Origin of the sequence: Peijinzhouia sedimentorum, from assembly GCF_049340005.1 — a bacterium.
GTDB lineage: Bacteria > Bacteroidota > Bacteroidia > Cytophagales > Cyclobacteriaceae > CAXBDP01.
The window spans coordinates 474,524-532,194 of sequence record NZ_JBMPIY010000001.1; the positions used below are offsets into that span (position 1 = coordinate 474,524).

At 39.3% G+C, this 57,671-nt stretch carries 52 protein-coding genes (2 of these 52 running past the window's edge); 44 read left to right on the forward strand and 8 right to left on the reverse strand.

Annotated features, from left to right (window positions below; translation table 11 throughout):
• The 4 genes from ACOXY8_RS02125 to ACOXY8_RS02140 form a co-directional block, all read right to left on the reverse strand.
• Positions 1 to 226 carry the 5' portion of a GbsR/MarR family transcriptional regulator gene (locus tag ACOXY8_RS02125; protein ID WP_458329913.1) on the reverse strand. Its footprint begins 212 nt before the window's first position, so only the first 226 of its 438 coding nucleotides appear in the window; the start codon lies at positions 224 to 226; its stop codon lies off the left edge, out of view.
• Between the two features lie 123 nt (positions 227 to 349).
• Positions 350 to 2,926 carry a M20/M25/M40 family metallo-hydrolase gene (locus ACOXY8_RS02130; protein WP_458329914.1) on the reverse strand — a complete coding sequence of 859 codons (2,577 nt, stop codon included), beginning with the start codon at positions 2,924 to 2,926 and terminating at the stop codon, positions 350 to 352.
• A 10-nt stretch (positions 2,927 to 2,936) separates the two neighbouring features.
• Positions 2,937 to 5,690 (reverse strand): alpha/beta hydrolase family protein, encoded by a 2,754-nt coding sequence (locus ACOXY8_RS02135; RefSeq protein WP_458329915.1) that lies wholly within the window; start codon positions 5,688 to 5,690, stop codon positions 2,937 to 2,939.
• A 179-nt stretch (positions 5,691 to 5,869) separates the two neighbouring features.
• Positions 5,870 to 6,061: a hypothetical protein gene (locus ACOXY8_RS02140; protein ID WP_458329916.1), complete on the reverse strand. Its 192-nt coding sequence runs from the start codon at positions 6,059 to 6,061 to the stop codon at positions 5,870 to 5,872.
• Between the two features lie 144 nt (positions 6,062 to 6,205).
• Between ACOXY8_RS02140 and ACOXY8_RS02145 the strand changes: the two genes are divergently transcribed.
• Positions 6,206 to 7,456 (forward strand): glycosyltransferase, encoded by a 1,251-nt coding sequence (locus ACOXY8_RS02145; protein WP_458329917.1) that lies wholly within the window; start codon positions 6,206 to 6,208, stop codon positions 7,454 to 7,456.
• 67 nt (positions 7,457 to 7,523) lie between these two features.
• On the forward strand, positions 7,524 to 8,015 hold the full coding sequence (locus tag ACOXY8_RS02150; protein WP_458329918.1) for a YciI family protein: 492 nt from the start codon (positions 7,524 to 7,526) through the stop codon (positions 8,013 to 8,015).
• 46 nt (positions 8,016 to 8,061) lie between these two features.
• Here the strand turns inward: ACOXY8_RS02150 and ACOXY8_RS02155 are convergent, their stop codons facing one another.
• Positions 8,062 to 8,814, reverse strand: coding sequence for an SDR family NAD(P)-dependent oxidoreductase (locus ACOXY8_RS02155; protein WP_458329919.1), 753 nt, complete (start codon positions 8,812 to 8,814; stop codon positions 8,062 to 8,064).
• Positions 8,815 to 8,962: 148 nt separating this feature from the next.
• Between ACOXY8_RS02155 and ACOXY8_RS02160 the strand changes: the two genes are divergently transcribed.
• On the forward strand, positions 8,963 to 10,009 hold the full coding sequence (locus ACOXY8_RS02160) for an endonuclease/exonuclease/phosphatase family protein (RefSeq protein ID WP_458329920.1): 1,047 nt from the start codon (positions 8,963 to 8,965) through the stop codon (positions 10,007 to 10,009).
• Here ACOXY8_RS02160 and ACOXY8_RS02165 read toward each other — a convergent pair.
• Positions 9,964 to 12,243, reverse strand: a complete 2,280-nt coding sequence (locus ACOXY8_RS02165) for an efflux RND transporter permease subunit (protein WP_458329921.1) — start codon at positions 12,241 to 12,243, stop codon at positions 9,964 to 9,966. The genes ACOXY8_RS02160 and ACOXY8_RS02165 overlap by 46 nt on opposite strands.
• Before the next feature lie 121 nt (positions 12,244 to 12,364).
• Here ACOXY8_RS02165 and ACOXY8_RS02170 point away from each other — a divergent pair, with 121 nt between their 5' ends.
• Positions 12,365 to 13,159, forward strand: coding sequence for a thymidylate synthase (locus tag ACOXY8_RS02170; protein WP_458329922.1), 795 nt, complete (start codon positions 12,365 to 12,367; stop codon positions 13,157 to 13,159).
• Between the two features lies 1 nt (position 13,160).
• Here ACOXY8_RS02170 and ACOXY8_RS02175 read toward each other — a convergent pair whose 3' ends face one another.
• On the reverse strand, positions 13,161 to 13,988 hold the full coding sequence (locus tag ACOXY8_RS02175) for an aminotransferase class IV (protein ID WP_458329923.1): 828 nt from the start codon (positions 13,986 to 13,988) through the stop codon (positions 13,161 to 13,163).
• A 79-nt stretch (positions 13,989 to 14,067) separates the two neighbouring features.
• Here ACOXY8_RS02175 and sdaAB point away from each other — a divergent pair, with 79 nt between their 5' ends.
• The 35 genes from sdaAB to ACOXY8_RS02350 all read left to right on the forward strand — a co-directional run bounded on the left by sdaAB (position 14,068) and on the right by ACOXY8_RS02350 (position 52,866).
• Positions 14,068 to 14,745, forward strand: coding sequence for an L-serine ammonia-lyase, iron-sulfur-dependent subunit beta (gene sdaAB / locus ACOXY8_RS02180; protein ID WP_458329924.1), 678 nt, complete (start codon positions 14,068 to 14,070; stop codon positions 14,743 to 14,745).
• Position 14,746: 1 nt separating this feature from the next.
• Complete coding sequence (locus ACOXY8_RS02185; RefSeq protein WP_458329925.1) at positions 14,747 to 16,189, forward strand: TolC family protein; 1,443 nt, start codon at positions 14,747 to 14,749, stop codon at positions 16,187 to 16,189.
• Position 16,190: 1 nt separating this feature from the next.
• Complete coding sequence (locus ACOXY8_RS02190) at positions 16,191 to 17,558, forward strand: efflux RND transporter periplasmic adaptor subunit (protein WP_458329926.1); 1,368 nt, start codon at positions 16,191 to 16,193, stop codon at positions 17,556 to 17,558.
• 300 nt (positions 17,559 to 17,858) lie between these two features.
• Positions 17,859 to 18,989, forward strand: a complete 1,131-nt coding sequence (locus ACOXY8_RS02195) for a Re/Si-specific NAD(P)(+) transhydrogenase subunit alpha (protein WP_458329927.1) — start codon at positions 17,859 to 17,861, stop codon at positions 18,987 to 18,989.
• Between the two features lie 3 nt (positions 18,990 to 18,992).
• A complete protein-coding gene (locus tag ACOXY8_RS02200; protein ID WP_458329928.1) occupies positions 18,993 to 19,313 on the forward strand; it encodes an NAD(P) transhydrogenase subunit alpha in 321 nt (106 codons plus the stop codon).
• Positions 19,313 to 20,719: an NAD(P)(+) transhydrogenase (Re/Si-specific) subunit beta gene (locus ACOXY8_RS02205; protein ID WP_458329929.1), complete on the forward strand. Its 1,407-nt coding sequence runs from the start codon at positions 19,313 to 19,315 to the stop codon at positions 20,717 to 20,719. Before ACOXY8_RS02200 ends, ACOXY8_RS02205 begins: the two co-directional genes overlap by 1 nt.
• Before the next feature lie 302 nt (positions 20,720 to 21,021).
• Positions 21,022 to 21,912, forward strand: a complete 891-nt coding sequence (locus tag ACOXY8_RS02210) for a metal ABC transporter permease (RefSeq protein ID WP_458329930.1) — start codon at positions 21,022 to 21,024, stop codon at positions 21,910 to 21,912.
• Between the two features lie 46 nt (positions 21,913 to 21,958).
• Positions 21,959 to 22,429 (forward strand): thioredoxin family protein, encoded by a 471-nt coding sequence (locus ACOXY8_RS02215; RefSeq protein ID WP_458329931.1) that lies wholly within the window; start codon positions 21,959 to 21,961, stop codon positions 22,427 to 22,429.
• Positions 22,429 to 23,814, forward strand: a complete 1,386-nt coding sequence (mnmE, locus tag ACOXY8_RS02220; RefSeq protein ID WP_458329932.1) for a tRNA uridine-5-carboxymethylaminomethyl(34) synthesis GTPase MnmE — start codon at positions 22,429 to 22,431, stop codon at positions 23,812 to 23,814. Before ACOXY8_RS02215 ends, mnmE begins: the two co-directional genes overlap by 1 nt.
• 242 nt (positions 23,815 to 24,056) lie before the next feature.
• Positions 24,057 to 24,410 carry a helix-turn-helix domain-containing protein gene (locus tag ACOXY8_RS02225; RefSeq protein ID WP_184497459.1) on the forward strand — a complete coding sequence of 118 codons (354 nt, stop codon included), beginning with the start codon at positions 24,057 to 24,059 and terminating at the stop codon, positions 24,408 to 24,410.
• A complete protein-coding gene (locus ACOXY8_RS02230; protein WP_184497461.1) occupies positions 24,407 to 25,501 on the forward strand; it encodes a site-specific integrase in 1,095 nt (364 codons plus the stop codon). The genes ACOXY8_RS02225 and ACOXY8_RS02230 overlap by 4 nt, the downstream gene beginning before the upstream one ends.
• Complete coding sequence (locus ACOXY8_RS02235; RefSeq protein ID WP_458329933.1) at positions 25,498 to 26,514, forward strand: DUF6617 family protein; 1,017 nt, start codon at positions 25,498 to 25,500, stop codon at positions 26,512 to 26,514. The genes ACOXY8_RS02230 and ACOXY8_RS02235 overlap by 4 nt, the downstream gene beginning before the upstream one ends.
• A 231-nt stretch (positions 26,515 to 26,745) precedes the next feature.
• Positions 26,746 to 27,045 carry a helix-turn-helix domain-containing protein gene (locus ACOXY8_RS02240; protein ID WP_073093951.1) on the forward strand — a complete coding sequence of 100 codons (300 nt, stop codon included), beginning with the start codon at positions 26,746 to 26,748 and terminating at the stop codon, positions 27,043 to 27,045.
• A complete protein-coding gene (locus tag ACOXY8_RS02245; RefSeq protein WP_458329934.1) occupies positions 27,042 to 27,338 on the forward strand; it encodes a helix-turn-helix domain-containing protein in 297 nt (98 codons plus the stop codon). Before ACOXY8_RS02240 ends, ACOXY8_RS02245 begins: the two co-directional genes overlap by 4 nt.
• On the forward strand, positions 27,325 to 28,245 hold the full coding sequence (locus tag ACOXY8_RS02250) for a BT4734/BF3469 family protein (RefSeq protein ID WP_458329935.1): 921 nt from the start codon (positions 27,325 to 27,327) through the stop codon (positions 28,243 to 28,245). Before ACOXY8_RS02245 ends, ACOXY8_RS02250 begins: the two co-directional genes overlap by 14 nt.
• A gap of 3 nt (positions 28,246 to 28,248) precedes the next feature.
• Positions 28,249 to 30,066, forward strand: coding sequence for a DUF3987 domain-containing protein (locus ACOXY8_RS02255; protein WP_458329936.1), 1,818 nt, complete (start codon positions 28,249 to 28,251; stop codon positions 30,064 to 30,066).
• Positions 30,067 to 30,185: 119 nt separating this feature from the next.
• Positions 30,186 to 30,479, forward strand: a complete 294-nt coding sequence (locus ACOXY8_RS02260; RefSeq protein WP_140938354.1) for a helix-turn-helix domain-containing protein — start codon at positions 30,186 to 30,188, stop codon at positions 30,477 to 30,479.
• 2 nt (positions 30,480 to 30,481) lie between these two features.
• Positions 30,482 to 32,251, forward strand: coding sequence for a type I restriction-modification system subunit M (locus ACOXY8_RS02265; protein ID WP_458329937.1), 1,770 nt, complete (start codon positions 30,482 to 30,484; stop codon positions 32,249 to 32,251).
• A complete protein-coding gene (locus ACOXY8_RS02270; RefSeq protein WP_458329938.1) occupies positions 32,252 to 33,520 on the forward strand; it encodes a restriction endonuclease subunit S in 1,269 nt (422 codons plus the stop codon).
• Positions 33,499 to 34,542, forward strand: a complete 1,044-nt coding sequence (gene rhuM / locus ACOXY8_RS02275) for a RhuM family protein (protein WP_458329939.1) — start codon at positions 33,499 to 33,501, stop codon at positions 34,540 to 34,542. Before ACOXY8_RS02270 ends, rhuM begins: the two co-directional genes overlap by 22 nt.
• A gap of 31 nt (positions 34,543 to 34,573) precedes the next feature.
• Positions 34,574 to 35,752, forward strand: coding sequence for a DUF262 domain-containing protein (locus ACOXY8_RS02280; protein ID WP_458329940.1), 1,179 nt, complete (start codon positions 34,574 to 34,576; stop codon positions 35,750 to 35,752).
• Positions 35,745 to 36,923, forward strand: coding sequence for an AAA family ATPase (locus ACOXY8_RS02285; RefSeq protein ID WP_458329941.1), 1,179 nt, complete (start codon positions 35,745 to 35,747; stop codon positions 36,921 to 36,923). The genes ACOXY8_RS02280 and ACOXY8_RS02285 overlap by 8 nt, the downstream gene beginning before the upstream one ends.
• Positions 36,924 to 36,927: 4 nt before the next feature.
• The gene (locus ACOXY8_RS02290) at positions 36,928 to 37,761 is read left to right on the forward strand and encodes a hypothetical protein (RefSeq protein WP_458329942.1); all 834 of its coding nucleotides are present in this window, start codon (positions 36,928 to 36,930) and stop codon (positions 37,759 to 37,761) included.
• Positions 37,762 to 37,763: 2 nt separating this feature from the next.
• Positions 37,764 to 40,718 carry a type I restriction endonuclease subunit R gene (locus ACOXY8_RS02295; RefSeq protein WP_458329943.1) on the forward strand — a complete coding sequence of 985 codons (2,955 nt, stop codon included), beginning with the start codon at positions 37,764 to 37,766 and terminating at the stop codon, positions 40,716 to 40,718.
• On the forward strand, positions 40,718 to 42,817 hold the full coding sequence (locus ACOXY8_RS02300; RefSeq protein WP_458329944.1) for a Piwi domain-containing protein: 2,100 nt from the start codon (positions 40,718 to 40,720) through the stop codon (positions 42,815 to 42,817). The genes ACOXY8_RS02295 and ACOXY8_RS02300 overlap by 1 nt, the downstream gene beginning before the upstream one ends.
• Entirely contained in the window at positions 42,814 to 43,224 is a 411-nt protein-coding gene (locus ACOXY8_RS02305; RefSeq protein ID WP_458329945.1) for a Fur family transcriptional regulator, read from the forward strand. Before ACOXY8_RS02300 ends, ACOXY8_RS02305 begins: the two co-directional genes overlap by 4 nt.
• A gap of 61 nt (positions 43,225 to 43,285) precedes the next feature.
• Positions 43,286 to 45,457, forward strand: a complete 2,172-nt coding sequence (locus tag ACOXY8_RS02310; RefSeq protein ID WP_458329946.1) for a TonB-dependent receptor — start codon at positions 43,286 to 43,288, stop codon at positions 45,455 to 45,457.
• A 3-nt stretch (positions 45,458 to 45,460) separates the two neighbouring features.
• Positions 45,461 to 46,060, forward strand: coding sequence for a methyltransferase family protein (locus tag ACOXY8_RS02315; RefSeq protein WP_053224308.1), 600 nt, complete (start codon positions 45,461 to 45,463; stop codon positions 46,058 to 46,060).
• On the forward strand, positions 46,060 to 46,857 hold the full coding sequence (locus ACOXY8_RS02320) for a cation transporter (protein WP_458329947.1): 798 nt from the start codon (positions 46,060 to 46,062) through the stop codon (positions 46,855 to 46,857). The genes ACOXY8_RS02315 and ACOXY8_RS02320 overlap by 1 nt, the downstream gene beginning before the upstream one ends.
• Positions 46,858 to 47,867: 1,010 nt before the next feature.
• Complete coding sequence (locus ACOXY8_RS02325; protein ID WP_088161967.1) at positions 47,868 to 48,245, forward strand: ArsR/SmtB family transcription factor; 378 nt, start codon at positions 47,868 to 47,870, stop codon at positions 48,243 to 48,245.
• Positions 48,242 to 48,847 (forward strand): mercuric transport protein MerTP, encoded by a 606-nt coding sequence (merTP, locus tag ACOXY8_RS02330; protein WP_027375685.1) that lies wholly within the window; start codon positions 48,242 to 48,244, stop codon positions 48,845 to 48,847. The genes ACOXY8_RS02325 and merTP overlap by 4 nt, the downstream gene beginning before the upstream one ends.
• 47 nt (positions 48,848 to 48,894) lie before the next feature.
• Positions 48,895 to 49,254, forward strand: coding sequence for a heavy-metal-associated domain-containing protein (locus tag ACOXY8_RS02335; RefSeq protein ID WP_027375686.1), 360 nt, complete (start codon positions 48,895 to 48,897; stop codon positions 49,252 to 49,254).
• Positions 49,251 to 50,903 carry a mercury(II) reductase gene (merA, locus tag ACOXY8_RS02340; RefSeq protein ID WP_458329948.1) on the forward strand — a complete coding sequence of 551 codons (1,653 nt, stop codon included), beginning with the start codon at positions 49,251 to 49,253 and terminating at the stop codon, positions 50,901 to 50,903. The genes ACOXY8_RS02335 and merA overlap by 4 nt, the downstream gene beginning before the upstream one ends.
• A 708-nt stretch (positions 50,904 to 51,611) precedes the next feature.
• Positions 51,612 to 52,046, forward strand: coding sequence for a DUF6943 family protein (locus ACOXY8_RS02345; RefSeq protein WP_458329949.1), 435 nt, complete (start codon positions 51,612 to 51,614; stop codon positions 52,044 to 52,046).
• Positions 52,047 to 52,224: 178 nt separating this feature from the next.
• Positions 52,225 to 52,866, forward strand: a complete 642-nt coding sequence (locus tag ACOXY8_RS02350) for a DUF6266 family protein (protein ID WP_458329950.1) — start codon at positions 52,225 to 52,227, stop codon at positions 52,864 to 52,866.
• Positions 52,867 to 53,098: 232 nt separating this feature from the next.
• Here ACOXY8_RS02350 and ACOXY8_RS02355 read toward each other — a convergent pair whose 3' ends face one another.
• On the reverse strand, positions 53,099 to 53,587 hold the full coding sequence (locus tag ACOXY8_RS02355) for a DUF4468 domain-containing protein (protein ID WP_458329951.1): 489 nt from the start codon (positions 53,585 to 53,587) through the stop codon (positions 53,099 to 53,101).
• Between the two features lie 359 nt (positions 53,588 to 53,946).
• Between ACOXY8_RS02355 and ACOXY8_RS02360 the strand changes: the two genes are divergently transcribed.
• From ACOXY8_RS02360 to ACOXY8_RS02380, 5 genes are all read left to right on the forward strand, one after another.
• On the forward strand, positions 53,947 to 54,516 hold the full coding sequence (locus ACOXY8_RS02360; RefSeq protein ID WP_458329952.1) for a restriction endonuclease subunit S: 570 nt from the start codon (positions 53,947 to 53,949) through the stop codon (positions 54,514 to 54,516).
• A complete protein-coding gene (locus tag ACOXY8_RS02365; RefSeq protein WP_458329953.1) occupies positions 54,509 to 54,736 on the forward strand; it encodes a DUF2188 domain-containing protein in 228 nt (75 codons plus the stop codon). The genes ACOXY8_RS02360 and ACOXY8_RS02365 overlap by 8 nt, the downstream gene beginning before the upstream one ends.
• A 5-nt stretch (positions 54,737 to 54,741) precedes the next feature.
• The gene (locus tag ACOXY8_RS02370; protein WP_458329954.1) at positions 54,742 to 56,271 is read left to right on the forward strand and encodes a type I restriction-modification system subunit M; all 1,530 of its coding nucleotides are present in this window, start codon (positions 54,742 to 54,744) and stop codon (positions 56,269 to 56,271) included.
• Position 56,272: 1 nt separating this feature from the next.
• The gene (locus ACOXY8_RS02375; RefSeq protein WP_458329955.1) at positions 56,273 to 57,109 is read left to right on the forward strand and encodes a KilA-N domain-containing protein; all 837 of its coding nucleotides are present in this window, start codon (positions 56,273 to 56,275) and stop codon (positions 57,107 to 57,109) included.
• Positions 57,110 to 57,196: 87 nt separating this feature from the next.
• Positions 57,197 to 57,671: the 5' end (the start) of a restriction endonuclease subunit S gene (locus tag ACOXY8_RS02380; protein WP_458329956.1), read on the forward strand. It continues 755 nt past the right edge of the window; only the first 475 of its 1,230 coding nucleotides appear in the window; the start codon lies at positions 57,197 to 57,199; its stop codon lies off the right edge, out of view.

Below are 57,671 nucleotides of genomic sequence, written 5' to 3' on the forward strand. Positions count from 1 at the left end.
AATACCTTTTCCTATCACCCAAGTAGGTTGTATACTCAATATGACCCAAATTCAATAAAAAATTTATGCCATTACTCGTTGCACTCTTACTGATCATTAAAGCTTCTGTAATTTGCTCAAAAGTAAGTTCTATATTATCTGACACGTACAACAACCCCATTATCCTCGCTGCAGCAGGTTGTACACCAGACATCTCATGGAATACACCAATTTTTTCTATTAACACTTTTTGAGTCTCACTTAACATAATTTGTATATATTCTGATCATTTCAACGGCAAAGTTATCAAAAGGTTCGTTTAGTTCAAAATTTTATGAACTAATTATTTTGATAATTGTAAAGTATTCTATTATTTCAGTAGACGAGCCCAATCCCAACCTTCAGTTTTATTGCTTGCTCTAGCTTTTACACGAATTTCAGCATTGTCATTAGCATCTTCCAATTCAATTTCGACTTCAGAAGTTATCTTCCTTACTATTTCACCTGTTATATTTTCATATTCTATGATATAGTCCGTTACAAAACTTTCTGGGCTTTTCTGCCAAGTTGCATTCAATCCACCCCCTTGTCTATTTGTAGCTTCCAATCCATTAATTCTAGATGGACTTGAGGCCAAAAGTATTAGCGTGGCCACAGTTGTTTTAGAAACTTCGGCAACCAATTTATGACTAATAGTTTCCAATTTATCGGTAGATTGATGATAATGCGGATTGCCCAATACTGGGTAAGAGCCGATCCCTCCTACTATATCGCCATAAGCATCGTAATAGGCTTGCGCATCGGTGGACTTATAATATACTGCATCATAAGTGATAAGATCTGTGAAAAGCATTGCCGCTGCATGTTGCATATCCTTAATCCCTGGATTAGAATAGCGGATGGTATTATCCAATCGCTGATTGTTCATCCAGCCAAGCATATCGTTGTTTAATGCTCCAACTATTTTAAGATTGTCTTCTACGGCTCTTCTCACATATTCCCGGCTTCCCAATAGCCCAGCTTCCTCGCCTGTAAATGCCGCAAACACAACGGTAAATGGCAATTCTAATCCTTGCATCACTCTAGCTGCTTCGAGCATAGCTGTTGTTCCAGATGTATTGTCATCAGCACCCGGCCCACGATCTACAGAGTCGTAATGGCTACTGATAATGTACACCAATTCGGGATTAACTTTGCCTGGCAATGTGGCAATTACATTGGCCGTGAGACCATCTTTAAAACCTTGCAAATTTCCGGGCTTGAACCACTGATATTCCGGACTATAACCAAACTCCTCAAATTTGGAATAGATATATTCGGCAGCTTCCAAGTTTCCAGGTCTTGTTACAAATTTCGAATCGAATGAATAAAGTGTTTTTGCATAATCATAAATCCTCGAAACATTCACATTGGCTACAGTTGCCGCCACTTGATCTCGCACAGGCAAATACATTTTCTCCCCATTGGCTAATAAGGCTTTTTCTATGGAAAGATTTGTTTTCAGTCTGGCCAGCAAATCGGCTTTAGAGACTTTCCTAGTCAAATCTAGATGATACAAACCGCGCTCAGGAGTTATGGTATTTCCATCTCGTTCTGATTGGATTATCAATCCATTTCCTGATGGATCTGCTGTCCACTGGTATTCTGGAGCAATGGTGCGAACAGTATTGTTATGAAACAGCTTTACTTCCCTTGCATCCTTGACCGAATACAAAAATGATCTGCGATGTCTTGGTTCGCCTTTGATATATAGCAAATGATCAGAGCCCACAAACTGTGGCAATCTATCATGCTGAATTTCTCTAGTTACTCTTGTGATTTCATTACTAGCAATATCCAAAAGCATTATTTCATAGTCATCCTGCACCTTTTCCTCAAATGCCGCATACTTTCCATTTGGACTCAATACTGGTAATCCAATGATCTCAGAAGTTTGAAAAACCACTTCACTCACATATTCTCCATTTTGCAATTGGGCGAGATAGAAAACCGACTGATCGCCATCACGACCGAAAGAAAGGATTTGTCCACCTTGGGTTGCAACACCACTTGGCACACCATCAAGGGCATATTCTTTATTGTTGTAATACACAAAGGTTTTACCACTAATTGCCGGAGCAACTCTATCTGAACCTGGAGCCAATGGCATTGGGTTATTATTGGTGAAATTTGCTACTAAAGCTCCATTGTCCATCATTTGCAATCTGTCCAAATAGCCATTTGGTTTAGCTAGAATTTTCACACTAGTACCATCCCACTCATACACCGCTGGATTAGCCAAATCATCAGAAGGAGCAGCAATTAGGATTAGCTTGTCTCCAGTACTTATAAATTCACTAATCAACATGCTATTTGGATGAAAGGCCGTCTCCCTCCCGCTCTTCAAATCGAGCTGCATCAGACGAGTATTCTTTCCAATGATGTAATTCAGGTTCTGGTTTGCTACAATAAATGAAGTTCTATCTGTTCGAAAATTTGCTCTTGTTCTTACCACTTCATCCACTGCAGCAAGCAATTCCGGACTTTCTGATGTTCTCAAAAAATAGCCTTTCTCGGAAATTTCATCTATTATCAAATCTCTTCCTTCCAAACTTTTTGAAACACCAGTCTCCAACTGTTGATAAAAAGCCATTTCTTTTCCTTCGACTATTTGATTCCAGATTGCATATTTACCTGTTTGCGTAAATCGAGCAGAAGAGCCATCTACCGATAACTCATTTACTTGATAAAGTTCGCCGGTTCTAAGCGCAATCCTATCCAAATATTGATCGGGCGAATTACCTTCCAATAGATAAATCATCTTCTCTAAGGAAGGAATGTATTTACCATCTTCCCAAAGGAAATATGCATCATCAAATATCTTATCCGTTTCCGTTTTGGCCTGCCCACACACAAAAAGCGGGAGGATAATCAAGCCTAAAACCAGATTCCAAGTATTCTTCTTCATTTTTAGCTTCTTATTCTTTAAGTAAATCGTATTGACGTTTAACATAAGGCATTCCTTCCTCCAGCCATTTCGGAGCTGGTGCATCCTTCAAATAATGATCAAAATACTGCTTCATTCTCACTTGGAAGTCCTTTTGGTTTTCGAGCATTCCCAAATGATGTGGCTCGTCAGGATAAGTGAGTAATATTACTTCCTTTCCCATTCTTCTAGCTGCATTATAGAGCTCTACTCCTTGATTATAATCTACAGCTCCATCGGCAGTGCCATGAAGTATCATAAATGGCGTACTGATTTTATCCACATGCTCAATAGGTGATTGACTCACATACAAATCTCGATGCGTCCAAGGAGTTACATCTCTGCCCATTCTCACTTGACCTAATTCGAAAATACCGTGATTTACCGTACCACTCGCCTTGTAAAGAATATTATACATACTCACCAAATTAGTTACTGGTGCACCTGTTACCACGCAAGCAAACATATCAGTTTGGGTTACAATAAATGAACTTTGGTAACCACCCCAGCTATGGCCTTGCAAGCCAATTCTAGCTGGATCAGCATAGCCCAAATCAATTACTTTTTGCACAGAGGAAGTTACATTATCTAGCGCATTAGTACCTGGAGTGCCTTCATCATAAACTACATCCGGCATAAATACCAAATAACCATTGCTCGCATAGGTACTCATATGTGGACGGTCATCATATACAGGCATGCTGTATTGGTGGTGGCGTTGCGACATTTTTTCGTAGAAATAAACTACCATTGGATATTTTTTGCCTTCTTCATATCCAGCTGGCAAAGCAAGCGTTCCTTGCATTCTTTGTCCTTTACTATTTTCATAATCCACAAGGATCCTTCTTCCCCATGCATATTCGCTTTGCTGTGGATTAGCATCCGTCACTTTTGTTGGGTTCTTAAAGTCCATTCCGGAAATGTAGTAATCCGGGAAATCCACAAAAGTCTCTCTTGTGTACATCAGCACATTTGCATTGCGAGCTTTACTTACTCTACCATATATATTATCCGTGAATACTAATGCTTGTGGTGCTTTACCCGGCTGCATTTGATAGAAGCCATCTTTTTTTGTCCACTCACCATAAGCAGTAAGCATCATCGGCTTAGTCAAATCCAAATATCTTTCATCGGGATTTAGGTCAAGAACTCTGAATTGAATTTCTTCATTATCACCAAGATTACTTGTAAGATTGTTCACATTGCTGCCATCCAAAGCTACTTTATACAAATCGTACTTATGATTCAGGATTACACTTTTGTTGTCTTTGCTCCACCCTGCAACACCAAAAGCAGGTTTTTCAAATGGATGATCATCATCTGTATTTACAAAACTCACTTCAGTGTTTGCTGTCAGGTGTGTTTTCTTGGCGCTTGGCAAATGATAAGCATACACTTGCTCATTTTTCAAGTAAAGGAATGTATTACCATCTGGCGACATTCCCATTGGACGACCCACTTCATTCTCAATTAGTTGCTTTGCTCCTGTTTTGGTATCAATTCGATAATAATCTGCTGGAGAAATACCCCAGTTGATATCTGCAATATGCGGTTTTGGATCTCCACCAACCACAAAGTTGGGATTGCGGGAGGTCATTACATTTCGCATATCATCACTACCCAAGGGTACAATCTTGTTTTCAGCTACATGGTATGCAGCTCTGTATGTAATATTGCTCAATTGATTCTGACGAACCTTTTGCACCGATTGAATTATCTCATCTTTCCAATGCCATACTTCTACATTAGTCAGCTTATCTTTTGCTTTTGGTGGCTCTGGCAATTGCTCAGCCAAATTGATGTATAGTACATTATCAGATTCTGACCATGAAAGACTGCCTCTTTCACTAATTACCATACTATTGGCTAATGGATTTTGCGTAGTGTTATAAATCGCTTTTCTTGGAATAGGATTATTTAATTCACTAAAAACCAAAAGGTGATTATCTATTTTCACCTTTTCCTTTGGTGTATGGCCTTTTAGTACGGCAAGTGCAGTTCCTTTTTGTAGGGCCACTGGTCTTTCAAATCCTTGATCATTCCATGTAAGATTTGAGTATTCTAAGGTATCTGTATCAAGAGGTTTTACAGTGGAATTAGCTAGTGTAAGTAAGTAAATCCCGTTACCTGCCGACTTATCCGCATCTACAATATAGGCCAAATGGCTTTCCTTTTCATTGAATCTAAATTCCGATACATTTCCAAAATTCTGATCCATTCCACTTGCCAAATTGCGAACAATCAAATCAGTTCCTTTATGCTTTAAGTCAGGACTAGCTTTGGCTTTTCTTACTGTTAAATAAGTGGAATTTGGCGAAAAGCTAATGGCAGCCGCATTTTCGTAAGTCCATTTTTGTCCATTGGTAAGATTGATTAATTGAGCTTGGCGAGTAACAGGTTTTCTCTCTTTTTGAAGCTTTTCTCTTTCTGCTTTTGGTAAGTCTACCATGTAAGCTGCCCATTTGCCATCATTAGAAAATTCAGCTGAGCTACTGTTTGGCAATACATGAATCTGATTACTTTGAACCTGTTTTAAGTACAAGGTATCATTGCCATCATTGGGACGGTAAGCATAACTTATCCATTGGCCATTTTGCGAAATATCCGCTCCGACTATTCGATTCCATCCATCATAATCGTCTAGACTAAGTGCTTTTTGTCCATCTTGAGCAATAGACTGTAAGGCTATCAAAATCGCTATTGTACTCATTATAGCAATTCGATAGCTATTGTATAGGTTTTTCATATTGTTGATTGGTTAATTCGCTAAACTCTTGTTGATTATCAAATATATAAAAGCTTTGGAGCTAATATTCAATAATCAGCAAAAAGGGAGGAATTAATCCAATCCAAAATATCGACTTTTCACACTTGAGGTGAAAATCCTTTAGTATAAATTAAGAGTGGGTACTTGCTCTGAGGAACTCAATTATCCCAGTCAAAATCATCCTCCCGCTTTCTTTTCGGTGTAGCTTTTTTCTTCAAAGGCGCTTTGCTAAAAGCTTTACCTCCTTTTGATTTTTTCAGATTAGTACGAGCTTCTAAACGTTGCATATCAGTGATGTCATCCAGCTCTTCTAGGGATCTCAAGTGATGCAATGCTGTATTCTTAGGCATGTTAATAAATTTTTGAGAAAACGTGTTTTTTACGAAAAATGTTGAAAATTGAGCTTTATTAAATTGTTAAGCTTAAATACTTAGTATTCAAAAGGCAATTATAAATAAAAATGTGATTTCATCTACGTGTTAAAACAATTTTGAATGAAAATTTTGCTCATGTCAATTGGTACTCGTGGTGATGTTGAACCATTTTTGGCTGTTGGAGAAATGCTTCATAAAAATGGGCATTCTGTTGACTTTGCTTTTCCTGCTCAGTTAGAGACTTTGGTTCCTACTAACTTTACATTTCACCCATTTACAGAGACTTTTCTTAATTTACTAGAAAGTGAAGATGGCAAATTGGTAATTGGTGGAAAGGCAGGTTTCAAAAAATTCAGTGCATTACTTAGGCTTTACAAAGTCGGGATGGACGTGAATAAAACTTTGGTAAAGGAGCAATTTGAAATTGTGGAGCGCACAAATCCTGATCTGATTATTTACAGTGGTAAATGCAATTATCCTGTCATTTGGTCGATGATGCAAAAAGGGAAAACGGTGTTGCTTAGTCCAGTACCTTATCTTATCCACAAATTTCCCGGCAAGCCACATCTTGGCTTTAAGACTTTGCCATTTGAATTCTTGCACTCCATAAGCTACTCCATTGCCAATTTCGCCATTACCAAAACCATCAAAAGTGCTCTGAAGCAAATTCCTGTTGATTTTAAGACAAATGATAAAAGCATTTTAAATGCCTTGAAAAGAGAAAAACTAGCATTTACAATTTCTCCAAGCTTATTGAAACGACCTGTAGAATTACCCTCTAATGTTCAGATATTGGGCTATCATGAGCGTGACAAGAAAATGGACTGGGAAATTGATGAGAAGCTAGAGAAGTTTTTGGAAGTAAACAAAAAGGTTTTGCTTCTCACATTTGGGAGCATGACAAATCCTTATTCGCTCTCAAATTCCAAACTTATTTATGAAGTATTAGATGAATTGGGAATAGCTGTGATTGTAAATAAAGCAGCGGGAGGTTTGGTTGAGTTGGATGACTACAAGGACAATCCGCTTTTCTATTTCACTTCGCAAATTCCATACGATTGGGTTTTGCCTAAAGTATTTGCTGCTATCCATCATGGAGGTTCCGGCACCACACACAGCACTTTAAAATATGGTTGCGCCACCTTAATTTTACCTCATATCATTGATCAATTTGGTTGGAGTAGTCTGGTCTCTGACCTTGGAGCGGGTCCAAAAGGATTAGCTATAAACAGGCTGGCAAAAAGAAAATTGAAACCATTAATTGAGGAATTGATGAATAACGCAAACTATAAAAATAGAGCAATTGAAATTGGCAAATCAATGGCAAAGGAAAATTTAGAAAAAGAACTTTATGAATTTATAATCAACTGATATTAAGATAAATGAAAATTACGCATTGGAGCATAATTAATCAAATCCAACCAAAATACTCTTAATTATGAAAACCATACTACTCGCAATTTTATTAACCGGCTTTATCAGCTTATCGTGCCAAGAGAACAATACTCAAGTTGAAGCTATAAATGAAACTGAAGTTTCCACAAATGGCTATGATTCATTATTAGCACAAAAGCTTGGAGCTGATGATTATGGGATGAAAAGCTATGTTTTTGCCATGCTAAAGTCCGGTCCAAACAGATCTCAAGACAGTACCGAAGCTGCTCAAATCCAAGCAGGCCACATGGCTAATATCAACCGACTAGCAGAAGAAGGTAAATTAGTAATGGCGGGTCCATTCCTTGATGGAGGTGAATATAGAGGCATCTTTATTTTTGATGTTGCCACGCTAGAAGAAGCAGAGGAATTGATCAAAACAGATCCTGCGGTGCAAAGTGGAAGGCTTGTAATGGAGCTACACAAATGGTATGCATCTGCAGCGATTGGTGAACTAAATGAGCTTCATAACAAAATTCAAAAGGTTAGTTTCTAGAATCTCACTAACCTTTTGAATGAATATTTATCTATTTACTGGATTATTATTGTCCAGCCAAAAATCCACCATCCACAGGATAGTACGCTCCGGTAGAGAAGGAAGACTTATCAGAACTTAGCCATAAGACCATTTCGGCAACTTCTTCTGGCTCACCCAATCTGCCAAGAGCATGGCGTTCAGCTAAACTCTGTCGTACATTGTCTGGAATGATTGAAAGTAAAGGCGTATCAATAAATGCCGGCCCAACAGAATTTATTCGAATATTCTGATCGGCATATTCTAAAGCAGCTGACTTAGTAAGGCCAACTACACCGTGTTTTGCTGCTACATAAGCTGGTGATAATTTAGTGCCTCTTGCTCCATAAATGGATGCAATATTCACAATTTTACCCCCACCTGTTTTCAGCATTGCCGGGATTTGACAACGCATTCCATAAAATACTCCAGAAAGATTTATGGCGATTACTTTATCCCAACCTTCTATTGGATATTCTCCAGTCATTGCAAGCGGTCCACCAATTCCTGCATTGTTACAAGCAATATCGAGGCGACCATAATCCAAAACAATTTCATCAACTAATCGATCATTGTCATGGATACTTGCTGAATCAGCCATAATAAATTTAGCGTTACCCATATTTTCTTTTATCAATGAAACAGTTTCATTTCCACCTTCTTCATCAATATCCGAAACGATAACGGTTGCTCCTTCTGATGCATATTTAATAGCGACAGCTCTACCAATTCCAGAACCTGCACCCGTTACTAATGCGATTTTATTTTTTAGATCGTTCATGATTGTATATTTATGTTGTATATAATTGTACGAATTTTAATGAATTTCAATCGTTGATTCAAGGGTTTCTTTATCAAAAAAAACATATCAAAATTAGACTTGATTTCTTATTGAAAAATGAAAACAAAAATTCTTTAAATACTTGAATTTGAGATTTTTAATTCAATTCATATTTCTCCTTAGTAGCATAATTATTTATGCCTTTGTATTCGTGCCTCCAGATGTATTTGCTTTAGCAGCTATTATTTGTTTGGCTATTCCATTTTTACTAATAATCCACATTATTTGGATTGTACTTGGTATAAGCAAAGGAATTAAAAGCATTTGGGGTAATTTAATAAGTCTATTGATTGGTATCCCATTTCTCGTTTCAAGTTTTGGTTTATCAGTCCCCTCCAAGCACGAAGGTCAAATTCACATATTAAGCTATAATCTATACGGCTATAGAGTTAAGTATAATTTACAATTGATGTCCGAGCGGCAAGCATTTTTGCAATGGACCATTGATCATGAAGCTCCAATTAAGGTGTTTCAGGAGTTCTATACTCACAGTGGTCACCCAAATATGGATTCTTACAAAAAGCTTATCGCAGCTGGATACAATGGTTATTTCGAACCACTAACTATCAATAATCGAAATCACGATATTGGATTGGCAATTTTCAGTAAATACCCCATCATAAATACAGGCAAATTACTCGACAACTCACCTAGCCTCAACAATATCATTTTTGCTGATTTGGTGATTGAAACAGACACCATTCGGATCTACAATTCGCATTTTCAATCTATGGGCATCGATCCCGCTCATGTGATGGAAACAGAGGAATTGAAAAACCGATACAGCCTACTAAAACAACAATTGGAGAATGGTGCTGTAACACGGGCCTCGCAAGTTAAGATAGCTTTGGAGCATGCCAAAGACAGTCCCTATCCCATCATTTTCGCGGGTGATTTTAATGACACTCCATATAGCTTTAGCTACAGATCTTTCAGGTCAGAATATGAAAATGCTTTCGAAGAAAAGGGTAACGGTTTTGGTTTTAGTATGAACAGTAAATTGTTCTTTTTGCGGATCGACAATATATTCATAAGCGACGAATTCACTACACAGAGTTTTGAAACAAAGCGGGAGGTGAAATATTCAGATCACTTCCCTATTGAAGCATCTTTTCGTTTACGCTCCAATCGATAGCGAAGTGATGAAATTAGGGCAGGAAGCAAAGTCAAATCCAAAATCAATGCGATACAAAGGGTGATAAAAATTAACAAACCTATATAATGTACTCCTGAAAATGAGGAGAAAATCAAGGCGAAAAATCCACCTGCCAAAATCAAAGTGGTAAGTGTAATAGCCTTGCCACCAGACAAAAAGCTTCTACGCAAAGCAATGAAATAGGAATGGCCTTTTTTGAGCTCCAGATTTAGTTTGGACAAGAAATGAATGCTATCATCCACCACAATCCCAAATGCTATGGTGAAAATGATAGCGGTCGACAATTTCAGATTTATACCCAGGAAACCCATAATTCCGGCAATCATTAGGATGGGCAAAATATTCGGAATAATAGCCAAGAAAGTCATACGCCACGATCGGAAAAGCAAGCCAGTGATCAATGCAATTGCGACCAAAGCAATTCCTAATCCTTGCAGTGTGCTTTTGGCTATCAATTCATTGTTGATATCTATCAGGTAAGAGGTCCCTGTAATCTTGAAACTTGCTATTGCTGGATTTGTATTACTTTCCAGAAATTCATTCAAAGCATATACTTTCTCAAGAGCCAGTTCACTTCCAATATCTCCCATCCTCCCGCTTATTCTAGCTGTTTTTTCACTTTCATCGACCAATGGAATCTCATTCATTTGAGATTGGAATCTTTTCAAGTTTCTGCTTAAATTTCTCCATTCTAACTCATTGCTAGGCAATCGATAATTTTCATTTACACCACCATTATTGGCTTTATTAATACTCTTTGCTAACTGTACAGGTGACAGTATCGCATCAATACCAAATTCATTTCGAAGGTAATCTTCAACCCTTTCAATTTCCTGCAAAACCTCATTATCAAAAATTTGATCCTGATTCTCAGGTAAGCTCACACTCATTTCAAATGGTTTGGAGCCGCCAAATTCTGTATCAAAATAGATAAAATCTTGCTTAAGGTCAGATTCCAACGGAATATCATCGATTAGATAGGTGCTGATTTTCAATTGATAAAGACCTACTATGGAAAGGGTCGCTAAAAGTGTTGAAATAAGAAAAATCCTTTTTGGGTAGCGAGCCGTGATCAGGAATATATAATTCAATAATCCACGCCATTGAAAGTGGGCACTAGTCTTAGCAACTTTTGGAATTGGAATTAAATAGAGAATGGCAGGCAAAAGTGTAAATGCCAATAGAAAGGCCAATAAAACACCAAAAGCCGTGTATAATCCCAACTCCTTAATTGGGGCAATACTAGAAGTTGCCAAACTTGCAAATCCAATGGCAGTGGTAATAGAAGTGAGCAAAGTCGCTCGACCAACTTCCAGATAAGAAGTTTTAAGCGCATACCATTTTGCACTTCCTTTTCGTAACTCCTCCAAATATCGAGTGAGAATATGCACCACATCGGACATGCCAATCACAAACATAATATTGGGCATTATGATAGATAGAATATCTAGGGGCTTGCCCATAAAAGCCATACTTGCAACTAACCATAGAACCGCCAAACCTACCACGAGCAAAGGCACCAAAACCAACCATGCGGATCGATAACTAAGCCATAGAAATACAATCACAATCAGACCGGAAATGGAAAGATAAAAACCAATCTCATTCTGCATTTCACTTACAAAAACTCCTTGTGCTCTAGCTTTGCCTGCAACATGGTATCCTGCAAAACTAATATCTTCAATCGCTTGATTAACTTCGGCTGTGAGCTTATCTCCATCTTCTTTGGAAATTTGCTGTGTGTGACGAAGCATAATCGCCAACGCATTTCTGTCATTTGAGATAAAATAGCTGGGCAATCCCTCATTTTCTAAAAGCCTTATACTATCCTTCGCTAGTTTTTCTTTGTCTTCCCAATCAAAAATTGGTACTGAAATAACACCCATTGGTCCAATAATTGGCTCACTAAAGGATGTTAAACTCAATACTTCTTCTACATTTTCTAAGCTGCTAAGGAGTTCTGAAAGAGAATCAACTTTACTTAAATACTCAGCATTAAAAATACCCTGATCAGATTTCAGAGCTATTAAGAGATAATCATTATCATTTTCAAACTTTTGTCTAAAATCAAGATAATACTCCAAGGCTGGATGATCTTGCGGAAAGAAATTTTCAAAGTCATAATCAAATTTCAACTTGGGCAATTGAATCACAGCCAGTATGGAAATGGCAATGATACTGACTATGACAAGGATGGAGAGATTTCGGATCATTTGCTTTAAATGAACTTCATATTGGTGCCAAAGTTCGAAAGCACGAAATTCAGCTTTTTTTCAGCAAGATTTTTTAAAAAGCTAGATAATTATCGAACTTCGACAAAAAAGCAAAATAGCTATGCAGCAATATCACGACTTAATGCGAAGGATTTTGGAGGAAGGTGTAAGCAAGTCAGACCGCACAGGCACGGGTACTATCAGTGTATTTGGACATCAGATGCGATTCGATTTGGCGAAAGGTTTTCCTTTGCTTACAACTAAAAAAGTCCACACGCGATCTATTATTCATGAACTGCTGTGGTTTCTTAAAGGCGATACTAACATTGCTTACCTCAAAGAAAATGGCGTAAGTATATGGGATGAATGGGCAAATGAAAAAGGAGACCTAGGCCCAATTTATGGCTATCAATGGCGCAGTTGGCCAACTCCCGATGGGCAACATATTGATCAGATTTCTCAGGTTATTGATCAATTGAAAAACAATCCTGACTCGCGTAGAATCATAGTGAGTGCTTGGAATGTCTCTGAAATATCAAAAATGGCTTTACCGCCTTGTCATGCATTTTTTCAGTTTTATGTAGCCAATGGCAAACTTTCTTGCTTGCTTTATCAGCGAAGTGCGGATGTGTTTTTGGGGGTTCCTTTTAATATTGCCTCCTATGCCCTACTCACCATGATGGTAGCTCAAGTTTGCGATTTAGAGCCTGGTGAATTTATTCATACGCTAGGTGATGCGCATTTGTATTCCAATCATCTGGAACAGGCAGATTTGCAATTGAGTAGGGATTTTAGACCATTGCCAAGCTTAAAGCTTAATCCTGAAGTAAAGAATATTTTCGATTTCAAATTTGAGGATATTTCTATCGAAAATTACGATCCACACCCTCACATTAAAGCTGCTGTTGCTGTTTGATTTAAGGAACCAACAAAGCAGCCAAAAAAGCGGGAGGATTTGAATTTGCAGGAGTCATGTATTCCTTTCCGTCCAAGGCAGCTATAAAGTGGATTCCAGTTGCATTGCTTGTGAATAAGTAATCCGCATTTGAAAGCTCAGTTATTTGTGCTTTCACTTCTATTACATGCTTGTCAATTTTCAGCATTTCATCAATGATCCATCTTCTACGAACACCATTTATACAACCCGTTTCCAAACTTGGTGTAAACAATTGATTATCCTTAATCCAGAATATATTTGAAGAAGAGGCTTCAGAGATATTCCCATTTGTATCCGTGATCAGTATTTCATTTAATTCTCGCTTTCTCATTTCCAGCCCAGCCTTCACATAAGTTAATGCACTTCCAGTTTTACAGAATGAAAAAGACTGAAAGACTGTATGGACTGAATTTGCTATTCCGACTTTGGCTTTAATCCCATAAGAACTCCATTTCATAGGAATGACCATCATTATGTAATCACAGCTATTTTGAGTTGGCGTGTAATACCCTCCCGCTTTTCTTACCACTTGCAAGCGAATTCGAAAATCACCATCTATCCTATTGAGTAAAATTAATTGAGTTATTTCTTCCTGTAGATTTTTTTCTGATATTGACTCATTCGCATCCATTTCTAGAATTTCCATTCCTTTTTTCAATCTATCTACATGGTATCGCAACCTCATTGCCTGTCCTTGATAGCAAAAAATAGTCTCGAATAAACTATCTCCATACATATAGGCACGGTTGCTCCAAAAGAATCCTAGATTACTCTCTTCTACTGTTCGGGAATTATAAATTACTTTCATTGGCTTAATTGACCACTTAATAACTTTAGATAATAGCCTGCAAATTGATTTTCTACCTTTAAGCTGAAATTTAAGGAAAATGTCTGAACGAAGTGGAATATTCGACATGATTGGACCAATAATGATTGGGCCAAGCAGCTCCCACACAGCCGGTGTGGTGAGGATCGGTCGTGTAGCCCGTAAAATACTCGGAGGACAGCCCAGTAAAGCTAGTATCACTTTCTACAATTCATTCGCAAGAACTTATGAAGGACATGGTAGCGATAGAGCAATAATTGCTGGCTTACTAGATTTCAAAACAGATGATGAAAGAATAAAAAATAGTTTGAGTTTAGCTCCAGAAGCTGGACTTGAATATTCTTTTAAGTCGGTGGGTAGTGCATCTACCCTACATCCAAATACAGTGAAAGTTATCATTGAACGAGAAGGAAGAACTGTTGAGGTAGTAGGAGAAAGTTTAGGTGGCGGTGTAATCCGCATTGTGGAGATTGATGGCTTTGAGTCAAATTTTTCTGCAAGTATGCACACCATGATTATAAAAGCAGAAGACAAAGCGGGTAGCATTGCTTTTATTACGGATATCATCGCGCATGACGATTGTAATATCGCCACTATGACGGTATCCAGAAAAGGTAAGTTTGGAATTGCTTGCCAAATGCTAGAAATGGACTCAGGAATCAAGCAGATTACCCTTGAGTATTTGAGACAACTATCTTGGGTTCAAGAAGTGATTTATATACCAGATATTGATTTATAAAATGTTAAAACGAATTTTAAGTGTTGCATTAATACTTTTGAGCTATTCGGCTTATTCACAGACGAGTACAAAGGTATGGACATTGGCAGAAGCGGTAGAATATGCCAAAGAACAGAATTTGCAAATCCAAAATGCGCAACTGAATGTAGAGTCTGCGCAGATTGGTTTTTCGCAGGCAAAATCCAATTTATTGCCTAACCTCAGCGCAAGTGGCGGAGGTGGGTATCGTTTTGGTCGTTCAATTGATCCTACCACAAATTTATTCGTGGATACACAGGTAGGGAATTTGAATTTAAACGCTAACGCAAGTGTTACGCTATTTCAGGGACGACAGTTAGCAAATAACATTAAGCAATCACAATCAAGCTTACAAGCTAGCCAATATAATCTTCAAGATTCTGAATTCAACGTGGCTGTAAATGTGGCTTCCCAGTATTTAAATGTGTTGTTCGCAAAGGCACAACTTCAGAATGCGGAATTACAAGTGAGTATCACAGGTGAACAATTAGCGCGTACTAAGAGACTAGTAGCTGCTGGTGCTGCACCACTTGCCAATCAATTAGATATTGAAGCCCAGTTTGCTTCTGATGAATTGGCTGTGGTGACTGCTGAGAATCAAGTAGCAATTTCTACTCTGGCTTTAAAGCAAAGTTTATTACTACCGGTAGGTGAACCATTCGAGATAGAAGAGCCAGATATTGATATTGAGGCACTTCAATTTAGCTTGGCTGATCCTGAAGTTGTATATAATATTTCTAGCGCAACGCAACCTAGTATCAAAGCTGCTGAAATGAATTTGTTAGCTGCTGAATATGGTGTTAAATCTGCAAAAGGAGCACATTTACCTTCCATAAACCTTAGCTTTGGTGCCTTCTCTAATTACTCTGACATTCGTGATGAAATTTTTCGCCCTGACGGCACTTTTCAAACAGTTTCAACTCCAGTCGGCTATGTGGGCTCAACAGGTGAAACAGTGTTTAGAGACCAACAAGTGGCAGGTGGAGAAACTCAAACTTATACAATAGCAGGCCAATTCAGAGATAACCTTTCACAGTCATTAAACTTGTCAATTAATATACCTATTTTCAATAGGTTTAGCATTAGAAACAATGTGTCTCGTGCTAAAATAGAAAAACAAAGAGCTGAGATACAGACAAACCAAGCAAAGCAAACTTTAAGGCAAACAATCGAAGCTGCATATACAGATGCTTTGGCCGCTTCTAAGAGCTATCAAGCAAATACAAGAAGGCTATCGTCATTAGAAGAAGCATTTAGAGCTGCTGAATCAAGGTTCAATCAGGGTGCAGCAAATGCTGTAGATTACCAAGTAGCTTCAAATAATTTGATTAGAGCTAGAATTGATCTCTTAAGAGCAAAATACGAATTGATATTCCGCACCAAGGTGCTTGATTTTTACATGGGAAAACCTTTATCACTAAATTAAAATGGCAAAAGAAAAAAAAGGCAATAAGGTTCTTTGGACCCTTATTATAGTAGTAGTAGTAGTATTTATTGGTGCAATCATTGCAAAAAATGCCGGATTAATCGGTGGAGCAACTGAAATCGAAGTTGAACTTGGCAAAGTATCTAATGCCTCAATTACCGAAAAGGTAACTGGCGCTGGTGCAATACAGCCAGAGGTAGAAATCAAGTTGAGTCCAGACGTTGCAGGTGAAATTATTGAGCTGAATGTAATGGAAGGTGATTCAGTTTATATGGATCAGCTTTTGGTTAAAATAAGACCAGATAATTTAATCTCTGTTTTGGATAGAACAAAGGCTACTTTAAATCAACAACTTGCTAATTTATCGTCTTCAGAAGCAAATTACCAAAGGGCACAGGCAAATTACACAAGAGCAAAGCAGGATTATGAGAGAAACTTAGCATTGTTCAATGAAAAAGTAATTTCAGAAGCTGATTTTCAAGTATCGGAAGCTAATTACAAGGTTGCTCAAAATGATTTGGAATCAGCAAAGCAAAGCATCGAAGCTGCGAAATTTATTGTCGAGAGTTCAAAAGCATCTGTTGCTGAAGCTGAGCAAAATGTAAGGCTTACCAATGTATTTTCTCCAATTACAGGTATCGTTTCCAAACTTAGTGTTGAAAAAGGCGAACGTGTGGTAGGAACATCCCAAATGGCGGGTACAGAAATGATGACTATAGCAGACCTTAACCGTATGGAAGCTAGAGTCAACGTGAATGAAAATGATGTAATTAGAATTTCATTAGGAGATACAGCTATCATTGATGTAGATGCATACAGCTACACAGGACAAAAGTTCAAAGGTATAGTTACTTCTATTGCAAACACCGCAAATACAAAAGCATCACAAGACGCTGTGACTGAATTTGAAGTAAGAATAAGATTGCTAAATGAGTCGTTTGCATCTCTTATGGCTGAGAGAGGCGGAAGACCTCCTTTCAGACCAGGAATGACTTCAAGTGTTGATATTATTACTCGTAGAGTAGATAACACACTTTCCGTTCCTCTATCGGCAGTAACAACTCGTAGCCCATCACAATTGGCGGCTGCTGAAAGTGGAAATGTTGCTCCAACAACTACCACATCTACGATTACTCGTCCGGATGATTTGAAAGAAGTTGTTTTCGTAAACGAAAATGGTATTGTGAAAATGGTTGAAGTTACTACTGGAATTAGCGATTTTGAAAGAATCCAAATCCTTGATGGTTTAACTGAAGGCCAAGAAGTTGTAATTGGTCCATACTTTATTTTGAGCAATAGACTTAAAGAAGGTGATGCTGTGAAAAAATCAACTACTCCTCAAGCAATGCAAACTCAAGCTCAGAATTAACCTGAAATAATTTTCAGAGTCAAAATATTTATATAAGCAAAAAATGCCATCAATCGATGGCATTTTTTGCTTATATATAGTTCATTAATGAGTTTAGCTTTGACCAATAGTCAGCTCATTTTTTTTATCTAGGCGATATTCAGTTATACTAAAAACCAATTCCTCCTTAATAAGATTTGATTACAAAATTTATATAGCCCTTCCTCAAAAATCTCTTTCGATTTACATTCTTTTTGATAGATTGAGCTGTGAATCTTGAGTCACAAGAAATAATATTCTTTAAAAGACATAATTACCCATATGATTATAGGTGTATTAAAGGAATCGAAGGATGAAAATCGAGTTGCCATTCCACCAGAGGTTGCTAAAACTCTAATTAGCTGGAATGTTGAAGTTTGGGTAGAAAGCCAGGCAGGCCATTCTGCTTTTGCTGAAGACTCCATTTATGAGCTCGCAGGCGCTATTATTAAATCTAGGGATGAAGTAATCAAAAATGCAGATATTATTTGCTGCATACATCCTATTTGGGTAGATGAACTTAATCAAATGAAGCCAAATACAGTTTTAATGGGGCAGTTTCAAGCCCTATTTAATCGAGAGCTCACGGATCATTTTTTAACTTCTGGCCGAACAGTTTTTAGTATGGAATTAGTGCCAAGAATCACGCGCGCGCAGTCGATGGACGTGCTCTCATCTATGGCAACTGTATTAGGATATAAAGCTGTATTAATGGCAGCGAATTTATTACCTCGCTTTTTCCCAATGTTTATGACCGCTGCAGGTAGCATCACTCCTTCTAGAGTCTTGGTGATTGGAGCAGGCGTTGCAGGTTTGCAAGCAATTGCCACTGCTAAGAGATTGGGCGCAACTGTTTATGCATTTGATGTAAGAAAAGCTGCCAAAGAAGAAGTATTGTCTATAGGAGCAAAATTCGTAGATGTAGAAGGGGCTTCGGAAGACAAAGCAGCGGGAGGATATGCGATTGAGCAATCTGAAGAGTATATCCAAAAGCAAAAGGACACCATTCATGAACATGCTATAAAAGCAGATGTAATTATCACCACGGCTCAAATTCCAGGTAGAAAAGCTCCTCTATTGGTAGAAGAACGAACTGTTCATGCAATGAAGCCCGGCTCGGTAATTATTGACTTGGCAGCATCGTCTGGAGGCAATTGTGCTCTTTCACAAGCGGATCAAACTATAGAAGTGAATGGCGTGAAAATAGTCGGCGTAGGCAATTTGCCTTCCGACCTTCCGCAAGATGCCAGCAAAATGTATGGCAAGAATTACCTCAATTTCTTAAAGCTCATTATTAAAGACGGCCAACTTGATCTCAACTTTGAAGATGAAATTGTAACTGGCACTTGTGTTTGCCATGCCGGCGAAGCCATTTCTCCTCGTCTTATTCAACAACTGAAACCACAATCATAAGCTATGGAAAACATTCTCAGCTTTCTTGGCGAAAACATGGATATGATTTACTTCTTGATACTGGCAATCCTGCTAGGAATAGAAGTAATATCCAATGTGCCTGCCATTTTGCATACACCGCTTATGTCTGGCGCCAATGCCATTCATGGAGTCGTAATAGTAGGTGCAATTATCGTAATGCTGCAAGCCTCGCCTGACGATTACGTCGCGCAAATCATTGGTTTTTTGGCAGTTGTCATGGGTACACTCAATGTAGTTGGCGGCTTTGTCGTGACAGATCGCATGCTTGAAATGTTCAAAAAGAAACCTACAACTAAGAAATAATGAGCCTAAATATATTAGAAATCAGCTACTTGATAGCTTCGCTTACTTTTGTAATTGGTCTCAAAATGCTAAGCCATCCCGATACTGCACGTAAGGGAAATCGCATTGCCGGATTTGGAATGTTAATAGCCATTTTGGCAACCATATTCCTATTTCAAGATTTTGACTCAGCTAAAATCGCAAATTATGGGTTAATCGTTTTGGGACTTTTGGTCGGCACCATTATCGGGAATATCATGGCCAAAAAGGTGAAAATGACCTCAATGCCTCAAATGGTTTCTTTCTTTAATGGAATGGGCGGTGCATGCGCTGCTTTGATTGCCATAATAGAATTTCGTCATCACGATCCAAGCTTAATGATGTCCTCTTTTGATGGCGCCATGCTTATCATGCTTTTGGGACTTACCATCGGTAGTGTATCGTTTTCAGGTTCACTAATCGCTTATGGCAAGTTAGAAGGTAAAATCAAAGACAAAGTCCTCCCGCTCAATCAGGTATTTAATATGGCTATGCTATTAGCAATGGTCAGTCTCATGGTTGTATTGATGATGAGCGACCAAATGAACAATCCGATTTTCTATGTATTACTTGCATTAGCTCTTATTTATGGCGTCATGTTCGTAATGCCAATTGGTGGTGCAGATATGCCCGTGGTTATTTCATTGCTCAACTCATTTACGGGTGTAGCCGCTGCTTTTGGAGGATTTTTATACGGAAACAAAGCCATGCTAACAGGTGGAATCTTAGTTGGCTCTGCCGGCACTATTTTAACGATTCTGATGTGCAAGGCGATGAACCGTTCGCTTACCAATGTACTCTTAGGCGCATTTGGAGGAGCAAAAGCGGGAGGTTCAGGCAAGGAAGCTGGCGATCAAACAGTTCGTGAAATTTCTATCAACGACGCTTCTGTTTTACTCTCTTACTCACATTCGGTAGTGATTGTGCCAGGCTATGGATTAGCAGTAGCACAAGCACAGCATATTTGCCATGAACTGGAGCAAATGCTTGAAGATAAAGGTGTGGAGGTGAATTATGCCATTCACCCGGTAGCTGGTAGAATGCCTGGCCACATGAATGTACTTTTGGCCGAAGCTGACGTACCTTATGAAAAGCTGAAGGAAATGGAAGAAATCAATCCTAAGCTTAGCAATACAGATGTGGTGATTGTAATTGGAGCAAATGATGTGGTGAACCCAGCTGCCAAAAATGATCCTTCCTCTCCTATTTACGGAATGCCAATATTGGAAGTAGATGCCGCCAAAAACGTAATCATCCTTAAACGAGGAATGAGTGCAGGATATGCTGGCATCGAAAATGAACTCTTCTTTTACCCAAAAACCAGAATGCTATTTGGTGATGCAAAAGATTCACTACAAAAATTGGTGAGCGAAGTAAAAGAGTTGTAATTGTCCGCTTTGGCTGAACTCGTTCAAGCTTACCAGGCAGGCGTCCGCTTGGGCTTTTCTAGAAGAAGCCAAAACCTCTGCGTAAATCTCCGCACACTCCGCGGTAAATAAAAAAGAAGAATTTAAACGCAAAGAATCGCCAAGGGAAGACGCAGCGTTCGCAGAGATAAAGTATAATTCCTTTACGCCTAAATCTTCGTGCATATCTAGATTTTGAAAAAGAACAGTCTAAACGCAGTACCAAAAAGAAGAAATAGGAATAATTATCCTTACCATTCAATTCATTAGTAACTTGCAGCATCATGTCAGCGCTACTAATCATACTTACTGCCATAGTCGTTTCCACATCCTCAGGATTGTTGGGTAGCTTCCTTATGCTGCGTCGTATGTCGATGGTGGGAGATGCTATAAGTCATGCAGTACTGCCAGGCATTGTATTGGCCTTTCTAGTATCAGGTTCTCGTGATTCAGTTTGGATGGTACTAGCCGCCGGACTAGCGGGTATGCTTACTACATTCCTAATCGAATTCTTCCACCATAAAGGCAAATTACAAACCGATGCCTCTATTGGCGTAACCTTCACTTGGTTATTTGCCATCGGGGTAATTCTTATCTCAGTATTTGCAGGACAAGTAGATTTAGACCAAGAATGTGTGCTCTATGGCGAAATTGCCTATGTGCCAATTGACTTATGGATCACAACTTCAGGTACTATTATGGGACCTCGCGTACTTTATACCACAAGCATCAGTTTACTATTAGTCGTCACATTTATCATATTGTTTTATAAGGAGTTAAAGATTACAACCTTCGATCCTGAGTTTAGCAAAATCAATGGTATCCGTTCTCAATTAGTGCATTACTTACTAATGGGATTTGTAAGCTTAACCACCGTTACAGCTTTCGAAGCGGTGGGTGCTATACTTGTGGTGGCCTTTATGGTAAGCGCTCCAGTTACGGCCTATTTACTTACAGACAAGCTCAAGCGACTCCTTTGGCTTACAGTATTAATTGGAGTTGTCAATTCTGTACTAGGCTATTTTTTAGCTGTAGCAATAGATGGAAGTATAGCAGGCGCCATTGCCACCGTAGCTGGACTTACATTTGCAGTAGTGTTTGTTGTCTCGCCCTATACAAGCGTATTTGAAAAACGCAAAAAGCGAGTGCAAAACAATCCACAACCGATTCATTGAACTATTCAATATTCATAATCGGTTTCTAGCACAGAGTTTAGACCAAATGAAAATAGCTATTTACCTTTTCTGCTTTGCGATAATGCCATCCATGTTAATGGCCAATCCTCCCGCCAATTCCGCAAAAGTGGCTAAGGTGGTAGAATGGGTTGAGTTTGAACAATTAGATTCATTAATCGCAGAAAATCCTAGACTAATCATGATCGATGTATATGCTACTTGGTGTGGCTTCTGTAAGCAAATGGATTTAGTTACCTTCAGAAATAAAAATGTTGCCGAGCAAGTAAACCAGCATTTTTACGCTTTAAAACTTAATGCCGAATCAGACAAAAAAGTAACTTTTAAAGGAATCACCACCACCGAAGCAGAATTGGCCGCTGCATTTAGAGTGCAAAGTTTGCCTACCATATTATTTCTAGATGAAACTATGCAAGAGGTTACGCCAGTGCCGGGATTTAGAAACGCCAAAGACTTTGTAACTTTGCTGGACTTTATCCAAAATGCTTATCATAATTAATGTCTGTTTCCTCTTTTTCTCAAAATGATGATACTATCCTCGCCCTTGCTACGGCACCTGGTGTGGGAGCAATTGCAGTTCTGCGACTTTCAGGCAAAGATGCTATAGATATATGCAATCAAGTGTTTTACGGAAAAGATTTAAGTAAACAGAAAGGATATACCCTACATTTTGGAACCATAAAAGATGGCGAAAAATTGATAGATGAGGTATTGGTCTCTTTGTTTAGAGGTCCAAAATCATTCACTGGCGAAGATGTAATTGAGATTTCAACCCACGGTTCACCCTATATTGTGCGGGAGGTTATGCGCCTATTATTGCATAAAGGAGCCCGACTAGCAAAAGCTGGTGAATTTACCCAAAGAGCCTTTTTGAATGGGCGCTTTGATTTGGCACAAGCTGAAGCCGTTGCTGACCTGATTGCCGCAGATTCTGATATGGCACATAAGGCTGCCATGCATCAAATGCGTGGTGGTTTCAGCCAAGAGATTGCCCAGCTAAGAGAAGAACTTATTCATTTTGCCTCGATGATTGAGTTGGAGCTTGACTTCTCCGAAGAAGACGTGGAATTTGCTTCTAGAGAGCAATTGAGAAGCCTTATCGAAAAGCTATTGATAGCAATACGGAGTTTAGCTTCTAGCTTTGCTTTAGGCAATGTGATAAAAAAAGGCGTGTCCACCGTAATTGCAGGTAAACCAAATGCTGGCAAATCCACCCTACTCAATGCTTTGCTCAATGAAGAAAAAGCCATCGTCTCCGAAATAGAAGGAACTACAAGAGATTTCATAGAAGACACCATCAATATCGAAGGTATTAGTTTTCGGTTTACCGATACTGCCGGCTTGCGCGACACCAGCGATGTAGTAGAAGCTATGGGCGTAGCTCGTACCAAAAGCAAAATGAAAGAAGCTTCTATAATCCTCTATTTGGCAGACCTAAAAAAAATAAGCATTGCTGAGCTACAAGCCGAATCTACTGGATTACAAAGCTTGAATCTGCCCATTCTTCTAATAGGCAATAAAAGTGACTTACTATCGGAGCAAGAAAAAGCAAATTGGCAAACTAGCTTTCCAGAAATGCTTTTTATCTCAGCATCCCATAAAAATGGTTTGGAAGAGCTGAAAAGCAAATTGCTAGAAACTATAGAAAAAGATAAAATTGCCGGTAGCGATACAATAGTAACCAACGAAAGGCATTACCATCAACTCAAGCAAACTGAGCAATCGCTAATGGCAGTAATTACTGGCTTAGAAAATGGCATCAGCAATGACTTCCTCGCCATGGACATCCGGCAATCCCTCCACCACCTTGGCGAGATCACAGGGAGTATCACCACAGAAGACTTGCTGGATAATATCTTTAGTAAGTTTTGTATCGGAAAGTAATTACATTTCCTTTACTACTCTAAACCCTTCTTTTTCTATCATTTATGCGGTTTTTCTTTCCTTTACTTGTTGCTAATTTTCCCTTTTTTTGCTTATATTTGTTTCTAATCTGTTACTGATAGCAACAGGTTTGTTGGTAGCAACAAGATTTTTAGCAACAGGCGAAATCATGTTACATAGAGATACACCCCGATACAAAGGGATATTCTCTGAGACATTTTTAAGCCAAAAAGGAAAACACCATGAGCAGCAGTATAGAAGTTCCAAAGATTTGTCAGGACTGCGGAAAGTCTTTCATCGCAAAGACAACCGTAACCAAATTTTGCAGCCACAAGTGCGCCTCCCGAAACTACAAGAAGCGTAAGCGAGAAGAAAAGGTTGAGGAGGTCGCCCCTATCGTGGTACAGAGAATTGAATACAATCAGGAACAGTTGAAGGACAAAGATTTTCTCAGTGTAGAGGAAACCTGCAAGCTCTTAGGTGCAAGCCGCATGACAATCTATCGGCAGATAAAAGCCGGAAACATCCGAGCGGCAAAGATTGGCAGTCGCACAATCATCAAGAGAACCGAAATCGATAAACTGTTTCAGATATGAAGGTAACACTAAGACAACGCAACCAGGGCGGACAGACCAGCTTATACCTCGACTATTACCACAAGGGAAAGCGGAAAACCGAGTACCTAAAATTGTACCTCGACCCCAATGCAAAGACCAAGGAGGAAAAAGAGGTCAATAAAAAGACCATGCAACTTGCAGAAACCATCAGGGCGCAAAGACAAATCGAAATCCAAAACGGTGTTTATGGCTTTCGTGATCAGGAGAAGCAAAAAGGCAGCTTCCTTTCCTACATTGAATTGCTTGCACAGCAAAGGGATGACAGCCCCGGCAATCATGGCAATTGGACCAGCATGATTAAGCACCTGAAAGCCTTTTGCACCTATGATTTATCTTTCACGGAAGTGGACAGGCAGTTTGTCCAGGACTTCAAACAATACCTTGATAAGAAGGCCATAGCCCACGGAAATCAGAAGCTATCCCAAAACTCCAAGTACTCCTATTTCAATAAGCTAAGGGCAGCCCTGAAACAGGCCGTAAAAGATGGCATCATTCCAACCAATCCTTCTGAAGGTGTAGAAGCATTCAAGCAAGGAGAACCTGAAAGAGAGTTTTTGACACTGGATGAGCTGCAAGCAGCAGTAAAGGCAGAATGTGAAATTCCCATCCTGAAAACGGCATTCATTTTTTCATGCCTTACAGGGCTGCGCTGGTCAGATATAAATAAGCTCCTTTGGTCTGAGGTGCAGCACTCAAATGAAATGGGCTACTACATCCGATTCAGACAGAAGAAAACCAAAGGAGCAGAAACCCTACCCATTTCAGAACAAGCCTTCGGCTTGCTCGGAGAACGTGAGGAAAGAGAAGAAAGAGTTTTCAAAGGTTTGAAGTATTCGGCATGGCACAACCTGAAATTGCAACAATGGATGATGAAAGCCGGAATCTCCAAAACAATCACTTTCCATTGCGCCCGTCATACCTACGCAACATTGCAGCTTACAATGGGAACCGACATTTACACGGTTTCAAAGCTCTTAGGCCATAGGGAGCTGAAAACAACCCAAGTCTATGCAAAAATCATAGACGACAAGAAAAAAGAGGCAGCCAGTAAAATCAAACTTGACTTATGAGCAATCAAACCAAAATACTTGACGACATTCTCTACCAGGGGCTTCGCCCTTGGTCAGAGAAAAACAGCGTGGACGAAAAGTTTGCTCCAAAGTTCCGTGCCCTGAAAGAAGCCTCCACTGATTATCCATTCCGGTATGAAATCAAATTTGAAAGGCCATTTGACAACAAAACCAAATACTACTCAAAGCTGATTCTAAACACCCTCAAAACGGACGTTGAAAGGCTCTACAACCTCATCAGTGAAGACGATACAGAAAACCTCATCCGCTATTGGCTGGATGATACTTTGAACAAGCGTTTAAAGACACGTTTAAAAGACATTGGAAAGCTGATTAAAGAGAAGGATTTTGATTTGACATTAATAGATCCCAAAAAAGTTTCCATTGAGTTTGACCAGGCTCACAAAGCCAACACCTATATCATCCAATTGCTAAAGCTTGCATACATGCAGCTTTACCTCGAAATCCAAGATGCTTTCAGCACTTGGATTGATGATAAGTTGGTGATAGAGGATTTTTACACCCAGCTACTACTTGAACCAATACCGCAGAAACCTTTATTGACCGAGATTCAAATCATTGAAGTTGAAGCAAAGAAAGAACCAACTAAAAAGTCCCAACCTGAACCAACGGTAAATTCATTTCATTCATTTACCTACAAGCAATTCAGCACAAGTCCAGACAAGCTAACTGATTTATGTGATAGCCTCAAAAAGAACAATTTCATTAGCAAAGAAACTCAGCTATCCAGTTTCAGAAAGATTTTCTCAGGAGACGAAATCAAAACTCCTATTGTCTGGACAGGCAACGTAAGTGAGTTCTATTACTTCGTCAAATTGCTTTACACTAAATACAAATTGGTTGCAGACCTAAAGCAAAACCAATGGAAAGTTGCTTGCAAATGCTTTATTAAAACTGATGGATCATTCTTCGAACATGAAGGTCTTAGGAAAAATCAAGCTCCCAAGTCAACAGGCCATTTATTGGAATCCGCTATTTCATTGCTGAAATAAGCCGCTCGACACTTTACTCCTATTATCTTTATTCTGTTTTTGTTTAGCCCTCTTTTTCAAAAAAAATGGGCTATTCTTTTTTTCAGCCCACTCGACACTCGACACTCGACACTCCCCCCGCCATTCTACACTCATAACGCCCTGTTAGCCATTCTAATTTAGCCCCGTATTCGACAATCGAATATGACATTTGGCCAGATGTCCATTTCCTAATTCATAATTGATTAAGTCATGGACGAAATAATTGAACGTCTTGAAAATCTCCAACGCCTAATTGAGAGCCAGGGGATTTACACAAAGGAAGTTTTAAACTTCAATGAAGCTTGCCAGTATCTGGAGCTTTCCCAATCTCACTTGTACAAATTGACAAGTGCAGGGAGCATTCCGCACTACAAGCCCAATGGAAAGAAGCTCTATTTCAAAAGAAGCGAGTTGGAAAGCTGGTTGCTACGCAACCGCAATTCCACTCAGGAAGAAATAGACCAAAGGGCAGCGGATTACCTAATCAAGAAAGGGAGGGTGAAGCTATGAACGAGATAATGGATATGATCTTGACGCTAACTCAAGACATTAAAACAGTCAAAGCCTACCTCCTCAACTTCCATAAATCTCGCTTGCAGCAATTCAGCGAAGAATGGATTGATGGACAGGTAGTGATGCAAACGCTTCACATCAGCAAAAGAACCCTCCAATCCCTTCGGGATAGTGGGGTTCTTCCCTACAGCCGAATCAATGGCAAATTCTACTACAAGGTTTCTGATATAGAAGCCTTGCTGGAATCCAATTACTCACCTTCAAAATCAAAGCACTATGGAGGTAAGTAGAAAAGCCATTCTCGACAAAACGCACTACGGCCTGAATATCTATGCCCATGTGCTGCGACACTACTATCCGGTTGAAACAGTCCTTTCCCTTTCGGGAAGGGACTGCAAACCTGCAAAGAACCCATTCAATGCGGACAAGCCCACATTGATTGTGAAGGTAGTTGACGGATGTGCTACGCACACCGATTCAGAAGAAGCCATTGCACCAGGCAATGCCTTTGATTTTGCAACATTACATTTCAGCCTCGAAGGGCAAGCCCTTCTCGACAAGCTGAATGAAGAACTGCATTTGCGTATCGGTAAGCAGCAAGGTTTTTACAGGCAGTCAGAATCGCAACCTGCGGTTGCTCTTCCTGAAATAGTCAAACCAGCTCCGCCAGTTTTCAGCTATTTCAACAAGCCTGTTACCAACACAATCCCAAGTCGGCAAGCCTCCTTGGTTGAGGTGTACCACCTTATCAAAGGCAATGAATTTGCTTCGTGTACAAGTACACTCCGCAACATTCCCGACCCAAAGGAAGCCAGAAAGTACAAGGCTCAAAATTTCGATTATGTGACCTTCTCAGGCACTTTCTCCAAGAGAAATGATGCAAACCTTCAAAGACATTCAGGTTTGCTCACAATCGATTTTGACCACATTCAGGACATTCCTTCACTCAAGACGGCACTACTCAACGACCACTACTTCGAAACGGAGCTACTGTTTTTATCTCCTTCAGGTGATGGCCTCAAATGGGTAATTCCAATAGACTTGACGCAAGCCAAACACCAGGACTATTTCAAGGCAGTGGCAAACTACGTTTCCCACACCTACCAACTCGAAATAGACCAATCCGGAAAGGACATTTCAAGAGCATGTTTCCTTCCGCATGATTCAGAAATATTCATCAATCCTAAATACTTGTAGGACATGGAAAGAAAAACATTCAATCCGCAGGATTGGCTTAATCAGCCAACCCCGCAACCGAAAGTGACAGAGCAACAAACTTTCAATACAGATTCTCAACCAGACGAAGTAGAACGTATCATCCAAAGCATTGAAGCCAACCGAACAGATATTACCTCCACATATAGCGATTGGGTAAATATCGGCTTTGCCTTCTCTGATGAGTTTGGAGAAAATGGCCGTATCCTATTTCATAGGGTGAGCCAGTTTTATCCAGGCTATTCCGCACCGGAGTGCGACAAGCAATTTGACAATTGCTTGAAATCAAAAGGTCATGGCGTTTCACTAAAGACCTTTTTCTACCTCGCCAAGGATGCAGGAATTGACATTGCCCCTCCACGGACAGAAAAACAGGATCAGCGAACCTTCAAAAGTGAAAAGCTGAATGGTAGTCAATCTGAATACCACCAGCCCGAAAATCAGGAACCGGAAGAAATGCCAACCCTTCCAGATTCCTTGTTTCCTGAACTTCCTGAATTTCTGCAAAAGGTTGTGGCGGTTGCCACTTCCAATGAGGAAAGGGATATTCTACTCCTCGGTTCCCTCGGAGCTATCAGTGCATGCTTGCCCAAAGTATCGGGCATCTATGATGGTAAACGAGTATTCCCAAATCTATTCCTATTCATTACCGCTCAGGCATCCGCAGGGAAAGGCCGCTTGGTGCATTGTCGTCAGTTGGTCAACCCCATTCACAAAGAATTGAGGGAACAAGCCAAACTCCACAAACAACACTATGAATTGGAAATGGCAGAATACAACTCCAAGAAGGGAAAGGAAGACGGTATCGAGAAGCCAGCCAAACCACCTGAAAAGATGCTGTTCATTCCAGCCAACAACAGTTCAACGGGAGCTTATCAACTTTTGGGTGATAGTGATGGCAGGGGGCTGATATTCGAGACCGAAGGAGACACCTTAGCCCATGCCTTCAAAAGCGATTACGGAAATTACAGTGATGGCTTTAGAAAAGCCTTTCACCATGAAACCATTTCCTACTATCGCAGAACTGACCGTGAGTTTGTGGACATAGAAAGCCCTTGCCTTTCTACTGTCCTTTCAGGAACGCCAAAACAAGTTTCGGCATTGATTCCCAACGCTGAAAACGGCTTATTCAGCCGTTTCATCTTCTATTTCATGAACGTTCGCCCGGTATGGAAAAATGTATTTGCCAGTCAAACGGATAACGGACTGGACGATTACTTTGAAGCCCTGGGCAATGAGTTCTATGAACTCTACAAAGTCATCATGCAGGATGAACCCCGCCAGTTTCACCTTACAGCAGACCAACAGGAGCAATTCAACCAGTTCTTTGGCCAGATACAGGAGAAATACATGAACCTTCAAGGGTTGGACTACATGGCTACTATCAGAAGGTTAGGTTTGATTGCTTACCGAATCTCCATGATATTCTCCGCTTTGCGGATCATGGAAACGGGTGACACTTCCAAGAAGCTGATTTGTGAGGAAAGGGATTTTCAAGCTTCGCTTTCAATGGTAAAAGTATTGGTGAAGCATTCCAGTAAAGTATTTGGAGAACTTCCACAAGAAGAACCCAAGCCAAGTAGAATGAATAAGAAGGAGAAGTTTCTGTATGCCTTGCCACATAAATTCAATCGGCAGAAGTATCTCGAAGTAGCAAAAGCCATGAGCATTCCGGCAAAGACAGCCGAAGGCTATATCACCGCTTTTGCCAAATCGGGATTGATTCACCGTGAATCTCAGGACAATTATATCAACACCACACTTGAGGAAGTTAAGGATTCTAAGGATGCTGAGGACTTATGATCCTTGGCATCCTCCATTTCCTCAAAATCCTGAAATCAGTTTACCACTACTTTTTGCTTTTACTATCGTTTTCTTTTCTTATATTAGCCAAATATTGACAAGTCATAAATTAACAGGCCATGCACTTTGGTGAAAGGATAAGAGAGCTTAGAGAAAGTCAGGGATTGCTTCAACGACAGTTGGCGGCAAACCTTGAAATTGATACACCCATGTTCAGTAAAATTGAGCGTGGTGAACGGAAAGCCAAACGAGATCAGGTTTTGAAAATTGCAGGACTACTCAAAACAAATGAACAAGAATTGCTGGCATTGTGGTTGGCTGACCAAATAAAGGAGCTTGTAACCGATGAAGATCAGGCATTGCAAGCCTTAAAAATTGCTGAACAAGATATTAACCAAGCAAACACCAAATAAGAATGAACCAAGTACAACATAATGCTATCGTTAATTTCATCTGGAGTATTGCTGATGATGTGTTACGTGATGTCTATACACGAGGAAAATACAGAGATATAATCTTGCCCTTTACCGTGCTTCGCAGGTTAGATGCCATTTTGGAACCATCCAAAGACAAAGTCTTGGAAATGCATCAAAAACTAAACGAAATGAAGATTGATAACCAATCTGCTCAATTGCGTAAAACCTCTGGTTATGTCTTTTACAATACTTCAAAATACACCTTCAAAAGGTTATTAAACGAACCGGGCAATATTCGTCAAAACTTAGAAACTTACCTGGATGGCTTTAGTAGCAATGTGCAGGATATCATCAGTAAGTTCAAGTTAAGAAACCAATTGGAGACCTTGGAAGAAGGCAACATTACCTTTCCACTGATTGAAAAGTTTTGCTCAAGCACTATTAACCTAAGCCCAATGCCTATCACAGATAAAGACGGCAATGTAGTCATGGAAGGCTTGACCAATTTAGGGATGGGCTATGTGTTTGAAGAACTGATACGCAAGTTTAACGAAGAGAATAACGAAGAAGCCGGAGAACACTTCACCCCAAGGGAAATCATTCGCTTAATGACCCACCTTATTTTTGAACCGCTCAAAGGAAAGATTAAGGACGGTACGTATTTGATTTACGACCCTGCTTGTGGTAGTGGAGGGATGCTTACCGAAGCGGAACACTTCGCCAAGAAACTCAACCCCAAAGCTACTTTCCACTTGTACGGTCAGGAAGTAAACCCAGAGACCTATGCCATCTGTAAAGCAGATATGCTGATAAAAGATGAAGACCCGGAGAAGATTGCTTTTGGCTCTACACTGAGCAAAGACGGCTTCCCCAATCTTCAATTTGATTTCATGATTAGTAACCCACCTTATGGGAAAACATGGAAAGTAGATGCAGATGCTATTATTGATAAAAAAGACATCATAGATCCTCGCTTTACAGTAGGTGTCCCCCGAGTAAATGACGGGCAATTGCTGTTTGTCATGAACATTGTCTCTAAGCTGAAAACCAATAGTGATTTGGGCAGTAGAGCAGCCACCATCCATAATGGTTCCGCATTGTTCACTGGTGATGCAGGTCAAGGAGAAACAGAAATACGCAAATACCTTTTTGAGAATGATTTGCTGGAAGCGGTAATTGCGCTACCCAATGATTTGTTTTACAACACGGGCATTCCCACGTACATTTTTATCCTGAACAACAAGAAGGAAGAAAAGCGAAAGGGAAAACTACAACTCATCAATGTTACCTCGGAGCAGTTTTACAGCAAAATGCGCAAGCCTTTGGGCAAAAAACGTGTGGAGTTTAGCAAAGACCATATCCGTAAGATTACCGACCTGTTTTTGAACTTTGAGAACACCGCCCACAGCATCATTCTTGACAATGAAGACTTTGGTTACAGCCAGATAACCGTACACCGCCCACAGCGTGATGAAGATGGAAATATCATCAAGGATGCCAAAGGCAAACCCAAAAGTGATAATGCGCTTAAAGACAAGGAAAACATTCCTTTGAAGGACGACATAGATGCCTTTTTTGCCAAAGAGGTCACCCCTTTTGTGCCGGATGCCTGGTACAAAAAAAGCGAAACCAAAGTTGGCTATGAAATCAATTTTGCCAAATACTTCTACCAGCACAAAGCACCAAGGAGCTTAGAAGAAATATCTGCCGATATTTTCAAAATTGAGGAAGAGACAGAGCATCTGTTAAAAGAAATAATTGAAGCGTAAATGATGGTACAAGACAGAAATACTACCAAATGGATATCCACTGTTCCTGAGCATTGGAAAACTTTGCGTATCAAAAATATCTTTGCTGAGATAGATGAACGAAGCGAAACAGGCGAAGAAGAATTGCTTTCTGTTTCTCATTATACCGGAGTAACCAAAAAGAGAGACAGCCTTGAAAACGAGGATGATTTCATTAGCAATGCTAAAACACTGGTAGGCTACAAAAAAGTAGCTGAGAATGATTTGGTAAGCAACATCATGTTGGCTTGGAATGGCAGTTTGGGCATTTCAAAATACGATGGTATTACAAGCCCTGCATATTGCGTGTATCGCATCAAGGGAGAAAACAACCCGCATTACTACGGCTATTTGTTTTCTACAGCTATAATGAAGGCTGAATTTAGAAAAAAATCCTTCGGTATTATAGATAGCCGATTACGCTTGTACTCCGATAAGTTTTTCAGTATTCCAGTGGCGGTTCCTCCAAAGGTTGAACAAGACCAAATCGTATTTTACATAAAAGCCCAATCCAAAAAAATAAAGCACTTCATCCAGAAAAAGCAAGCATTTATTGAGTTGCTAAAAGAGCAAAGGCAGGCGGTTATAAATCATAAATTAATTAGTGAAGATCAAAAGGTAAAAATTAAATACTGCGTTACGAAGGTCGGAGCTGGTGTTACCCCTACAGGTGGAGCAACTGTTTACAAGAATAGTGGTGTTATCTTTTTGAGAAGTCAAAATATTCATAATGATGGCTTGCGGCTGGATGATGTAGCGTTTATCACTGAAGATATTCACAAGAGCATGAATGGCTCTCAAGTCAAAAAAGACGATGTTTTAATAAATATCACTGGTGCTTCCATAGGAAGAACCTTTGTGTTTGAATTAGACGAAGAAGCAAACGTCAATCAACACGTTTGCATTTTAAGGCCAGTAAAGGAGAAAATTCTCCCCAAATTCTTAATGCTTCAATTACAATCTGATATGATTCAAAATCAGGTAAAAACAATTGAAGGAGCTTCCAGAGAAGGTTTAACAAACAGTATCTTAAAAAACTACTATATCTACACCCCTCCAATAGAACGCCAAGAGGAATTGATTACAGAGATAAAAACCGAAACCGCCAAAATTGACCAAGCAATTTCCAAAACAGAGAAAGAAATAGAACTCATCAAAGAGTACCGGGAAGCCATGATAGCCGAAGCTGTAGTGGGGAAATTACATCATAAAATAATAAAGCCGGAAGTATGTCAAACGACAAGCCTGTAAAACCAACTAATGAGCTGAGCGAGTTCATTTTATACACTGCCCCTTCGGGTGAAGTGAAGGTGGAGATTTATGTGCAAAACGAAACCGTTTGGCTTACACAGCAAAAAATAGCCGACCTCTTTGGGGTGTCCAAATCTACTATTAGTGAGCATCTTAGCAATGTGTATGACAGTGGCGAACTGGACAGAGAGGCAACTGTTCGGAAATTCCGAACAGTTCAAACGGAAGGCGATAGAGAGGTTGCCCGTAATTTAGAATATTACAACTTAGACGCTATCATTTCTGTAGGTTACCGGGTCAACTCAGCTAAGGCAACCCAATTCCGTATCTGGGCTACCAAAACCTTAAAAGAATACATCATCAAAGGTTTCACCCTCGATGATGAACGCCTCAAGCAAGGTAAAACCCTGTTTGGAAAGGACTATTTCAAAGAGTTATTGGAGCGTGTCCGCTCTATCCGAGCCAGTGAGCGAAGAATTTACCAACAAGTGACCGACATCTTTGCCGAGTGTAGCATCGATTACGACCCGCAATCGCCCATTACAAAAGAATTTTACGCCACGGTTCAAAACAAATTTCACTTTGCCATCACAGGCAAAACAGCAGCCGAAATCATTTTCCTAAAAGCCGACAGCAAAAAAGAAAACATGGGTTTAACCACTTGGAAAAATGCTCCTGAAGGCAGAATCCTAAAATCAGATACCAGCATTGCCAAAAACTACTTGCAGGAAAAAGAAATCAAACAACTGGAACGTACCGTAACCGGCTACTTTGATTACATCGAAGGACTGATAGAACGAGAAAATACCTTTACCATGGAACAGTTGGCGTTGAGCGTCAATAAGTTTTTGGAATTTAATGAGTACAAAGTGTTGGAAGGACCAGGCAAAAAGTCAAAAAAACAGGCCGAAAATAAAGCCCACTCCGAATACGACAAGTTTAACAAAACCCAGAAAATAGAATCCGATTTTGATAAAATGGTTAAGGGATTGAAGAAAGGAAAATCGAAAGACAAGGAGTAAATATTACAACAGCAAAAATCAGAAAGTGAAAATGGATAACGCTCATAATATATCGGAAGAAGAAGTGGACAATGCTGTCATTGACGCTGGCGATGGTACAGAAAAAGAACAGATTGATGATCAGGCTCGCCTAATGGAAAAACCATTCGACCCTACCCTCATCAAGATAGAAACCAAAACTCCATCATTAGACACCTTAATCAAGCGCATAGAACGGAAAAGTATTCAAATGAATACTGAAACCTACTTTCAGCGCAAGGACGACTTGTGGGATAAAACCAAGCAAAGTCGCTTGATAGAATCCATACTGATCCGTTTCCCGCTACCTGCATTCTTTTTTGATGCAAGCGATGATAACAACTGGCTGGTGGTAGATGGCCTTCAACGTTTGAGCAGTATCCGAAACTTTGTTGTCGATAAAACCCAGCCGTTGACCAATTTGGAGTTTTTAACCCATCTAAACGGAAAATATTGGGATGATTTGCCTGAGGACCTTCAACGGGTAATAGAAGAAGCTCAGGTAGTGATTTACAAAATCATGCCTGGCACTCCTACCGATGTGAAGTTCAACATCTTCAAGCGCATCAATACAGGTGGTCTTATCTTAGAACCCCAAGAAATTCGCCATGCTTTGTTCCAAGGGCGTCCTGCTACTTTCATTTATGAATTGGCAAACCTCAAAGCGTTTAAGGAGGCTACCAACAATAAAATCAAAGCTGATAGAATGCTCGACAGAGATTTTGCAAACCGTTTTCTTGGCTTCTATCTCCTAGGTATAGAAAATTATGGTACCAAGGATTTTGGCTATGATTTAGACTCCTACATGAGCAAGGCAATGGCTGAGATATACTCCAAATCTGAGGAGGAATTAGAAATAATAACCAATGCCTTTAAAGCATCGATGCTATTAGCAAAAACCATATTCGGAGACGAAGCATTTAGAAAAGTCCGAGCTACCAGCAAAAACAAACCACCAATAAACAAGGCTCTTTTTGATGCACTGTCCACACAGTTGGCTCTATTATCAGAAGATGAAGCAACACGCTTAAAGGCAAATAAAGATGTATTTAAAGCCAAACTAAAAGAAGAATTGACCAATAATGAGATATTCTTTCTTGCGGTAACAAGCAGCACCGGAGACAAAACCAAAGTGGCCACACGTCACAACAAAATCAGGGAATTAATTAATCAATCCATAGCAAATGATTAGTAGTATAGAAATTAAAAACTTTAAGTCTATCAAATCCAAAGTGTTCCCACTTCGGAATTTGAATGTGCTTTTAGGGCTAAATGGACAAGGGAAAAGCTCTTTTATTCAAAGTCTATTAGTATTACGCCAAAGCAATACTGAATCAGGTAGGTCTAATGGATGGCTTAACCTAAAAGGTAAATATGTAAATATTGGGAATACCAAAGATGCCTTTTATCAGTATGCCAAAAAGGAAGATTTGATTTTTAACCTTTCTCTTGGAGAAGAGATTACCATTCCTTTTCACTATGCTTATGAAATGGAAAAAGATGTTTTACCTCCAAAGGCGGACAAAAATATTTACGGAGAAACGGAAATCAAATATGAGTCATTGGTTAAGAGTGCAGAAAAGCATACTGGCTTATTTTCCAATCAATTTCAGTACCTCAATGCATATCGCATTAAACCCGAATCTACCTATCCCAAAAGCAACAATGAAGTAGTTCAAAACAGGAACATAGGGATGAATGGCCAATATGCTGTACACTTTATCGAAACCTATTATGATGAAGAAGTGGCATTTGACAATATTCTACATCCAAAATCTTTTGTGGAGGACACCTTAATTAAAAAAATAACGGTTGATAAGACCTTGGGAAATCAAATTAACCTATGGTTAGGTGAAATTTCCCCGGGTATTAAAGTTGTAGCTACTTCAATAAATCAAGATGAGGTATTACTCCAATATCAGTATGAGCAACGCACTTATGGACGAACCAACAGTTTCAAGCCTGAAAACGTTGGCTTTGGAATCACCTACACACTCCCTGTAGTTGCAGCATTGCTTTCAGCCCAACCAGGCACATTACTAATTATTGAAAACCCTGAAAGCCATATTCACCCCAAGGGTCAAGCTAAGCTCGGAGAACTGATTGCACTTGTCGCTCAAAACGATGTGCAAATTATTATTGAGACTCACAGCGACCATATAGTAAATGGCATTCGTGTAGGCATAAAGGAAGAGAAATTAAGCAAGGACAAAGCGGTGCTGTTTTATTTTAAGAAAATTATGGAAGATCAGGAGCAATTCTCTGCTATAACTGATATTGTTTTAGATAAAAACGGTACCCTGAGTGAATATCCCGAAAATCTATTAGATGAATGGACCAACCAATTATCAAAATTGATTTAGACTTATGGAATTAATGTTTAACGAGTTAAGTGTTGTTCCATATTCAGCGAATAAGTACGATGCAATTGAAAGAATGACATTGTTCGCCAAAACCTTTAAGAAATCAATGGATTTTGGCTTCAAACGCATTCGCTCAGATGTAAGTGTTTCTGAAATTCTCCTTGCGGACGACTATACAGTTCATAGCTGGCTCATAGATAGTGCCGTATCTCCTGAACTTAAAGGCTTTATGTTCGGAAGCATTATTACTCCATTTATAAACGAGGAAGATGGTCAGGTTGAGGAAGCCTTTATAGAAGCAGAGTATTTTTATAAAAGAAATGAAGCTGAAAAAGTACCCTGCTTAGGTTTAGCCGCGGCACATTTATACGAATTGCCAACGATTAGCCTCAATACCTCAGCCGAATGGCAAAGAAACTTGTTGCCGATAATCGTTGAGAAAGATGAAACCTCTGAAGACCACCAAATTCACAATGTATTTGACGAATCCTGTTTTGGCGAGGAAGGAATTGCCGCATTTGTTGAGAATCTTGGAGAAGTAGAATTAATCGAAACCAAATTGAATCCAGATGAGAAGGATATTCATTTAGCAGACCACCATGGAAAAGACGAGTTGCAAGCTCTTTGCAACCAACTTAAATATAATCAATATGTTACAGCCATGCGATCAACTGATTGGGGCGGGAACACTTTCATAAGAAAAATTCATAAAAATGGTGTCGTTGAGATAACGCTATTTAAGTCTCAAAGAAAGTACGCCTTATGGGTTCAAACAACCGGTAGAAACTACCGTGAAACAGAAGCCATTGCTCATAAATTAAGGGAAAGATATTCATAGCTATGCATACAACAGATACATCAGAGAAGGGCTTAGAAACGATCATAGAAAAGCATTTAATCAATCACAATGGCTTTATTGCAAGCTATAGTGCCGACTATGATCGTGACCTCTGCATCAATGAAAAGCTGTTGTTCGAGTTTTTGGCAGCAACGCAACCTAATGCCCATGATACCATAGTCAAAAGAGGCAAAGACAAATTCTTGAAACGCCTTTCTGACCAAATTCGTCAGAAAGGAATTGTTGAAATTTTGCGCAATGGAGTCAAAGATTTGGATTTAAGGGTACAGCTTTACTTTAAAAAGCCAACCTCACTCCTTAACGATAAAGCCCAAAAGCAATACAGCAGCAATATTTTTTCTGTTACTCGCCAGTTGTACTACAGTCTGGAGAATAGCAACTCTTTAGACATGGTGTTATTTATCAATGGTTTACCGTTGAGCACTTTTGAATTAAAGAACCAATGGACGGGTCAAAATGTAAAACACGCCATTCGCCAATATCAAACAGACCGAGATCCGAAAGAACCCTTGTTTGCCTTTGGCAGATGTATGGTTCACTTTGCCGTAGATGCAGATTTGGTTTACATGACCACACATCTCAATAGTATAAAGACCTTTTTCCTACCCTTTAACAAAGGCAACAATGATGGTGCTGGCAATCCTGTTAACCCCGAAGGTTTAAAAACTGATTACCTATGGAAGGATATTTTAACCAAGGAAAGCCTGAGCAACATAGTAGAGAACTTTGCTCAAATTGTTGAAGAAAAGGATGAAGACACAGGTAAAATCAAACGCAAACTTATTTTTCCAAGATACCACCAACTCAGAGCAGTAAAAAAGCTACTGCATCATTCCAAAGAAAACGGTGTTGGCCAAAAATACCTTATTCAGCATTCAGCTGGTTCAGGCAAATCAAATTCAATTACCTGGTTAGCACACCAGTTGGTGAGTTTACATGATAGCGAAAATACTGAGACTGTTTTTGATAGTGTTATTGTTGTGACGGACAGGCGTGTTTTAGATAAGCAGATTAGAGATAATATCAAACAATTTGCTCAGGTCAGCAGCGTGGTTGAAGCCATAGATAAAGGTAGCAGTCAATTAAAGCAAGCCCTTGAAGATGGAAAGAAAATTATTGTAACCACAGTTCAAAAATTCCCATTCATAATAGATGAAATTGGAACATTACAGGCAAAGAAGTTTGCAATCATCATTGATGAAGCCCACAGTAGCCAAAGTGGTGAAACGGCCAGCAAAATGAATTGGGTGCTTTCCGATAAAGAAGAGGCCTACGGTGAAGAAAAAGAGCCCCCTACTTCCGAAGATATTATCAATGAATTGATTGAGAACCGTAAAATGCTTAAAAACGGTAGCTACTTTGCATTTACGGCCACCCCAAAAAATAAGACCCTAGAAACCTTCGGTGAAAAGACAGCCGAAGGTAAGTTCATTGCTTTTGATAATTATACCATGAAGCAAGCCATCGAGGAAGAATTTATTCTTGATGTACTGAAGAATTACACCACTTATCAATCCTATTACAAATTAGATAAAGCGGTTGAAGATAACCCTGAGTTTGAAACTCGCCAAGCCAACAAGAAACTACGTGCTTATGTAGAAAGCCATCCATTCTCCATCATGGAAAAATCTAAAATCATGTTAGACCATTTCCATGCGGATATTAGAAAGCTCATCAATGGTCAGGCAAAAGCGATGGTTGTTTGCAAAAGCATTAAAAACGCCATTCTTTACTATCAAGCTTTCAAAGAATACATGAAAGAAATAAACTCACCTTACAAAGCCATTGTCGCTTTTTCAGGCACAAAAGAAATAGACGGAGAAGATTGGGATGAGGCCAGATTAAACGGTTTCCCGAGCAATGACATTCCAACCGAGTTTAAGAAAAAAGAATACCGCTTTCTGATAGTAGCCAATAAGTTTCAAACAGGATTCGACCAACCGCTCTTGCATACCATGTATGTAGATAAAAAATTAGCGGATGTTCAGGCTGTACAAACCCTATCGAGACTCAATAGAGCATACAAACCTTACAAAGAAGACACATTTGTAATGGATTTCTTTAATACCACAGAAGATATTAAAAAGGCATTTGAGCCTTTCTATACTACCACTATCCTTAGTGAGGAAACAGATGCAAACAAACTAAATGACCTACAGGATGCTTTGGACAAAGCTCAGGTCTATTCACAGGATGATGTGGTAAACTTCACCGAATTGTATTTCAAAGAAGCGGAAAGACAGGAATTAGACCCAATCATTGATAAGTGCGTTGCGGAGTATAAAAATGAATTGAATGAAGATGCCCAGATTGATTTCTATGTAAAGGCGAAATCCTTTTTCAGAATGTATGCCTTCCTTTCTAAGCTGCTTTCCTTCAATAATTCCTATTGGGAAAGGTTGTATTGGTTTCTAAAATTCCTGATTCCAAAAATCAAACCAGATGAAATTGAGGATTTAGCCAAAGGCATTCTGGAAGCAATAGACTTGGATAGTTATAGACTAACCCGAACAACTCAGGAAAATATCAAACTAAGTGGTAATGAAGAATTAGACCCTACACCACCAGTAGTGAAAGGAACAAAAGGTGAGCCCGGCTTTAATGAGTTGGATGCTATCCTCAAAGAGTTTAATACAAAGTTTGGTATTGATAACTGGACTGATGATGATAAGGTAAAGAATTTTCTGTTTGAGCAGTTGCCTGCAGATTTTGCCCGTGATCAAGCTACTGTCAATGCCGTAAAGAACAGCGACAAACAGAATGCAAAAATAACCTCTGATAAAAAGGTGGAGGATTTGATGCAGGACGTCATTTTCCAATACACCGACTTGTATAAAAAATTCACGGACGACCCAGACTTCAAACGCCAGTATTTAGACTTTGTATTCGACAAGATTTGGAATCAACAATCTAATCTTCAAAACAGACCTAAATAATGGCAAAGCACTGTTTCAACATACTAACATTCAATCACCCGAGCGATTCGCTCACCTTCTATTTTTCTGACAAGGAGGAAGAAGGAACTACACGAATTTATCATTCATTGGTTCCTAATGAGGTCATTAATAAGTATGCAGAACAGGAACATTACTACACTTCATTTTGCCAAGAAAAAGAAGGATTCATTCCGGTCACAAAACCAACTTCTCCAACATTTAAGCAAATTATTACGGAAGAAGGGATTGAAAAATCTGTTCAAGTTTCTGATTCGGCTTTCTCCTCACGTATTCTAAAAAGGTATTATAACTCGTTAATCCATAACCACTTCAAATCAAAAGGCTGTTTGGTAAAGCCTAATTTTGTGAGGGATACAGAAGTTTGGCTAAAAAGTGATGACCAAGACAAAGAAGGGCTTTATAAAACCTTCGATAAATTTACGCTGAGAGTCCAATTCAAAACCGTATCAAAGGAACTTGAATTACTTGTGACATTTGAAGGCAAGTCAAAAATTTTCAAAACCCCTGTATCGGAACTATTTGAAGAAGTACCGGTAAGGGCATTCAATTGGGTGGTCTATGAAAAAGGACTTCACCGCTTTGATGAATTGCCGGATGAAGGAAAAAGAAATTACGATAAGGTTTATCCTGTTTGGAATTTTGAAATCAGGGATGCTTTGCATCAGGAAACAGAAGCCCCGGACAAGACGAACAAATACAAGAAATTCAAAACGGCCATTGATAAATTTTACAGAGATCAGCTTAATACAGCCGAGTTCAAAGCCATCATTCCGCTTTCATCTAAAGGGTTTATTCCAGTGGATGAAGTCCGCATCGGTTCAATTGAAAAGTCCAGCAACAAACTCGTATTTGGAAATCAAAAGCTGCACCATGTACCGTATTATGGTATTACAGAAAATGGTCCTTTCGAGTTAAGCCCATCATCAAAGATTCATTTCTTTTTTATTCTCCATGAAGATGATAGAGAGGTAGCAGCCAAAATTCACAACTACTTTAATGGCAAACTGAACGGCTTTAGGGGGCTATCAAAGTTCATTCATACACCGTATCATCCAGATAAAGAACTCGCAATCTATTTCAAGGACAGGGATAACCCTTGGCCGGAACTTTACGAGCAAATCAATGACAAAGACTTTGATACCGACATTCAGCACATAGCTATTTACATTACCCCAATCAGCAAGAATGTTCCAGTAAAATCTCAGCGGTTGGTTTACTACAAGCTGAAAGAGCTTCTATTGAAAAAAGGAGTTTCCTCTCAGGTGATAGATCCTGATAAAGTAATTACCAACGACAAGTATCATTTCAGCTTGCCAAACATCGCAATAGCCATTCTCGCAAAGCTCAATGGCACTCCGTGGAGGTTGGACACAAAGCTGAAAAATGAATTGATTGTTGGAGTTGGAGCATTCAAGCATACAGAAGTTGACATCCAATATATCGGCAGTGCTTTCAGTTTCTCCAATACAGGGAAATTCAACCGCTTTGAATGCTTTCAGAAAGACCAAACAAAAGAGTTGGCAGGTTCAATTCTAAGAGCAGTTAAAGACTATGTGAATGTAAATACAGGAATCCGAAGGCTTGTAATTCACTTCTATAAAGACATGAGTAGAGAAGAAGTAGAACCGATTGAGAACGGCCTGAAAGAATTGGACTTGAACATTCCGGTATTTATCGTCACCACCAACAAAACAGAATCCTCCGATATTGTTGCCTTTGATTTGGACTGGAAAGATTTGATGCCTGTAAGTGGAACATTCATCAAATTGGGTTACAATAGATTTTTACTATTCAACAATACCAGGTATTCAGCATCAGAGTTCAATTTCAATGACGGGTTTTCATTTCCGGTAAAGCTCAAGATTAATTGCTCCAACCCTGAATTGGTTGATGATTACAAAACAGTCAAAGAGCTTATCGATCAGGTGTATCAATTTAGTCGCATGTACTGGAAATCAGTAAGACAACAAAATTTGCCCGTAACAATCAAGTACCCTGAAATGGTGGCAGAAATGCTCCCCTACTTTGAAGGCAACGAGATTCCTGATTACGGAAAAGACAATCTTTGGTTTTTATGAACACCTCACTAGAAGAAAAACTTAGAAAGAAATCCATTAAACCAACGGCCATGCGCCTTTTGGTTTTACAATACTTAATGGAGCAAAATCGCGCATTAAGTTTGAATGAACTAGAAGTGCTTTTCGAAAATGCTGATAAGTCAACCATATTCAGAACGCTCAAAACATTTCAAGAAAACTACTTGGTACACAGAATCAATGACGGTAGTGGAGCAATCAAATATGCCCTTTGTGATGATGACTGTATTTGCAGTTTGGAAGATAACCACATTCATTTCTTGTGTACTAAATGCGAAAAAACCTATTGCCTTAAGGATACCCCTATTGCAACTCCAACTTTACCAAATGGATTTAGAGCAAACTTTGCCAATTATCTGATTGAAGGCATCTGCTCTGCTTGTTCTTAGAACTTTGCAATGGCATTGCACTCCTTAATTACTTGCTTTGTGTTCGAATTAAAACTTGAACATGAAGCACACATTTCTATTTCTATTCATTCTACTAAGCGTTTCGGCTGTCGCACAAAACAGCATTTACTTTCAGGTTAATGATGATGAAGGTGAAAGCCTCATTGGAGCAACTATTGTTATTGAGGGTACGACAAATGGTGGTACAACAGACATAGATGGTAAGTATCATTTTCAAAATATTCCCAACGGCTCAATCAACTTTGTCATAAGCTATGTAGGGTATGAACCGCAATCCAAAACACTCCTTTTTCCTGAATCAGATGGTAAAACGATTGTTATTGTCATGGAATCCGGTGAAGAAGAGCTTGAAGAAGTAATTGTTTCTGCTACACGTTCTTCAAGAACAATAGAGACCATTCCAACACGGATAGAAGCTGTAACTCTAGAAGAACTTGGAGAGAAAGCCGCAATGAACTCAAGTAACATAAGCATGGTACTTAGAGAGTCTCCAGGTATAATGATGCAACAAACCTCTTTGAGTTCAGGAAACATGAACATACGTATTCAGGGACTTGACGGTAGATATACCCAAATGCTCCGTGATGGAGCACCGATATATGGCGGCTTTGCAGGTGGGCTATCAATCTTACAGATCCCGCCACTTGACTTAAAGCAGTTTGAAATCATTAAAGGTGGAAATTCAACACTCTACGGGGGTGGAGCCATTGCAGGTATCGTAAACTTGGTTTCCAAAACCCCAGAAGAAGAACCTGAACTTACCATAATGATTGACCAAACAAGCGCATTGGGAACTACAGGAAATATCTTCTATGCCCAGAAGTATGGAAAGTTGGGACTAACCATGTATGGGTCGGGAAACAATCAAATAGCGTACGATCCAGATGATGATGGTTTCTCGAACATGCCTCAATCACAGTCTCTCACTCTAAATCCACGATTATTTTATTATCCCAACAACAACACAGAAGTTTCGCTTGGTGTAGGTGCAACCCTTGATGAAAGAACAGGTGGAGATATGAAAGTGATTGACGGCAATCCCGAGATAGAAAATGTCTTTACGGAGGTAAATAAATCCGAAAGGTATAATTCTCAATTTCTTTTGAAGAACCGGAAAGATAACCGTGAGATAATATTAAAAAACAATATTAGCCTGTTCAACCGTGAATTAACTATTCCCGATTATCTATTTGACGGACAGCAGCTATCCAGTTTTTCAGAAGCATTTCTAAAACTGGACAAATCAGATGAAAATGAATGGCACTTAGGAGTGAATCATTATTACGAATCTTTTACAGACAACAATCCTGATAGCCTTGGCGCTCAGGATTACACATTCAATACGTTTGGTGCTTTTATTCAGAACACCAGGAACTTAGGTGAAAGGTTTGTTTTTGAAGGTGGTTTGCGTACAGATTACAACATTGAGCATGGCCCTTTTGTGCTGCCAAGACTTGCTCTACTTTACAAGCACAGTAATAAGTTTTCTTCAAGGATAAGCGGTGCAATGGGCTATAAACTTCCAACGCTATTTACAGAAGATGCGGAGCGTATTTATTATAGAGATATAGCACCGATTAGCACAAGTTCACTCAATCCCGAAACCTCCATTGGTGGGAATATTGACTTCAACTATAAAACTATTGTACTAGACAAATTCACTTTTGCCATTAACCAACTCTTCTTTTTCACGCAGCTCAACCAAGCATTAGTCCTAAGAGAAGATGTACCAAGCAGCACATACTTTTATGAAAATGCCGATGGCCCAATTCAAAGTTCAGGCTTTGAAACTTCGATTAGAACCACATACGAAGACTTTAAATTATTTATGTATTACACCTATACCAACACAGAACTGAAATACGACAATATAAATAAGCAGCAGCCCTTAACCCCTGAGAGTATGGCAGGTTTCATTCTGATGTATGAATTAGAAGACAATTGGTCAGTTGGCTACGAACTCTACTACACAGGTCGGCAATTTGATAACAGCTTTGATCAAAAATCGGACTATTGGACAATGGGTTTTATGGTGATGAAACACTTTGAACACATTACCTTATTTGCCAACTTCGAGAATTTCACCAATACAATGCAAACCAATTTTGAGCCACTTGTAAATGCTCCAATTTCGAATCCAACCTTTAATGATATATGGGCACCCACTCCAGGCTTTGTATTTAATGGTGGTGTGAAGATTAACATTTTCTAAACCATGGACTTTTACCAAATCATAACTCCAATTATCACCGTTGCGTATTTGCTCATAGTCTTTGTGTTTCGATCCATCATAGTGTGGCGGCAATCGGGTGTTAATCCTTTTGTTTTCAGTTCAACCGAGAATGCACATGACTACCTCGGTTTCATTTACAAAATGGCTGTTCTTTTTATGGCTATAACTATTGTCTGCTACTCCTACCTACCAGCTGTTTATCAGTTTTTGAATCCTATTCCTTTTTTATTGCGGGACTCAATACAAATGGTCGGTGTAGCCCTATTGCTAATCTCATTTCTTTGGACATTAATCGCTCAAGTTCAAATGTCAGATTCTTGGCGTATTGGAATAGACTATGACGAAAAGACTGAATTAGTAGTTAAAGGGATATTTGCTATCTCAAGAAATCCAGTATTCCTAGGCGTAGTGGTATTTTACATTGGCATTTTCCTCATTCTTCCAAACACCCTGAGCTTTACTTTGGTACTAGTGATGTTCATAACCGTACAAGTCCAAGTAAGATTAGAAGAAGTGTACCTACTTGAAACACATGGTGAAGCATATCAAGCATATAAAAACAGTGTGAGACGATGGATTTGATGCAAAAAACAATATTTCATATTTCAAAAATGGACTGCCCTTCGGAAGAGCAAATGATTCGTATGAAGCTAGCCGACTATGATTCCATACAGCAACTTGATTTTGACATTCAAGACAGAAAACTAACTGTAATGCACCTTGGCAATTCATCTGAAATATTGAATCTACTAGAAGAGCTGAAATTGGATACAAAGTTGGTTTCCGAATCAAAAACGACAGAGTCAATAAACTACTCTACAGACTCCAAAAAAGAGCGAAAACTACTATGGGCAGTACTACTGATTAATTTCTCGTTTTTTGTAATTGAGATACTCTTTGGTTGGATTTCAAAGTCAATGGGGTTAGTGGCTGATTCATTAGATATGTTGGCTGATTCTATTGTGTACGCACTCAGTTTAATGGCAGTGGGGCAATCTGCTATCCGCAAAAAGAACGTTGCGAAATGGAGTGGATATTTTCAATTACTCCTAGCCCTAATAGGATTAGTTGAAGTGATAAGACGTTTTATAGGTTCAGAAGAAATGCCTGTATTTCAAACCATGATTGTAATCTCTATTCTTGCCTTAATAGCCAATGGTCTATCGCTATACCTTATTCAAAAATCCAAAAGCAAAGAAGCCCACATGCAGGCTTCAGCGATTTTTAGTTCCAATGATATTATCATAAATATTGGAGTAATTATAGCAGGCACACTTGTCTATTTTACCAGCAGTCAGATTCCTGACCTTGCAATTGGTTCAATAGTTTTTTTGATAGTCATTCGGGGTGCTTTCCGAATACTTAAATTAGCAAAGTAATCCCTCCCACGGCCATGTGCCTGCGGTAGGTGCATTTCATTCGTTCCTCATTCCATTTACCAACCTTCAGCACCGCACAGCAAGAGTAGCCCGTTATTCCATTCCGCTGCGCTACATTCCATACCGTGCCACACTTGCTTTTCCCAACACACCCCCCAACGCAGGTAAAGCGGTGTTCGTCAGTCGTTCCGTTTTGTTCCGCAAAAACATATCTGCAAGGGTAAAATGAACTCCCTTCGGTCGCCCTTGCATATACCGTTCACTTACCAGCTCGTTTGCGCTCCAGTAGGTGCTCACTCACTGCCGTTCACTTGTTTTGCTTCACACACTCTCTCCTTCCTCACTCGCAGCTATTTCATCCCCCCAAACCCCTTCTAAGGTGTTCGCTACACTCACAATATTTTTAATTGGGGGTCTGCCGCTGCTTATTGTTTTTGCTCGCCTGCGGGTCGCTGCGGGCTGATCGGGCTGTCATGTTTTTTGCTTTCCCCAATGTGCTTTCAGTCGCTTCGTTTCAGTCATTCGTTCCTCATTCCTTCAACTCAGCCACTTTCAGCACCGCTCACAAGAATAGCTCTTTCACTTCACTACACGAGCCAACGCACCGTCATTCCGCAATCTGCCTGCAATCCCCCTCCAATGGGTTTGTACTGCAATCAAAAAATACAAACCCTACCAAAACTATTGCAGGCAGTTATTGCTCCATTCCTTTCCAACAATCGTTTCGTTCCGTTCAGTCGCTACCCTTGCCTTTGCCGACCCTGATGCAAAAAAACACGCCAGCCCTGCCGTAAACGGTAGGCGTCTGCCGCCCTCATTCTTCGGGCTTTTGCAGCCACCACCCTTGCTCCGCTCGCAGGCGGCTCGCAGAAATGGCTTCGCCTTGGTTTACCTGCGTTTCCACTCCACCCCATACAAACTGAGTCTCTTGGTTTAATTATTAAGTATTTGCTTAAATAAGAAAACTATTTGTATCTTTGCTACGTTATTAAATCCTAAATAGGAAGTTTATGGAAAACAATCAATCGTGTATCAGAGTGTTTGCCGACAAGGTTCAAATAGACAATTGTAGAGTAATACTTCAAACCAACGACAAGGCATTCAGTCAACTGAGTGGACTTTTAGCATTGGCAGGAAACGAAGTAAGGTTAAAAATCTTATTTCTCTTAGAAGAAGAAAACGAACTTTGTCCTTGCGACCTTTCAGACATTCTCGGAATGAGCATCCCTGCCGTTTCGCAACACCTCAGAAAACTAAAAGACGGAAACATCATTGAAGGTAGAAGAGAAGGACAAACCATTTTCTACTCTTTGAAACAGGAGCAACTTACTTTACTTCGTCCATTTTTTAAACACATCATAAACAATTCAAAAAAGGAAACAGTATGAACAAGAAAAACAACAGACTTGTCGGAGCGGGTGTGCTTTCGGCAGTAGCAGCATCACTTTGCTGCATTACACCTGTATTGGCTCTTATTTCAGGAGCTTCAGGAGTGGCATCTACCTTTTCATGGATGGAACCAGCAAGACCTTATCTAATCGGTATCACCGTTTTGGTATTGGGCTTTGCTTGGTATCAGAAACTCAAACCACGAACAGCCGAAGAAATCCAATGTGATTGCGAAGAAGACGAAAAAAAACCCTTTATGCAGACCAAAACATTCTTGGGAATTGTAACCGTGTTTGCAGCCTTGATGCTCGCTTTTCCAAACTATGCACACATTTTCTATCCTTCAAACGACAACAAGGAAGTTGTAATCGTCAATGCTTCTGACATCCAAACGGTAACTTTTGATGTAAAAGGAATGACTTGCAATGGTTGTGCTTCACACGTAGAAAATGATGTGAACAAATTGCCAGGCATTGTTAAGGTAGATGCGATTTATGAAGAAGCGATTGCCAAAGTAGAATTTGACCAAACCAAAGTGAGTATCGCTCAAATTGAAGAAGCCATCAACGGTACAGGTTACAAAGTGGTTGGCAAGAAATAGTATTTTTTTGCCTTTTGTATTTAAGAACTTAATTAAATAATTACACAATGAAAAAGAATTTAATTCTATTGAGTGCTTTGTTCCTAATTGGAATTGCTCAGCTCAATGCACAATGTTGCAAACCGACTGACAATAAAGCACAAACAGCAAATACAACACAGCAAGAAGGTAAGACCCTGCAACTGAAAATCACGGGAATGACTTGTGCAGGTTGTTCCAACCATATTTCAAATGCCCTCAAAGAAGTGGACGGCATTATTGAACACAAAGTGGAATATCCGGGCGATTTGGCAACCATCCAATACGACCCAAAGAAAACAAATCCTGACGCTATCATCAAGGTTATTGAGCAGACAGGCTATAAAGCCGAAATCATTAAGGAAAATCAAAAAGAGAAATCATTATGAACAAAGAAATAATAAAACTAGACATCACAGGTATGACCTGCGACCATTGTGCCACAGGCATTGAAAAACTACTTTCCAAAAACGAAGGTGTAAAAGAAGCAAATGTGAGCTATCCAAAAGCTACTTGTGAATGTTCTTTTGACCCTACCAAAACAAGTAAAGAAGAAATCATCAATACCATTAACGGCACAAAAAACTATCGTGTAAAAAGTGAAATTTCTGAAAATGGAAATAGTAGGAATAATCAATTTGATTTAATCATTATCGGTGGCGGTTCGGCTGCATTTTCGGCAGCTATAAAAGCCGAAAGTTTAGGTTTAACGACCTTAATGGTAAACGGTGGTTTGGACTTTGGTGGTACTTGTGTCAACGTGGGTTGTGTGCCTTCTAAAAATCTTATTCGTGCAGGCGAGTCGGCTTATCACGCTACACATTCCAACTTTGAAGGCATCCGACCAAAAGGCGTTGATATTGATTTTGCTCAAATCATCAAAGACAAGAAAAAATTAGTAGCCACACTTCAAGAGAAAAAATATATGGATGTGGTAAGCGATTTTGAAAACCTGACTATGCTAAAAGGTTGGGCAAAATTCAAAGACAACAAAACCATTTTGGTTGACGGCAAGGAATACAAAGCCCTCAAATTTTTAATTGCTGCGGGAGCTACGACCAACATTCCGACTATTGAAGGATTGGACAAAATTGACTACTTGACCAACGTTTCCCTTTTCGACTTGGAAGAAAAACCCGAAAGCTTGACCATTATGGGAGCAGGTTACATAGGTTTGGAAATTGCAATGGCGTACAATCGTTTAGGCGTTAAAGTCCGAATCATTGAATTTACCGACCGTGTTCTACGGACACAAACCCCAGACATCAGTGAAGCATTGGAAACCCAAATGCGAAAAGAAGGCATTGAAATCTTACCTAATTTCAGAGCCGTGAAATTCGAGAAACAAGGGAATGAAACCATCATTCACTGTAAATGTCCTGACGGTTCATTTACGCAAATTATAGAAAAAGGTAAGGTAGTAATTGCCACAGGCACAAAAGCCAATACAAGCCAATTAGGGTTAGATAACATTGGTTTGGAACTCACCAAAAGCGGACATATCGCTGTAAATGAAAAAATGGAAACCAATCTACCTAACATTTACGCAGCAGGTGACGTAACCAACACCCCTGCATTTGTTTATACAGCCGCTTTTGAAGGTAAAATTGCCGTTGAAAATGCGTTCTCAGGAACAGATAATAAAGCCGATTATTCTTCTTTACCTTGGGTGGTGTTTACTGACCCACAAATTGCAGGGGCAGGTTTAGATGAAGCACAGGCAGAATCAAAAGGCATTCCGTTTGAAGTGTCAAAATTGGAATTGAAAGACGTACCGAGAGCCATAGCAGCCAACGACACAAGGGGTTTCATCAAACTCATTCGTAACTCGGAAACTGACAAACTTATAGGCGCAAGAGTAGTCGCACCCGAAGGTGGAGAACTCATCCAACAATTAAGTATGGCAATCAAATACAGAATAACAGTGAAAGACTTAGCAGACAGTTTCTACCCTTATTTGACTTTGGGAGAAGGCATAAAATTAGCAGCAATAACTTTCGGAAAAGACGTATCGAAATTGAGTTGCTGTGCAAGCTGAATTAAAATCCTTCAATTCTCTTTTTCTGATTCCTATTGATGTATTGACTTATAAGTCGAATATTATTGGTGCAAAGTATTGGCATTTAACAGCCATAAATAGTCAATAATCACTCATACATAAAGCAAAGGTACAGGCGTGCGGATGCGAGAGCTGCAAGGGTTCGCTTCGCCTGTTAGGTAAAAAAATCTCCACCCTACGGGTAGTATTTTTTTCCCACAGCCCTTGCTGCAATCGCACCGTCCTGTGATGACGGGGCATTATGTATAAGTTCTTATTCAGAGTCCGTTTCGGCAGCCGGTGGTTGTTGGCGGGCGTTCGCACCTCAGGTCATCCGTTCCATGCAGGCATTCAGCGTTTCGGTATCACCGATTATACGCTACGTGTCTTTTGGTTCGAGTTGTGCCTTTCAGAGCTTCCTTTTTAGGGGGCTCTTTTTTTTACTCGTACAGGGAAAATTTTAAAAAGAGAAAAGCAAAGTTAGGCGGGCTCGCACAATCCCAACGCACTATCGGACTGTAAAGGTCAAGCCCTACGGGTTTTGAAAAAAATCTCCACCCTTCGGGTAGTATTTTTCTCAAAAACCTTGACAGCCGACCTCCGCCCGCCTTTTCAAGAGCTTTCTCTTTTCTTTTTTTCCCTTTTTTCTTTTCTCTTTTGAAAAAATATATGCGAAGCGCAGCGAGCAAAACTCTAATGGCTCACTGTATGAAATCGTTTCGTATCAAAACACACCGACTGGAAACCAGCTACCAACAACCGCACTTCTTTATTCTCAACAAGGGATTGAACAGCGGAAAACCGCTCAACCGAGCTTGCCCGAATTGCTTTGTTTGCCTCACCGACAACCAAGAGGACAGGGAATTTCTCTTTTGGCTTTGCTTTGGATTGTGGAGGTCAAAATCCTTTCACTATCTCCTGAAAGGCTCCGTGATTCCATTTGTGACTATTGATGAAATCCGAAAGCTGATCCGGGAAAGCTCTATCAAAGCTAACTGCAAAGCCCAGGCGTTTCAGAAGGCAATTCAAGCCCTTCAACTACTCGATACCAACGAGCAAAAAATCAAGGTCACATTAAAGATGATTGATACTGCCAGACAAGCCATATTTTATGAATTGATGAAAGAAACAGGAGCAGGATAGATTCCTGCCCTGCCAAAAAAACAGGGCAACAAAAGCAAAATAAAGCACACTACCGCAACAGCACCCAAGAGAGAACTACTGCCTAATTCTTGAAGTAATTTAGTTGGCGAAGGGCAAATCCATGGTAAGTCCGTGTCAAGTCCAAGCAAATGTTTAACCCTTAAAAAATCGTAAAGAGATGGGAAAAATTAATCAAGGTATTCTCGGTGGTGTCTCAGGACAGGTCGGGAATGTAATCGGTGGAACTTGGAAGGGCATCGATTACCTGCGCATCAAACCTTCCAGTGTAGCGAACCCAAGAACTGAAGGTCAGGTTGACCAGCGTTCGAAGTTCTCAACTGTCTTGCGGTTCTTGCAGCCCATGACAGACTTCCTGAGAGTCGGTTTCAAGTTGTATGCAAACAAAATGACCCAGTTCAATGCGGCCATGTCATACAACCTGAACAATGCGATTACCGGAGTTTATCCAAACTTCATGATTGACTATGCAAGTGCATTGGTTACTCGTGGAAATCTCACAGGAGCTGCCAACGGTGCTGCCACTTCTCCAAGTGCTGGATCAGTGGAAGTGACCTGGACAGATAACTCAGGCAGTGGTAGTGCTCAGGCAACAGACAAGGCGCTGATTGCCCTTTTGAACACTACCCGTGGAGAAGCAGTTTTTACAACTGCTGGACCTGCAAGGAGTGCCGCAGCTGCAGCCATTCCTGTACCTTCTGAGTACTCAGGAGAAGATGTAGAAGTCTTCTTAGGGTTTGTATCAGAAGACGGAACTAAAGTCGCTAGCAGCGTTTATTTAGGCTCTGTAACAGTTGCGTAAAGCAATTGGTGTTTTCCTTAAAAACCGCTTCCTTTGTGAAGCGGTTTTTTTATGCCCGCACACTTCGTTTTTCCTTTCTTTAGTCCTTAATTAGCCTAATATCAACACTTCTTGTTGCTAATCTGTTGCTAATACGATATAACTACCTGATATACAGGTATTGAAAAGATATTGTATCGGGAAGTGATAAACTATTTAGCATTTATTCTATTGGTTCAGATATTCAACAGTATTACCAATCACCACCTACATCACCCTGCATCCTTGTTTTAAAGTCTAGGATTAACTCATTTGTATCTTCTTCGAACATTTCTGGTGTGTAACCATATTCAGTGCCCATACTTTTTAATGAATAAAATTCACCCGTTGGTGGAGCTATTTCAATTCTACTGCTCTCATCTCTTACTCTAATTGTGATAATTGCAAATAATGCATCTCGTGATGCGGCATATGGGCTAGTGCTAACAAACCCTTCCTTAATAATATATTTACCTTTTACTGTTCCAGATTCTTTATCTGTGAATTGAATAACACTTTCCGCATTATTGAATGTCTCTACCATCCATTCGTTTGCCAAAACATAGTTTTCATCCTTACTATGGTCATTTTCAAAAGTTGCAATCCTTGGTGGAGGGGTTTCAAGAGAAATCCTTGAGCCAACACAAGAATTAATTAGAAGTAAGGGCAAAACTAAAATCCCAAGAGTAAATAGATTTTTCATAATATTATATTAATTGTAATTAAATATAAGGTATTGATAGTAATAATCAATAGCCTAAAATACATTATTTATTTTCACATTTATTTTACACCCTACTAATCAATTACATCTAATATTATAGATTTGAAGGAAAAGTAATCTAATATTACACTACTTATTCTGAATGAACATAAGCAGATTACCTCCCTTAATGTTCTTTAGAGCATAATTCATATCTGGCAATTATTCGACTAAAAAACCAATTACCATACCCTATCTAAAATATTTCTTTTCTATTTGAAAAACTCTACAAAGAAATTTTCTTACATTCATGAACTATTTCAAAATTATTGCTGTATTTGAAAACATCTACAAACTTAATGAGAATAAAACTCGGCAATATTGCTCAACTTCAATTTGGCTTTTATGGCAAACCTTCAGAAAATGGAGATGCTGTCTATTTGCAAGCTAAACATTTTGATGATTCTGGAAATCAGAAAGTTAAGATAGATACTTTTATAAAACTTGATGAAAAGAATAAAAATCACCTATTAGAAGATGGCGATATACTTTTAGTAGGAAAAGGAATGAGGAATTTTGCTTGGATGTATCAATCTAAATATGGAGCTGCAATAGCATCTTCTATTTTCTATGTGATCAAAGTTGATCGGTCGCAAGTTCTTCCTGAGTTTTTAACCACTATATTCAACATGCCAGAAACCCAATCGTTTTTTCAGACCTTAGGGGCTGGGAGCTCTATTCCATCTATTAGAAAGTCTGAACTAGAGGCGTTTATCATAACATTACCACCATTAGAACTGCAAGAAAAAGCAATTACTTTTAACCAACTTCACACTAGAGATATTGAATTATCTCAAAGCATAATAAATGAAAAACAAAAGCTATATCAATCTATAATTAAGAAATTAATAAATTTAAGCAATGAGTAACAAGTCAAGGCATGTAGTTCCCAACTCTGATGGAGGATGGGACTCTAAAAAATCAGGAGCAGAAAGGGCATCAAAACATTTTGACACAAAAAAAGAAGCAGAGAAATACAGTATAGAACTTTCCAAAAAACAAGGAACAGAACTCTATATCCATGGAAAAGATGGCAAAATCCAAAGAAAAGACTCACACGGAAACGATAATTTTCCACCAAAAGGCTGAAAAGAATGAGTAAAAAACCAATTTCACCCAACGAGATCAACAATATTGTATGGAAGGCCTGTGACACTTTTAGAGGTGTGATTGATCCCTCCCAATACAAGGACTATATCCTAACAATGCTTTTCATCAAATATGTATCAGATGTATGGAAGGATAAAAAAGACTTCTATGCCAAAAAATATGATAATGACTCAGTACGTATTGAAAGAGCATTAAGAAACGAACGTTTTCAAGTACCTGAAACTTGCACCTTTGATTACCTTTTCGAAAATCGAAATGCTGCCAATGTTGGTGAACTAATCAATACCGCATTGGAAAGCATGGAAGATGCCAACCGTAGCAAACTGGAGCGTGTATTCCGAAACATTGATTTTAACTCTGAGGCAAACCTAGGTCAAACCAAAGATCGAAATAGAAGACTTAAAAACCTGCTTGTTGATTTTTCAGCACTGGATTTACAGCCCTCCCACTTAGAAGACAATGACGTGATTGGTGATGCTTATGAGTATTTGATTGAAAAATTTGCCAGTGATGCAGGGAAGAAAGCAGGAGAATTTTACACGCCATCACAAGTATCAAAACTTCTAGCAAAGCTGCTAAATCCTCAACCCGGAGACCGAATCATAGATCCAACTTGTGGGTCAGGTTCATTATTAATCAAAATGGCCAAAGAAGTGGGAAGCAAGAACTTTTCATTGTACGGCCAAGAAATTAATGGCAGCACTTGGGCACTCGCTCGAATGAATATGTTCCTGCATGAAATAGATGATGCCACTATAGAATGGGGCGATACGCTGAACAATCCCAAATTGCTGGAGAATGATAGTCTACTTAAAGGAAACATTGTAGGAGCTAATCCTCCCTTTTCTTTAGATAAATGGGGAGCAGACAATGCTATTACAGATCAGTTTAGTCGCTTCTACAGAGGTGTCCCTCCCAAAAGTAAAGGAGATTATGCATTCGTTTCCCACATGATTGAATCCACTTATCACGATACTGGGCGGGTGGGTATTATTCTGCCACATGGGGTTCTTTTTAGAGGCAGTAGCGAAGGTAAAATTAGAAAGCAATTGATAGAGGAAAATCTATTGGAAGCAGTTATTGGCTTACCAGCTAACTTGTTTTATGGTACGGGTATTCCAGCTACAATTCTGATTTTCAATAAGGCCAAAGGTGACAATAATGACATTCTATTTATAGATGCCAGTGATGGATATGAATCTGGAACGAATCAAAACCGCTTGCGTGACAAGGATATTGAAAAGATCGTCAATACTTACCAAGCATTCCAAAAGGATACTCCATTAACTAGTGATGAAGGTCAAGTCTTAGAAGAAAAATACGCTTATCGTGCCACGCTGCATGAAGTGGAAGAAAATGAGTTTAACCTCAATATTCCTCGCTATGTGGACACTTTTGAAGAGGAAGAAGAAGTGGATATTTCTGCTACTCAGAAGAACATCACTAATTTGAAAAAAGAGCTAGCTGAGGTGGAAGTGCTTATGGATAATTACCTAAACGAATTGGGATTCTGATATGAGTAAACAAAAAAAATCAACTATCAATGTTCAGGGAACTGCAATTGGGATTCTTTCTCAGCGGGAGGAGGATTTCATTTCCTTGACCGACATGGTGAAAAACTTTGAAGGAGGAAGTACACTCATCGAAAACTGGTTGAAAAATAAAGACACCATACTTTTTCTTGGTGTTTGGGAGCAAATAAACAACCCAGATTTTAATTCCCTAGAATTCGAGGGAATTAAAAATGAAGCAGGCCGAAACAGCTTTTACCTTTCTGCTAAAAAGTGGATCGAAAAAACAGGAGCAATAGGTTTAATAGCCAGTGCAGGCAGATATGGAGGCACTTTTGCCCATAAAGACATCGCCTTTGAATTTGGGTCTTGGCTTAGCCCAGAATTTAAGCTTTATCTAATAAAAGAGTTTCAACGCCTCAAAGAAGATGAAAATCGCAGGCTGTCTTTAGAATGGAATCTTAACCGAACTCTTTCCAAACTCAATTACCGCATTCATACCGATGCAATAAAGGAGCATATTATTCCACCGCAACTTAGTAAGCAGCAGCAAAGCCTAGTTTATGCTACCGAAGCAGATGTTTTGAATATGGCGCTATTTGGTAAAACTGCCAAACAATGGCGGGAGGAAAACACTAATAAAGATGGCAATATCCGCGATAATGCCACGGTAGAGCAACTATTGGTATTAACAAATATCGAAAGTATAAATGCAGAATTTATTCGCATGGAACTACCCCAAGGAGACCGACTCAAAAGATTGAATGAAATAGCGCGGGAACAACTAAAATCGCTTGCCCTGAATCCCAATGCTAAGAGACTTGGTGATGGAAAAAATTAGAACATATAAGAATTTCATGGAATTGAAAAAAGAGCTAGCTGAGGTCGATAATCAAATGGAGAATTACTTAAAAGAAATGGGATTCTAATGAGCAAAGAAATTGAGATGCCGACTGACTGGATAATGTCCGATTTTGGTTCGATCACCACATATATAAAAGGCTATCCATTTAAGTCTGATGATTATACTGATTCAGGAACTAGAATTATAAGAGTTTCAGACACAACCTTTGATTCCATTAAAAATGATAACCCTATATTTATTGAAAATGACATTGAACATTCTAAGTGGAAGTTGAAAAGAAATGATTTAGTTTTTACTACTGTAGGGTCAAGGCCTCCAATGTATGATTCTATGGTAGGCAAGGTTATAAGAATTTCGAAAGAATTTGAGGGCTGTCTACTTAATCAAAACGCAGTTATTGTAAGAGCATCAAACGAAAAAGTTCATCCAGATTTTCTTTATAACAATTTCAAAATAAAAAGATATTTAAACTACATCGAGGGAATTGTCAGAGGAAATGCAAACCAGGTTAGTATTACGTTGAAAGAGCTTTTTAACT

What these genes read in the sequence shown, in the direction of transcription:
- ACOXY8_RS02190 (WP_458329926.1), top strand. Translation starts at nt 16,191, where the DNA reads ATGGCAAAAGAAAAAAAAGGCAATAAGGTTCTTTGGACCCTTATTATA.
- ACOXY8_RS02235 (WP_458329933.1), top strand. Translation starts at nt 25,498, where the DNA reads ATGAGCAATCAAACCAAAATACTTGACGACATTCTCTACCAGGGGCTT.
- ACOXY8_RS02150 (WP_458329918.1), top strand. Translation starts at nt 7,524, where the DNA reads ATGAAAACCATACTACTCGCAATTTTATTAACCGGCTTTATCAGCTTA.
- ACOXY8_RS02305 (WP_458329945.1), top strand. Translation starts at nt 42,814, where the DNA reads ATGAACACCTCACTAGAAGAAAAACTTAGAAAGAAATCCATTAAACCA.
- ACOXY8_RS02320 (WP_458329947.1), top strand. Translation starts at nt 46,060, where the DNA reads ATGCAAAAAACAATATTTCATATTTCAAAAATGGACTGCCCTTCGGAA.
- sdaAB (WP_458329924.1), top strand. Translation starts at nt 14,068, where the DNA reads ATGTCTGAACGAAGTGGAATATTCGACATGATTGGACCAATAATGATT.
- ACOXY8_RS02255 (WP_458329936.1), top strand. Translation starts at nt 28,249, where the DNA reads ATGGAAAGAAAAACATTCAATCCGCAGGATTGGCTTAATCAGCCAACC.
- ACOXY8_RS02300 (WP_458329944.1), top strand. Translation starts at nt 40,718, where the DNA reads ATGGCAAAGCACTGTTTCAACATACTAACATTCAATCACCCGAGCGAT.
- merTP (WP_027375685.1), top strand. Translation starts at nt 48,242, where the DNA reads ATGAACAAGAAAAACAACAGACTTGTCGGAGCGGGTGTGCTTTCGGCA.
- ACOXY8_RS02245 (WP_458329934.1), top strand. Translation starts at nt 27,042, where the DNA reads ATGAACGAGATAATGGATATGATCTTGACGCTAACTCAAGACATTAAA.
- ACOXY8_RS02335 (WP_027375686.1), top strand. Translation starts at nt 48,895, where the DNA reads ATGAAAAAGAATTTAATTCTATTGAGTGCTTTGTTCCTAATTGGAATT.
- ACOXY8_RS02370 (WP_458329954.1), top strand. Translation starts at nt 54,742, where the DNA reads ATGAGTAAAAAACCAATTTCACCCAACGAGATCAACAATATTGTATGG.
- ACOXY8_RS02200 (WP_458329928.1), top strand. Translation starts at nt 18,993, where the DNA reads ATGGAAAACATTCTCAGCTTTCTTGGCGAAAACATGGATATGATTTAC.
- ACOXY8_RS02265 (WP_458329937.1), top strand. Translation starts at nt 30,482, where the DNA reads ATGAACCAAGTACAACATAATGCTATCGTTAATTTCATCTGGAGTATT.
- ACOXY8_RS02225 (WP_184497459.1), top strand. Translation starts at nt 24,057, where the DNA reads ATGAGCAGCAGTATAGAAGTTCCAAAGATTTGTCAGGACTGCGGAAAG.
- ACOXY8_RS02345 (WP_458329949.1), top strand. Translation starts at nt 51,612, where the DNA reads ATGAAATCGTTTCGTATCAAAACACACCGACTGGAAACCAGCTACCAA.
- ACOXY8_RS02365 (WP_458329953.1), top strand. Translation starts at nt 54,509, where the DNA reads ATGAGTAACAAGTCAAGGCATGTAGTTCCCAACTCTGATGGAGGATGG.
- ACOXY8_RS02170 (WP_458329922.1), top strand. Translation starts at nt 12,365, where the DNA reads ATGCAGCAATATCACGACTTAATGCGAAGGATTTTGGAGGAAGGTGTA.
- ACOXY8_RS02140 (WP_458329916.1), bottom strand. Translation starts at nt 6,061, where the DNA reads ATGCCTAAGAATACAGCATTGCATCACTTGAGATCCCTAGAAGAGCTG.
- ACOXY8_RS02155 (WP_458329919.1), bottom strand. Translation starts at nt 8,814, where the DNA reads ATGAACGATCTAAAAAATAAAATCGCATTAGTAACGGGTGCAGGTTCT.
- ACOXY8_RS02230 (WP_184497461.1), top strand. Translation starts at nt 24,407, where the DNA reads ATGAAGGTAACACTAAGACAACGCAACCAGGGCGGACAGACCAGCTTA.
- ACOXY8_RS02315 (WP_053224308.1), top strand. Translation starts at nt 45,461, where the DNA reads ATGGACTTTTACCAAATCATAACTCCAATTATCACCGTTGCGTATTTG.
- merA (WP_458329948.1), top strand. Translation starts at nt 49,251, where the DNA reads ATGAACAAAGAAATAATAAAACTAGACATCACAGGTATGACCTGCGAC.
- ACOXY8_RS02135 (WP_458329915.1), bottom strand. Translation starts at nt 5,690, where the DNA reads ATGAAAAACCTATACAATAGCTATCGAATTGCTATAATGAGTACAATA.
- ACOXY8_RS02290 (WP_458329942.1), top strand. Translation starts at nt 36,928, where the DNA reads ATGGAATTAATGTTTAACGAGTTAAGTGTTGTTCCATATTCAGCGAAT.
- ACOXY8_RS02375 (WP_458329955.1), top strand. Translation starts at nt 56,273, where the DNA reads ATGAGTAAACAAAAAAAATCAACTATCAATGTTCAGGGAACTGCAATT.
- ACOXY8_RS02130 (WP_458329914.1), bottom strand. Translation starts at nt 2,926, where the DNA reads ATGAAGAAGAATACTTGGAATCTGGTTTTAGGCTTGATTATCCTCCCG.
- ACOXY8_RS02295 (WP_458329943.1), top strand. Translation starts at nt 37,764, where the DNA reads ATGCATACAACAGATACATCAGAGAAGGGCTTAGAAACGATCATAGAA.
- ACOXY8_RS02175 (WP_458329923.1), bottom strand. Translation starts at nt 13,988, where the DNA reads ATGAAAGTAATTTATAATTCCCGAACAGTAGAAGAGAGTAATCTAGGA.
- ACOXY8_RS02355 (WP_458329951.1), bottom strand. Translation starts at nt 53,587, where the DNA reads ATGAAAAATCTATTTACTCTTGGGATTTTAGTTTTGCCCTTACTTCTA.
- rhuM (WP_458329939.1), top strand. Translation starts at nt 33,499, where the DNA reads ATGTCAAACGACAAGCCTGTAAAACCAACTAATGAGCTGAGCGAGTTC.
- ACOXY8_RS02270 (WP_458329938.1), top strand. Translation starts at nt 32,252, where the DNA reads ATGATGGTACAAGACAGAAATACTACCAAATGGATATCCACTGTTCCT.
- ACOXY8_RS02280 (WP_458329940.1), top strand. Translation starts at nt 34,574, where the DNA reads ATGGATAACGCTCATAATATATCGGAAGAAGAAGTGGACAATGCTGTC.
- ACOXY8_RS02240 (WP_073093951.1), top strand. Translation starts at nt 26,746, where the DNA reads ATGGACGAAATAATTGAACGTCTTGAAAATCTCCAACGCCTAATTGAG.
- ACOXY8_RS02285 (WP_458329941.1), top strand. Translation starts at nt 35,745, where the DNA reads ATGATTAGTAGTATAGAAATTAAAAACTTTAAGTCTATCAAATCCAAA.
- ACOXY8_RS02145 (WP_458329917.1), top strand. Translation starts at nt 6,206, where the DNA reads ATGAAAATTTTGCTCATGTCAATTGGTACTCGTGGTGATGTTGAACCA.
- ACOXY8_RS02310 (WP_458329946.1), top strand. Translation starts at nt 43,286, where the DNA reads ATGAAGCACACATTTCTATTTCTATTCATTCTACTAAGCGTTTCGGCT.
- ACOXY8_RS02360 (WP_458329952.1), top strand. Translation starts at nt 53,947, where the DNA reads ATGAGAATAAAACTCGGCAATATTGCTCAACTTCAATTTGGCTTTTAT.
- ACOXY8_RS02325 (WP_088161967.1), top strand. Translation starts at nt 47,868, where the DNA reads ATGGAAAACAATCAATCGTGTATCAGAGTGTTTGCCGACAAGGTTCAA.
- mnmE (WP_458329932.1), top strand. Translation starts at nt 22,429, where the DNA reads ATGTCTGTTTCCTCTTTTTCTCAAAATGATGATACTATCCTCGCCCTT.
- ACOXY8_RS02260 (WP_140938354.1), top strand. Translation starts at nt 30,186, where the DNA reads ATGCACTTTGGTGAAAGGATAAGAGAGCTTAGAGAAAGTCAGGGATTG.
- ACOXY8_RS02250 (WP_458329935.1), top strand. Translation starts at nt 27,325, where the DNA reads ATGGAGGTAAGTAGAAAAGCCATTCTCGACAAAACGCACTACGGCCTG.
- ACOXY8_RS02210 (WP_458329930.1), top strand. Translation starts at nt 21,022, where the DNA reads ATGTCAGCGCTACTAATCATACTTACTGCCATAGTCGTTTCCACATCC.
- ACOXY8_RS02205 (WP_458329929.1), top strand. Translation starts at nt 19,313, where the DNA reads ATGAGCCTAAATATATTAGAAATCAGCTACTTGATAGCTTCGCTTACT.
- ACOXY8_RS02185 (WP_458329925.1), top strand. Translation starts at nt 14,747, where the DNA reads ATGTTAAAACGAATTTTAAGTGTTGCATTAATACTTTTGAGCTATTCG.
- ACOXY8_RS02350 (WP_458329950.1), top strand. Translation starts at nt 52,225, where the DNA reads ATGGGAAAAATTAATCAAGGTATTCTCGGTGGTGTCTCAGGACAGGTC.
- ACOXY8_RS02215 (WP_458329931.1), top strand. Translation starts at nt 21,959, where the DNA reads ATGAAAATAGCTATTTACCTTTTCTGCTTTGCGATAATGCCATCCATG.
- ACOXY8_RS02165 (WP_458329921.1), bottom strand. Translation starts at nt 12,243, where the DNA reads ATGATCCGAAATCTCTCCATCCTTGTCATAGTCAGTATCATTGCCATT.
- ACOXY8_RS02195 (WP_458329927.1), top strand. Translation starts at nt 17,859, where the DNA reads ATGATTATAGGTGTATTAAAGGAATCGAAGGATGAAAATCGAGTTGCC.